The organism is Dietzia alimentaria 72, assembly GCF_000226215.1.
GTDB classification, from domain to species: Bacteria; Actinomycetota; Actinomycetes; order Mycobacteriales; family Mycobacteriaceae; genus Dietzia; species Dietzia alimentaria.
On the sequence record NZ_AGFF01000008.1, the window covers coordinates 1 to 55218 of the forward strand.

Genomic DNA, 55218 nt, shown 5'->3' on the forward strand with positions numbered 1-55218 from the left:
ATGGGCGGGTGGTCAAGGGCGGCTTCTCGGCCCGCGATCCAACGGAAGATCTGGGCCTGCCGGTCAGGTGGGAGAGAGGCCCACCAGGCGTCAGCGAGACGGGCCTGCGGGCTAGTCATCCTCTGCAGGCTGGTCGTCGTCGCTGCCTTCCTGAAACGCGTTGTACTCACGCAGTAGCGCTTCCTCGACCGCAGACAGCGGGTAGTCGTAGTCGAGCTCGAGGGTCACGAGGTGAGCGGCGGTGGTGCCGTCCCATGACTCGGGAATCGCGAGCGCTTCGTGGTCGCGGTCCGAACCGACATGGACCCACCAGGCGGCGAAGATCAGCCGATCGAGGGACCACCCGGCAGGATCCAGGGCCGGGTCGTCAGCGTCCATCGTGACGTCGGGGCCGGCGACAATCGGCGCGAGACGCGTCCGGTCTACCGCCATCGAGTAGCCGTAGCCCTCCACCGCGATCAGATCGCGGAGCTGCCGCTCACGAACGCCCGGCTCAGCGTGCATTCCCTCGCGCCACTTCTCGTGCAGCCACCGGAGACGGGTGGCCTGCGCGGTCTCCCGGTCACGACGCTCCTCCCGGGCCTTCTCGTACTGCTCCTGGCGGACCGCGTCCTGAGCGGCTCTGCGGGCCTCCTGCACGTCCTCGCCTTCATTGACATCAGCGCCATCGATAAAGGTGTCGCTATCGGGCAGATCCTCCTCGCCACGGGGCCGGATCGCGACCCACTGCACGCGCATCTGGCCCCAACCGTTCCACTCCGACACGTGCACCGACACCTGCGGGTCAGTCACGTCGTCGGGGCGTTGGGCGAGGAACACGCGGACCTCGTCCGGTCCAGCGGCAGCGGGGCCGTCGGTAATGGTGGCGCCGGCCTCCTCCAGCTCGGCGATGACCGCGGCGCGCTTGCGATCGAACTCCGCTTCCTGCAGGGCCCGCTCAAGGGTGTACCGGAAATTCGGAGTGCCGATGGACGCCTCGACGCGGGCCGCGAGCTCGTGATCGCCGTCCAGCTTCGACAAGTGCAGCGCATCAGTGATGGTGACCTGACCGTCGTCGACGGCCTGACGGGCCGTGTCGGTAAGGCTGGCGATCTGAGCGCGGTCCTTGACGTGCTTGGCGGTGCGGCCGATGGCCTTGGCGATCTTTGCGGGCTTGACGTCCAGGTCGAGCAGGGCTTGGACGGCGTCGCCTTCCTCGGTGACGGTGAGGTCGGTGCGGGCCATGTTTTCGGCGAGCATCGCCTCGAGCACCGCGGCTTCGGTGTTGAGGTCGTGGCGGATCACGCACGGCACCTCGGTCCAGCCGAGGGACTGGGCGGCGGCGTGGCGGCGGTGGCCCATGACGAGGGTGTAGCCAGCCGAATCGTCGGCCGTGTCGGCCGGGGCGACGACGAGCGGCTGGTGCAGTCCGCCGGCCTTGATGGACTCAGCGAGCTCGTCGACGCCGGTCACGGTTCGGCGCACATTACGAGGATGAGGGTGGACGTGGTCGATGTCGACGAGCGCGAACTCGGACGTGGTCGGGGTGGTGGTCATCGGGTCGCTCCAACTCGGGGGTGCATGGGTCGGTAGTGCTGGATCTCGACGGCTTCGACCGAGCCAAGGGCGACGACGGCGAGGTCCGTGCAGAAGGTGCGACGAACGGCATTGCCGTCGATCAGGTCGGCGATCTCCACGAGCCGCCGCTCGGCCTCGGTCTCGTCGAGCTCGGCGGCTAGAAGAACGGTGTGTCCGGCGGCGGTCCTGGCGATCAATCGCCAACCGGGTCCGTGGTCACGAATGTTGGTCATCGTGTGGTCTCCGTCTGGTGTGGTCGTCGAGCCGGGCAGGTCGCAAAGTGCGGCACCCACAACCGGCTCGGGCGGTCGGCGGGGTAGCGGCGGGCCCGATCGCGGGCCTCGTCCAGGTCATGACCGGACAGCTGCACCACGCTCGAGGTGCGACGCCCGATCTGGTCGATGAAGAAACGGCGGTGATAGATGCCCAGCTCCGGATCCGGAGACACGTCCAGCGGCACCGTCTTGCCCGAAGGCAACAGCGTCGTGAACGCGATCTCGTGCCCGCACAGGCGGCACGAAGCTGGGCGGCCCATCAGCCGGCCTCTACAAGCGCGGGGTGCTTAGGCCACCACGCCTGCACCGGGAAGATGATCGTGGAAGCGTCACAGAAGCCGCCCCACCCAGCCCAATGCACACCATCAGACAGGGCCGACGACGCCCGCTGAGCGAGCCTGCCGACCTGGCCGCGCGCATCACAGATCACCGTGTGCGGCGGACACTCCCGCAGCTCGGCCAAGTCCGCGACGGCGCGGATCTCCCCAGCGATCACGACGTGGCCTCTTCGTGGTCGTTGCAAACGATGCGAGTCTCGTCGTCGTTGACATGCCCGCGTTCTCCGCATACGTCGCACTTCTGGCAGTCCTCGCAAACGTCCCGGTCAAGCCCGAGCTGCACCCAGCCGGCCTGACCGGCCTGCTCGATAGCGGCTCCGGGGTCGCTGAAGGCCGAGAAGTCGTCGTAGTCGGTCTCGATGTAGCCGCAGACGTCGCACTTGGCCTGGTAATAGGTCACCGCGTGAGTGCTCATGGCGTCGCTCCCGTCGGGGTGATGCCGCCCTGGTCGTCCAGCAGCACCCACTTCCGGTACCGGAGTAGCGGCACCTGAGCAGGGTCGGCCGCCTGACGGACGAGCCAACCCCTCTCCAGAGACTCCGCACGATTGGACTCCACATCGAGATGGCACGGCACACACACCGACAGCGCGTTCGCCGCGCCAGCCGAACGAAGATCCCTAGACCCGCCCATACCGCGCGGACGCCGGTGATGCAGCTGCGTCGCCTCATCCCAGCAGTGCGGCGAACGGACCTCACAGAACCCGCCCGAACGCGCCATCACCCGGGCCTTCACCACCGCGGAGAACTTGGCCGTGGCCATCACTCCTCCCCGATCAGAGGGAGCTGCCCGGACTCGACCAGCGCATCCCGGCGAGCATCCAGCTCGTCATACAACTCGTCGAGGGTGTCGCGGACCTCGTCAGAAGAAGTGACCGGCCTCCATTCCCATCCGTCGATATGCAGCTCGACCGTTTCTCCCCGGTCCAGGGCCCGGCACGCCACGTCCGTCAGATAGCCGACGTCGCCGTTGCCAACGGTGAAGCCAGAGCCTGAGCGCCTGAGGTAAATCATCGGTCCTCCTGAGCAAATGCAGCGAGATCACGGGCGGTTTCCTCCGCCAGTTGCTCGATGTCGATCACCGTCAAGACCCGGCGCGCCTCTTCGGTGGTGGGGACATACGAGGGGGCCGCGGTGATCGGGATCGGGGCGGCAACCGGGCGGCACACAGCGCCGCGCGCCGTGGGCCGCGCTGCCGTGGCGCGGTTCCGGAGGGCGTCGGCGGCGGCAGCCCACAGAGCCGCGATCACCCGCGCTTCACGAGGGGTCGTCCCTGCCGGAGCAACGATGCGATCAGACCCACACGAACGGACGTCACCGTTGTGGTCGATGTATACGGAAGGCATCACAAACCCCCGAACGCGGCGACGCTCACCATGACCCCGATGAAGATGACGACGAACAAAGTGCAGGCCACGAGCGTGGCATCGTCCTCCCGTAGCACCGGCGCGTCCGGATCGACCGGGCGGACCACCACGGGTTTAGGCGGAATGATCTCGCCACGCGCAGCTTGTGAGGCGTAGGGGAGCGGGGCCGACAAAGGCCTATCTGGTCGAATCTGAGTGGTCATCGGGCCCTCCGGGGAAGATGACGCGACGGCTTCACGCCAGTCGCGCGTTCGATCTCGTGGTGCTTATGGCCCGCCTCGACCAGGGCCGGGATGTAGTCGGTGATGCTGTTGGGCTCGCACAGGTCCGCGGGGACGGGCAGGCCGGCGACGATCAGGTCACGGATCCGGCCGAGAATCACCCAGTCCGGGACTACCGCGTGCGGGTCCCAGTCGACGGTGTGCGAAGTAGTGAGGCTCGTGGCCGTGGTGGCTGTAGTCATGACGTCCTCCCGGGGAAGATGCGGATGTCATCCAGCGCAATGGGCGCCAGAATCGTGCGATGGTTCGACGAATCGGAGATCCACGCCATCGCCGCCGGTTCGCGGGTCGGCAGATGAGTGAACCGGTCAATGCCGCGCACGATGTGCCACCGCCCGTACGCGCGAGCAAAAGCGTGAGTGTCGGCGGCGATCTCCTCAGCCGTTCGCATGTCCGGGACCATCACTGCTCACCCGACTCAGGATTGAGAGCCGTCTCGGCCACTACCCAGTGCCACGACCCGGCGCGGACGGTGGCCACTCGGTGTTGCTCGTCGCCGCTGCCGTCGTAGAAACGGAGCTCCGTGCCGTCCGGGCGGGCGTAGGTGGTGTGGCGTTCGGCCAAGACCCGGATGTCGCTGCCATTGGTTCCGCGAACGATCCACACGGCCGGGCGTGGGTCGATCTCGCTGCGCATTGCGCCCGGTGACGGAAGCTCGGTAGCGGTGTCGTCGAGAGGCTGCGAGCAGTTGCGGTGCTCTTCGGTGAAGTCGGTGAGCATCCGGTGGTCGTCGTCGAGCTCGTCGGTATTGAGCTCGTCATCCGGCCCGGCGAAACCGGCAACACCACAGCCAGCGCCGCAGCGACCGCAGTCGGCCTGCCAAGTGCCGTTGCCCTTGGTTTCGACAATGACGTGGCCCGCCCGCTCGAGGGTTGAGGGGGTGTAGGTCGTCATCGGACCGCCGGAGAACTCCTCGGCCTCCACCAGGGCCGCGAAGTGATCAGGGGTGCTCATGACGCCACCGCGCCGTCAATAGGGAGGCTGGCGTTCGTCGACATGCCGCACTTCGTGGCGAGCTGGTCGACGTAGAACACCTTGACCATCAACGTCTGGCGGACCTGCCCGTTATGAAGCCGCGGGGCATTGTGCTGCGGCCGGAGCTCGAACCAGTCGGTCGTCGCGCGGCCAGCGCGGGCCCGGTACTCGTACTCCTCAACGACACGCTGCGCCTTGGCAGACCACCGGGAGCCGATCGTCTTGCGGAAGATGATGTTCCGACCAACGAGAGTGTCGAACGCCTCCTTCTTCGTGAGGCCGACGAGGCGGCCCCAGTCCTCGATCAGGGTCAGGTCGGAGTTTTTGGCGATGTGCCGATCGTGGTAGGCGATCGCCGGGGCCGCGGATTCGAGGGCAGCGGCGAGGACCGACTTCTCTTCTTCGGCCGCGAGGACCATGCGGGCGAGGTCTCCGCGGGTGACCGCCTCGACGTCGACCTTCGGGGCGCCGTAGCCGCCGGTACGCCGGATCTCGGGAAGCACCTCGCGGGTAACCCACCGGCGGAAGTCAGCGGCCCGCCCGGACCGGGATCGGAGGGCCGCTGTGTAGAAGCCCGATTCCGAGATGACAGTCATTTCCTGATCGCCAGAGGGGGTACTCACAATCTGAGTACCCTTTTCGTCGGCATCCAGTCCACGAGTCAGGTTGTGGGCGTCGCGGTACTCGAGCGATCGAGCGATGTCCGCAGCGACGAGCCACGGCTCGCCGTCCACGGAGATGACGCGCACCACGACGGCGCCGTAATTGAACGGAACCAGAGTTCCGGTAGAGTGGGTCACGACAGACCTACTTTCTGTTCATGGCCCCGACCAGTTGCGCCTGGTGCGGGGCCGCTTCTTATGCGACTGGGGAGTGAGCGCCGATAAAGGCGTGGACCGGGACACCAATGAGATCGGCCAGTGCGTACAGCTCAGACACTCGGAATGAGTGCCGCCCGTTCATCCGCCTAGAGAGGCTTGAGTCGGCAAGTCCGAGAGCCCGCGCGGCCGCGGTTTGCGAGATGCCAGTCCGCGCCAGCTCAGCGCGAATATTCATCGCGACGGCCTGGTCCGGGGTTGTGTTGCTCACAGTTAGATAGTGTTCCACATGGGGCAATACTCCGCAAGGGGAATGACACAGTTGGGATTACCGTCCAGGTCACAATATTGACGTTGCGCTTGCTTTATTGCGCCTAGTGGAAGATGATTCGACTATGACTACATCGCTCACGTCCATCACTGGAGGCCTCTCCGAGACGCTCTCCGAGGCCGTCGCGCGACGACTGCGTGGTGCCCTCGCGGAGCTGCAGATCAGCCACGCCGAAGCCGGCCGACGCATCGACATCAACCCGTCAGGGATGTCGCGCCGCATGAAAGGCAAGCACCCGTGGGATCTGGACGAACTCCAGCGACTCTCCGAGGCTTGCGGGGTCGACATGACCTACGTACTCACCGGGATCCGAAATGCAGAAAACCCCCACCCGGACGGACCGGATGGGGGAGTTGTGCGCCATCAGGGACTCGAACCCCGAACCCGCTGATTAAGAGTCAGCTGCTCTGCCAATTGAGCTAATGGCGCTTGCTTGGTGCGAGAGAAACAGTAACAGGACGCATGCCCTATCGCGAAATCGCCAGATCAGAGCCTGGGGTGCTGCTGGTGTTGACACCGCTCCCGTATCCGATTCGATATGGAGGACGTGCGTTTCACAAGGCATACTGGTAAGAGATCCTCCCGGTCGTGGCCGTGATCTGGGGAAGCGACTTGGAAGGGGCCGTAAGTGAACCTGCGCACAACGGATCAGCTAGCACGGCGGGGCGGCGCAGCCCGGTCGAGGACCCGTCTCGCGCTTGTCTCCGTATTCGTGGGCGCTCTCGTCCTGGCCGGGTGCACCATCGGTGACACGTCGGTAGGCGGGGGACAGGCAACAGAAGATCCGGCGGGCCCGTCCGCTGTCATAGACATGTCGGTCGAGGACGGTGCCACCGATGCCAACCCGACGGTGCCGATCGTGTTGACCGCCGACGGGGGTCGCCTCGACACAGTTGTGATGCGAAACCCCGACGGTGAGCAGGTTCGCGGGGAGTTCAACGCTGACTTCAGTGAGTGGCGCAGCACTGAGGAACTCGGTTACAGCCGCCAGTACACGCTGGAGTCCAGTGCGACGGACGAGGCGGGACTGGTCACCAAGGAAGATTTCACGTTCTCGACCCTTACACCCAACATCATGACGGCGGCCTACCTCACGGTGGGCGACGAAGCCGTGGTCGGCATCGGCCAGCCCGTCGCGGTGATGTTCGACGAGCCCATCGCGGACCGTCGGGCCGCGCAGGACAACATTCACGTCACCACCACCCCCGAGGTGGAGGGTGCCTTCTACTGGGTCTCCAACCAGGAGGTCCGTTGGCGTCCGGCCGAGTACTGGGATCCGGGTACCAAGATCGACGTGCATGTGGATATCTACGGTGAGGACCTGGGCGGCGGCATGTACGGCCAGGAGGACGCCCAGAGCAATTTCGAGATCGGCGACGCGGTGATCTCGCGGGTTGATGATTCGAACAAGCAGATTCAGATCGAGCGCAACGGCGAGATTGTCAAGACGATGCCCACCTCGATGGGCAAGTCGGGTACGCCTACCCCGAACGGCACCTACGTGATCGGCGAGAAGCTCGCCTCCATGGTGATGGACTCCTCGACGTACGGAGTTCCCGTGAGTTCTCCGGAGGGCTATCGCACCGAGGTGCAGTACGCGACCCGGATGTCCTACAGCGGTATTTTCGTCCACGCCGCGCCGTGGTCGGTGTGGGCGCAGGGCAGCCAGAACACGAGCCACGGTTGCCTCAACGTGAGCACCACCGACGCGAAGTGGTTCTACGACAATGCCAAGCGTGGCGACATCTTCGAGGTCACGGGAACCAGTGGCGACACGCTGCCCGGCTGGGACGGTCTGGGCGACTGGAACGTCCCGTGGGAGACGTGGAAGGCCGGTAACGCGGACCAGGGCGCTGCGTGACCCGGGCGTACGACTAACTGTGCGTGACATCAGTACAAATGTGGCGTTTCTTTCCATGATCAGCGTTGTGGCCCGGCGTGTCGGGTTGGAGTTCTGACGGTTCGTACATCGACCAACGCGGCCCCTACTGCAGTGCCGAGGTCAGTCGCATTACCGATTCCATGTAGCGCCTCAGTGGCGACCGCTTCTTCCACGAAACTTCATCGAGCACGCTGCTGCTAGCCGCGTACTTCGCGATGACCTCACCGATCTGGTCGACCAGGTCGCCCCCGTATGCCAGCAGGCTAATCTCGTAGTTGAGGCCGAAAGACCGCAGGTCCATGTTCGAGGAGCCCATCACGGCGCACGTGTCGTCGATGAGGAAACACTTGGTGTGGAGCACCTCGGGAGCCGGGTAGCGGTAGATCGTCACGCCGGCGTCGAGAAGTGCCTGGTAGTAGGAGGACTGGGCGCGGTCGACCATGTACTGATCGGCGACTTCACTCACGTACAACTCGACCCGTACGCCCCGGTAGGCGGCCGTGAGGATCGCGGTGAGAATCGACTCGTCGGGAACGAAATAGGGGCTCACGATGGAGAGTCGGCGCTTGGCTGTGTAGATCAACGAGGTGAATGCTTTCAGGTTCGGCTCTGTGCGGAAACCGGGCCCTGACGGGATCAACTGAAGCGCGTTAATTCGCCCACCGACAGTGGGAACAGGGGCGTGCACGGTCGAAAGCACTCCGTGCTCGTGCGGATCGCCGTCTACATCACGGTACGCGTGGATGTCGATAAGTTCGCCACATTCGGAGTACCAGTCGACCGCGAACACCGCTTCGATGGAACTGACGATCTCGCCCGTCAGTTCGACGGTGATATCGTTCCAACGCCGCCCGATCTGCTCGTTCTTCTGTGAGCCGTAGGTAGCGGCAATGAGGTTCTGAGACCCCATGATCGCCGTTCCGCCGTCGACCACCAGAAGCTTGCGGTGGTTCCGGAGATCGATCCTCCGCGCCTTTCCTCGGAATGGTTGGAACGGCATCATCAGGTGCCACTCAATTCCTGCTGCCGTCATTCCTTTGAGGAACCGGCGGAATCCCGCGTATTTACGTGAGCCCAGGTGATCTAGCAGGACCCGGACTTTGACGCCGCGACGGACCGCCGCTTCGAGTGCGAGGAAGAAATCCTCGGTCACGGAGTCGCGCGCCATGATGTAGATCTCGACGTGGATCGAGGTAGTCGCCTGCTCCGCGAGGCGTGTCATGCGCTTAATGCTGGTCTCGTAGTCCATCTGCACGCCATGGTTGTTGCCGGTGACCATGGGCAGCGAGGTCAGGGCCCGCGACAGTTCGACGATGCCCGCGAGGTCGGCGGGGAGGGTTACCGACTCCGGAACCAACGGCACGTTAGCGGTGCCCTTGGTGAGCAAGAGATTGGCCTCGGCCTGGATGCGAGCGCGTCGACGGTGCACGTAAGGGCTGCCCAGGATCAAGAACAGCACCACGCCGACGACCGGTAGGAACAGGATGAGTAGCAACCAGCCGAGTGAGGAAGAGGGCTTGCGGTTCTCCGGAACCACCCCCAATGCAACTATCTTCACGAGATATTCGATGACGATGAACGCGATAGCTAGTGAGGCCATTCTGTGTGCCCTACCCTGTCCGCTGGTGCCGCTGGACATTACAAATGGAAGTTACGTGTCATATGTCCGAGAAGCCGTTCGGGGGTAATTCCGGCTGTTAAGCCAGACTTTTCGGGGCGAGCTCCGCGGCGAACGTCGCCGGGCCTTCCCGGTCGATCTCAAGACGATACCGGGCTTCACAGTCGACGAACTCGGCTCGCATATGGCGCCGCTCTACACGGTGCTCGGTCTCTAGGTGAGCTGTTGCTCGCGGTGCTCATCCGTACCGAGATTGACAGGGATGCACTTCCGCCGCTCTCCAGCCCGCTCAAGCCGGGGCAGAAGTACTTCGGGCACTACGGCGATCTTCGGAGTTCTCGCTCTTCTGCAGAGCACGATGCTGTTCGCCGGACTCATCGGCTTCGTCGGATTCCGCCCCGCCCACCCGTGCCTGTTGATCCTCGTCGGGTGGGTGATGTGGCTGGTCTTCCCGCTCATCACCTATACGCTCGCGTTTGCGTTCGGCGAGGCGAGGATATACTAGCGCGACCGAACTGAAGCAGGGCCCGGACCAGAAGGTCCGGGCCCTGCTAGTCGGGGTGGCTGACGGGGCTCGAACCCGCGACATCCAGAATCACAATCTGGTGCTCTACCAGCTGAACTACAGCCACCACCGCTGCCCTCGCGGACAGCGCTCACGACTTTACCCCGTGGGTGGTCCGGTCAGGAAATCGGCTGGTGGGGCTACTGTTCCATCGGGGGCAGTGCGGCCACGGCCTGCTTGATTTCGTCGCTGGTGGGGCCGGGCTGGGCCACGAAGGCGGTACCGCGGTAGTACTGCAGCTCGCGGATCGACTCCTTGATGTCGGCCAGCGCGCGGTGGGACATGCCTTTGTCAGGTTGTCCGAAGTAGATCCGTGGGTACCAGCGCTTGCACAGTTCCTTGATGGAACTGACGTCGATCATCCGGTAATGCAGGTAACCGTTGAGTTCGGGCATGTCGCGGGCGATGAAGCCGCGGTCGGTGCCGATCGAATTACCTGCCAGCGGTGCGGATCCGGAGACGGGCACCCATTCGCGGATGTAGTCCAGTACCGCTTTCTCCGCCTCGGCGAGTGTCACGGTGGATCGGCGGATCTCCTCGGTGAGCCCGGAGGAGGCGTGCATTTCGCGGACCACGGGCAGCATCGCATCGAGCTTGGTGTCGGGGGCGTGGATGACGATGTCGACGCCCTCGCCGAGGACGTTGAGTTCCGAGTCCGTGACCAGCGCGGCGATCTCCACTAGGGCGTCCGATGAGGTCTCGAGGCCGGTCATCTCGCAGTCGATCCAGACGATCCGATCGTTCTTGGACTCCTGGTGGGGCGTCGGCGCGGGCGTCGGAACGGTGGTCGGTTCTGGCATCATTCGACTATATCGCCGCGGACACATCGCGACCGCTCAGGATGGTCCGGGCCCGCTCTGCTGGCCCTCGCCGAGCTTGGCGTAGAAGCGACCCACGATGGGCGCCATCGCGGCGCGTGGGGTGTAATTTCCGGCCACGGACATGGCCTGTCCGATCGGGCCGGGCACGATACGCATCTTATTGCGGGCCAGGGCATCCAGCGAGACGCGGGCGGTGTATTCGGTGTCCACCCAGAAGCGGTCGGGGACGATGCGGTCGACGAAGGATTTGTCCTCCTCCGCGATCTCCTCTGTGCGCACCGGCCCGGGCGCGAGCAGCGTCACATTGATGCCGGAGCCCTTGAGCTCGCCGCGAAGCGACTCGGAGAACGTGTTGAGGAACGCCTTGGACGCGGCGTAGGTGGCGTTGTTGGGGATGGGCATGTTGCCGGCCGCCGAACCCACGTTCAGGATCGCGCCGGTGTTGCGCGACACCATGCCGGGCAGCACCGCGAGCACTAGATCGTGGCACGCCACAGCGTTGACCTGAACCTGATGTTTCTCGTACTGCGGGTCGAGTGAGGCGATCGGCCCGAAGGTGGCGATGCCCGCGTTGTTGCAGAGGATCGAGATCTCGCGGCCTGCCAACTCGTCGAGCAACGTCTGCCGCGCTTCGGGGTCGGCGAGATCGCAGGCCCGCACCTCCACCTCGACAGCGAACTCGGTTTCCAGTCGCGCCTTCAGATCCGCCAGCACGTCGGCCCGGCGCGCAACGATGATCAGCGAGTGCCCGCGGCGGGCCAACTCGGTGGCCAGGGCCATGCCGATGCCGGAGGACGCACCGGTGACGACTGCGCGGTTCGACGCGGTGGGCAGGGGAAGCGACATGGTGCGTCCTCGGTTCTCAGGGATTTGCTGGCCGATGGTGAGCGTACCGCCACAGCACCCGGTGGACGGATAGCGTGGTCCGCGTGAACTCCCCGCACAGTGCCGGAACGTCGTCCTCGGCCGGGTCGTCGTCGTCCCGCTCCGGTGCATCTCCCGGTGCCTCGCGCGGCCAGGTCACGGCCTGGGCGATGTGGGACTGGGGTTCGGCGGCGTTCAACGCGGTGATCGTGACGTTCGTCTTCTCGGTCTACCTCACCGATTCGGTGGGCAAGGAGCTCGACGGGCCGCTGTCCGCCGCGACGTGGTTGTCGATAGCGATCGCGGTGGCGGGCCTGGTGATCGCGCTGACCGCGCCGGTCATGGGACAACGCGCTGACCGCGGGGGACGTAGGCGTCGCTCTCTGGCGCTGTGGACTTACCTGACCATCGCCCTGACGGCACTGATGTTCTTCGTCGTCTCGGACGCCCCTAACCCGTGGTTCTGGGTGGGACTGTTCCTGCTCGCGCTGGGGTCGATCACATTCGAATTCGCCGAGGTCTCTTACTTCGCGATGCTGCGGCAGGTGTCCACGCCGGCGACCGTCGGGCGCGTGTCCGGCTTCGGCTGGGCCATGGGTTACTTCGGCGGGATCTTCCTGTTGCTCGCGGCGTTTGTCGGCTTCATCTCCGGCGACGGTCCCAACCGCGGCATGTTGAGCATCTCCGTCGACGGCGGACTCAACGTGCGTCTGGTGTGTCTGATCGCCGCCGTCTGGTTCGCGGTATTCGCGCTGCCGGTGTTGCTGAAGGTGCCGGAGAATCGCCCGAAAAAAGACAGAGACCACGACGACGACAAGGCCAGCTTCGTCGAGTCGTACCGCATCCTCTGGGCTGACCTGAAGGGCCTGTGGCGAAGCGATTCTCGAACGGTGAAGTTCTTGGTCGCCAGCGCGATCTTCCGAGACGGGCTCGCAGGGGTGTTCACCTTCGGGGCGATCCTGGCGGTGACGGTGTACGGGCTCGCGCCGGGTGACGTGCTGATCTTCGGCGTAGCCGCGAACGTCGTGGCGGCGCTCCGCTCTTGTGGCCGGATTCGCCGACGATCGCGTGGGCCCCAAGGCGGTGATCGTCGGCTCTCTGGGCGCGATGCTGGTGACCATGACCGTGCTGCTGTTCGTCGACGGGGTGTCCATGTTCTGGATCTTCGGACTTCTCATGTGCCTCTTCGTGGGGCCCGCGCAGTCGGCGTCACGCTCCTTCCTAGCGCGACTGGTCCCACCAGAGGGCGACGGTCAGATGTTTGGCCTCTACGCCACTACCGGTCGAGCGGTCTCGTTCCTCGCACCCGCGATGTTCGGGCTCTTCACGTGGCTGTTCGCCGCCGACCGCGCAGGCATCGCCGGGATCGCGCTGGTGCTGCTGGCGGGTCTGCTCTTGTTGCTGCCGGTCCGCACTCCGACCAGCGACGAGACCCACCGCCACTGGGCGGGCGATCCCTCGGCCCCTAAGGTCTGACCGCCGTTGAACCGAGCGACGGACGCGTCAGGGGAGGCGGTCAAGAAGTTCCAGTACACCCGCCGCGTCGTCAACGATGTCGGTGAATCCCGCGGCCCGGAGTTCGTCGTCTCCGATCCCGCCGGTGCGCACAGCCACCGAGCGGACCCCCAGTTTGGTTGCCGCGATCGCGTCCCACGTCGCATCGCCCACCATCACCGCATCTGCGGCGTCGACGCCCGCCCGGTCGAGAGCGATGCCAACGATCGACGGATCCGGCTTGGCCCGGTCGACGTCGTCGCCGGTGGTCACAGCGTCCACGTACTCGTCCACGTCGAGCAGGGCGCGGGCCTGGTCGAACTCCGAGGGCGCAGCCGACGTGGTCAGAACCGTGGTCCATCCCTGCTCGGATGCCCGACGCACGAGATCGCGGGCCCCGGGCAACACCCGCAAAGAGCTGGCCTGCTCGGCGTAGTACTCGCCGTGCAGATCCTTGGCCCGGCCCGCGATGCTCCCGCGCTCGTCGTCGTCGACCCCGGCGATCTCCAATAGTTCAGCGACGAGCGTGGACCCGTCCATGCCTATCCTGCGGTGCACTTCCACGAACGGCACCGGCGCACCCGCCTCAGCCAGGGCGCGATGCCACGTCCACACGTGCGCGTAGGTGGAATCGACCAGGGTGCCGTCCACGTCGAGGAGAAGTGCGCGGCGGTGGTCAGCCTGGGGCCCTGCGTGCGGTGACCCCGCGTCCTGTGTGGCGGTCATGCCCCGACCATGCCGGGTGAGCCCCTTGGCGGCAACCGTTGCCCGCAGCTACCGGTGGAATTGCCGGCCGGCTGGGCGCACGGTGGAGCTATGACACGTTTCGGCTACACCCTCATGACCGAACAGTCCGGTCCCAAGGAACTCGTGCGCTACGCGGCGGCTGCCGAACACGCGGGGTTCGACTTCGAGGTGGCTTCCGACCACTACTTTCCTTGGCTTTCCGCGCAGGGGCACGCGCCGTACGTGTGGAGCGTGCTGGGAGCGGTCGCCCACGTGACTGAGCGGGTGGACCTATGCACGTACGTGACCTGTCCGATCCTGCGCTACCACCCGGCGGTGGTGGCGCAGAAGGCCGCGACTGTTCAGATCATGTCCGACGGCCGGTTCATGCTGGGCATCGGTGCGGGGGAGAACCTCAACGAGCACGTAGTGGGGCAGCGTTGGCCCTCGGTGGATGAACGCCACGAGATGACCGTCGAGGCGCTGGAGATCATCCGTGAGCTGTTCGACGGCGGGCTCGTCACCTATTCTGGCGAGCACTTCCGGGTGGACTCGGCCCGACTATGGGATCTGCCCGAGACGCGCGTGCCGATCGGGGTGGCCGCGGGTGGGGCGAAGGCGGTCGCCCAGTTCGGACCGTTGGCCGACCACCTGATCGCCACCGAGCCCGAGCCCGCCCACATCGAGGGGTGGAACGCATTGGAAGGGCAACGACGAATCGGTGACGGAGCACGGGCGATAGCGCAGATCCCCATCAGCTGGGACCCCGAGTCCGAGAAGGCCGCGATGGAGCGAGCACACGACCAGTTCCGGTGGTTTGCCGGAGGCTGGGCGACGAACGCCGACCTGCCCACGACCGCCGGGTTCGCCGCGGCGACGAAGTTTGTCCGGCCCGAGGACGTGGCCGAGCAGTTGGCCTGCGGGCCGGACCTCGACGCGATCGTGGAGAAGGTGCGGCCCTACTGGGAGGCCGGCTACACCGACATCGCGCTTATCCAGATCGGGGATTCCACGCTCGACCAGTTCCTGGCCGAGGCTGCGGAACCGCTGCTGGCACGCCTACGAGAGGCCTCCCCGCGCTGAGGGACCGTCGTTTTAGCTACCGGACTCGGGAAGGTAGTCGTTGGCCATTGCGGTGCTGCCGTCAACCTCGGTTTCCAGCAACCCGTTGTCATACATCCACGCCGCATACGTCGCCCAGTCAGCGGCTGACTGCTCCGGCAAACCGCCCTCGGGGAGCAACCGGAGGGTGGCGTCGATCATCTTCTCCAGGATGTCCGGATCGTAAGAGCCCTGCGTCTGCGGGGTAAGTGACTCGATGGCGGCTCCGCGATCGTCCAGGGCTGTCTGCTGACCGGCCGCGGTGCCCGCGAGGAAGCCGCGGACGCGCTCGGCGTAGTCGGCATCGCTGGTCAGGCGACCGGGATTGGCGATAATCACGAGCTCCGCGTAGTCAGGAACTCCGAGTTCGGTAACCGGCATGATCTCGACGGCGCCCTGGGCGGCGAGTTCGACGCCTTCGATATTGCGAAACGCCCCGAATATCGCATCCACCTGGTCGGTCAGAAGTGCCTGGTTCAGACTCTGTTGCACGTTGGGAGTCGAGATCGAGTCCGGATCGATGCCCACCTCGCGAGCGATGTAGTCGAGAGTTGGTTTTTGGGAGGCCAGGCCTGAAAGCCCCACGGTCTTGCCCTCCAGATCGGCGGCGGTGGCGATACCGGCATCTCCCTTGGCGACCAGTGAGGTCAGTGAGGTGGGGATCAGAGCGGCGACCGAGACCACGTCGAGCCCCTGCCCCACGGCGATGAGGGTGTCGGGCTCGTAGGAGATTGCGAGGTCGACTCGCCCCAGGGAGACTTCTCGGGCGGCGTCGGCCGTATTGGATGGCGTCGTGAACGTCACGTCAACCCCGGCGTCGCTGTAGGCGCCGGTGTGCTGCGCGGTGTACAGCGCCACGTGGTCAGGGTTCGGGCTCCAGTCGAGGAGGACGCTGACCGGTGCGGCGTTGGCGTCTCCGCCGGGCCCTGCGACGTCCGACGATGACTGACATCCGGTCAGCGCCGCCGCGGCAGCTGCGGCGATCGCGAGCGTGCGGACGCCGGGTAGTGCGGGGCGTCGAGCGCGCAGGCTCGTGCGTCCTGATTTCGTCATGATGGGTTCCTTCCCCCCGTGGGCCTGTCCCAGGGGCAGATCAGTCGTTCGAGAATGGTCACGCTCGCCAGCAGGAGGCTGGACATGAGTGTCAGCAGGACTACCTGGGCAAAGACGAAATCCGTTTGAAGTCGGGGGATCGCCTGGAGCATGAGGTAGCCCAGACCGTTGGTCGAGCCGGTGTACTCGGCAAAGACCGCGGCCACCGGTGCGAAGGTGACCGCTACGCGCAGTCCGGCGAAGCCGCGTGGCGCGGCGAAGGGTAGCCGCACCCGCCAGAAGAGTGACCCTCTGGTGGCATGAAGGCTCCGTAGCGTATCGATCAGTCGCGCGTCGACAGCGCGGACGCCGGCGAGGAGATTGAGAGCCACCGGGAAGAAGCACAGCAGAGCAACCACGATGACCTTGGGTGCGATGCCGTAGCCGAGGGAGATCGTCAGGAGAGGTCCGATCACGAGGACCGGGATGGCCTGGGAGGCGACCAGCAACGGGGTCATGGCCTGACCCACGGTGGGCACGTACCCGCTCACCACCACCACGGCCACCGCCACGAGTACTCCGAGAATCACCCCGACGACGGTTTCGGTGGCGGTCAGCAACGTGGCCGAGCCGAGCCTGTCGGGCCAGGTGGTCACAAGTGAATTGAGCACGGCGCGAGGAGCGGGGATGACGTAGCCGGGGACGAGTTCGAGCGCGGTCACCCCTGTCCAGATGGCGAGGAGCAGCAGAAGGGTGACGCAAGCGGGAGCGGCGGAGCGGAGAAAACGCACGATTATCGGGCAACTCCTTTCTCGGCTGGCTGGGTGTTGTGGCAGGCCAGAGCCTGGAGCACTTCCCGACGGGCGACAGCGAATTTCTCGTCGCCGAGGAGGACTTCGCGGGGCCGGTCGTCGCTGAACCAGCCCGGCCAGGTCGATACCACGCGCGCCGGGGCGTCGGACTTGCTTCGTGCCAGCAGTACGACGCGTTCGGCTAGCAGCAACGCTTCATCAACGTCGTGCGTGACCATGACGAGGGTGGCAGAGGTGCCGGTGATCGTCTCGCGTAGCCACTGCTGGACGTCAGCGCGGGTGATCGCGTCGAGCGCACCGAGCGGCTCGTCAGCCAGCAGTATGGGTTTACGCGCCAGTAGGGCGCGCGCGAGCGCCGCACGCTGACGCATGCCCGCGCTGAGAGCTGAAGGTCGGGCGTCGGACCACGCTCCCAGGCCCAGGTGTTCCAGCATTCGCTCGGCCTCGGCGCGGGCAGCTCGCCGGCCCACCCGTTGGTTGCGCAGGCTGACAGCGACGTTGTCGAGCAAGCTCAACCAGGGCAACAGGCTGTCACCCTGAGGCATCAGAGCGCACGAATCCAGGCGTTGTGCAGCCTGGCGTTTGCCCAGAACGACGGCGGAACCCGTCGTCGGTTCGGACAGGCCTGCGATGAGTGACAGCAGCGTCGATTTGCCGCAGCCACTGCGTCCGACGACCGCTATGTGCTCGCTCGTCTGAACGGACAGGCTCAGGTCATCGAGAACGGGGCGCTGCGCGCCCGCGTACGTGTGGCCAAGGCCATCGAGAGCCACTGCCGGTGTTCCGGCTCCGCTCTCCACCGCGTTTCGGCTCACCACAGCGCGCGCCAGGTCATATGACATCCCTCCGCTCGTGTGAACGAGTTCAGGTTCAACGGGTGTGATCTCAGCCCCGTTCGGTAGGGGCACCCCGTGCCAACGGTGCTGATCGAAAAAACCAGCCCCATGCGCCCCCGAGAGGATTCGAACCCCTGACCAGCCGGGTAGAAACCGGATGCTCTATCCACTGAGCTACGGAGGCTTGCGACGCCCCATGCGAGGCGTCGCCGGGAGAATGGTAGCCGATCGCGGGGGAGCGTTCAGAAGGCGCGAATCGTCCCGCGGGCTTCCGGCTTCCTACGATGGAGGTCATGACGTCGTCTAAGTCCGCCGTTGCCACCGCCGGACGGTTCGGAACCCGCAGCATCGTTCCACTGGTCCTGCTCCTCGCGGCGGTGGCGGCTGCAGTGGTGGTTCCACTGTCGGCCATGTCCACGGACGTGGCGCTTGAGCTGATCGGTGTGCCGGACCCGGGCGTGCTCACCACGGCTGGACTACCCGCACTCCGGTCCATCGGCGAACTGCTGGCCTCGGTCGCCGTGGGTACCGCTCTGTTCGCGGCGTTCTTCACTCCGCCGCAGAAGGACAAAACGCTGGATGTGGACGGCTACCGGATGCAGCAGATCTCCTCGTGGGCCAACATTGCCTGGGCGGTGGCTGCGGCACTGCTCATCCCGCTCACGCTCTCGGACGTCTCGGGTCGCACGTTCTGGCAATCGATGCCGCCGGACCAGTGGATCGTGGCGATCAACCAGATCGATGTGGCGTCCTCGTGGCGATGGGCGGCCCTCATCGCGTTGATCGCCGGCATAGGACAGCGACTCACGCTGAGCTGGCGCTGGTCTGTCATCTGGATGGCGGTGACGGTGCTCTCGCTTCTGCCGGTGGCGGCCACGGGCCACGCGTCCGGCAGTACTGCCCATGACCTGGCCACGAACTCGCTGATCATCCACTTGCTCGCCGCTGCGTTTTATATCGGCGGGCTCGTGGCGGTAATCGCCCACACGATGCGTGGCGGCACCCGCGTGGCGCTGGCGCTTCGCCGCTACTCGGTGGTGGCCACGGTCGCCATCGGAGCACTGGCGTTCTCGGGTCTGATCAACGGGATCGTCCGCCTGCACCCCGCAGACCTGTTCACCTCGACCTACGGGCTGCTGGTGGTCTCCAAAGCGCTGCTGTTGTGCCTGCTGGCCCTGTTCGGACTGGCGGTGCGTCGCCGGGTGATCGCCAAGATCGACGGCACCAACGCCAACGCGCCCGTCGACCGACGGATGCTTCTGCGGATCGTCGTGGTCGAAGCGATGGTCATGGCAGGCACGCTGGGGTTGTCGGTCTCGCTGGGGCGCACCCCGCCGCCGGCACCGCTGTACGTGCCCACCCGGCAGGAGGCCCTGCTCGGCTTCGAACTGCCGGGACCTTTCTCGTTCAGCACGGTGTTCGGGCTCTGGCGCTTCGACCTGGTGCTGGGGCTCGCCGCGGTGATCCTGCTGAGTCTGTATCTCTGGGGGCTGCTGCGACTACACCGACGCGGTGTCTCGTGGCCGCCTGGCCGCACGGCCTTCTGGGTCGCGGGCTGCGTGTTCCTGTTCTTCACCACCAGCTCCGGCCTGGGCATGTACATGATGGCCGACTTCGCCAGCCACATGGTGGGCCACATGCTGATCTCGATGCTGGTGCCGGTCTTCCTCGCCCTGGGCGGCCCGCTCACCCTCGCCCTTCGTGCTCTACCCCCGAGTGGCCGCGGTAATCCGCCGGGGCCCCGCGAATGGCTGGTGGAGTTCATCAACAACCCACTGTCCAGATTCCTTACCCACCCGATCGTGGCGTCTGTGCAGTTTGTCGCCGGTTTCTATCTGGTGTACTTCGGCGGCTTCTACGAGGCGTTGGCTTCCGAGCATTTGGGCCACATGTTCATGAACGTCCACTTCCTCATCAGTGGCTACCTCTTCTACTGGGTGATCATCGGTGTGGACGCCGCCCCGCGTCACTTCTCGCCCATGTACAAGCTGATGGCGCTGCTGGGCTCGCTGCCGTTCCACGCGTTCTTCGGCATCCTGCTCATGAACTTCCCCACGGTTCTGGCAGAGGGGTGGTACTCGGGTATCGGCCTGCCCTGGATCCCGGATCTGCTGCAGAGTCAGCGGGTCGGCGGCGGCATTGCGTGGGCTGCGGGTGAGATCCCACTGTTCATCGTCATGGTGGCCCTGGCGTGGCAGTGGTACCAGAGCGATATGCGGGAGGCGAGACGCTCGGAGCGGCAGGCCGACCGTGACGACGACGCCGAGCTCAAGGCCTATAACGAGATGCTCGCGGAGATGGCCAGGTCGGACCGCCATCACTGAGACAGCGCTCGTCGTCGTCGTTCTCCCGGGTTGTATCCACACGTCCGTCGTTCTCCACAGGGAGGGTGCCGGGGACGTCCGGGAGGGGAGCTGACGACGACGAGGTGGGGCACGCTTCGGAACCGAGGCCGACGCACGGTCGGTCCGAGGTGACAGGAGTGAGCCCATGAACGAGACCACAACGACCGTCCGCGGAACCGTGATCACTGATCCCCGTACGCGGCGGGTGGGTGACGACCAGGTGTTCTCTTTTCGGGTAGCCAGCAACACGCGCTACCTGGATCGGCAGTCGGGGGAGTGGAAGACCGGCGGCACGCTGTACTTTTCGGCTAACTGCTGGGGACGACTAGCGCAGCGTGCGGCAACCGTCTTCTGCAAGGGCGACGGGGTGATCGTCCACGGCCGCCTGCTCACCAACGAGTACGAGAAGGACGGCCATCTCATGCGCGACCTCGAGATGCGCGTGACCGCCCTGGGCCCCGACCTGTCCCGGATGGACGTCACGGTCAAGCGCGCGGAGCCGGACTCCGTCGAGGGCGGCCTCCAAGGGATGGAGGCGACCGGCGAGCACGCCATGGAGATCGGTTCGCACGACCTCGACGAGGCCGGCGCGGACCAGGCGGAGACGGAAGAGTTCGCGGGGGCCGGCGCGGGCTGACCGAGTGGGGGTGGAGCAGGTGTCCGACGGGGACACCGGGGCCGCGGGCGGACACGTAACATGGAGGTCGTGCCCGCGGCCCGACCGCGGTGAAGTGAACTATTTGCGCAGGTGAGAGGGTAGAATGGCCGAGTTTATTTACACCATGAAGAAGGTTCGTAAGGCGCACGGGGACAAGGTGATCCTCGACGACGTGACGATGGCCTTCTATCCCGGTGCGAAGATCGGCGTCGTGGGCCCTAACGGGGCCGGTAAGTCCTCGATCCTCAAGATCATGGCCGGACTCGACCAGCCCTCCAACGGTGAGGCGTTCCTCGATCCCCAGGCCACCGTCGGCATCCTCATGCAGGAGCCGGTGCTGGACGAGTCCAAGACCGTCAAGGAGAACGTCGAGGATGGCCTCGGCGAGACGATGGTCAAGCTGCGTCGCTACAACGAGGTCGCGGAGGAGATGGCGACCAACTACACCGACGAGCTCATGGAGGAGATGGGGACGCTCCAGGAGCACCTCGACGCCGTCGACGCTTGGGAGATCGATTCACAGGTCGAGCAGGCGATGGACGCTCTGCGCTGCCCGCCTGGCGACTCGCCGGTCACCAATCTCTCCGGCGGCGAGATGCGCCGTGTAGCGCTGTGCAAGCTGCTGCTGAGCAAGCCCGACCTGCTGCTGCTCGATGAGCCCACGAACCACCTGGACGCCGAGTCCGTTCTCTGGCTGGAGCAGCATCTGGCCGCGTACCCGGGCGCCGTCATGGCCGTCACACACGATCGGTACTTCCTCGATCACGTCGCACAGTGGATCTGTGAGGTCGACCGCGGCAAGCTGCACCCGTACGAAGGCAACTACTCCACTTACCTGGAGAAAAAGGCCGAGCGTCTGGAGGTCCAGGGTAAGAAGGACCAGAAGCTGCAGAAGCGACTCAAAGCCGAGCTCGAGTGGGTGCGGTCCGGCGCCAAGGCTCGTCAGACCAAGTCCAAGGCCCGTCTGGCCAAGTACGAGGAGATGGCGGCCGAAGCCGAGAAGCACAGGAAGCTGGACTTCGAGGAGATCCAGATCCCCACGCCGCCGCGTCTGGGCAGTGTCGTGGTGGAGGTCAATGACCTGCAGAAGGGTTTTGACGACCGCATCCTCATCAAGGACCTGAGCTTCACGCTCCCGCGTAACGGCATCGTCGGCGTGATCGGCCCCAACGGTGTCGGTAAGACCACGCTGTTCAAGACCATCGTTGGACTCGAGGAGCCGGACGCAGGGACGGTGCGCATCGGTGACACGGTCAAGCTCAGCTACGTGGACCAGAACCGCTCGAACATCGACCCCGAGAAGTCGGTGTGGGAGGTGGTTTCCGAGGGCAACGATTTCATCGAGGTCGGCCAGAACGAGATGCCGTCGCGGGCCTACGTCAGCGCCTTCGGCTTCAAGGGCCCGGACCAGCAGAAGAAAGCCGGTGTCCTGTCGGGTGGTGAGCGCAACCGCCTCAACCTGGCCCTGACCCTCAAGGTCGGTGGCAACCTGATCCTGCTGGATGAGCCGACAAACGACCTCGACACGGAGACGCTGGGCAGCCTCGAGGGTGCTCTCGAGGAGTTCCCGGGCTGCGCCGTCGTGATCTCGCACGACCGCTGGTTCCTCGATCGGACCTGTACCCACATCCTGGCCTGGGAGGGCAACGTCGCCGAGGGGCAGTGGTACTGGTTCGAGGGCAACTTCGACGGTTACGAGAAGAACAAGATCGAGCGTCTCGGTGCAGATGCCGCCCGCCCCAGCCGGGTCACGCACCGCAAGCTCACACGGGACTGAGCATCATGAACACAAGCAGTGCCCAGGACTCGCAGGCGGGGGCCGTGCACCGGGTTCATATCCCGCTGCGGGTCTCCGACTTCGTGGGGATCCACGTCAACAACGTGCGGTTCCAGGAGTTCTCCCAGGACGCGCGGCTTCTCTGGTTCCGTGAGAAGTTCGACGTGCCTGGTTCGCGGGTGCCGATCGCGCTCGCCCGGTGGATGGAGATCGATTTCCGTCGCGTCATCGGGATGGGAGTGTCCGAGGTCTGGGTCGACGTGCAGACGCTGCGCGTCGGCCGGACCTCGTTCACCATGCGCACGTCGATCGGTACGGAAGCCTCGGGCGACGAGCCATGTGCTGTTATCGACACGGTGCTCGTGGTGACTGCGGACGACGAGGTCACGACACTGGAGATCACCCCCGAGGAGCGCGCGGCTCTACTCGAGGGTGGGGGGGAGTAGTCATGAGTCAGCCCACTCACGATTCGGACGTCGAGCCGTTCCGCTGCACGCTGCAGGTGCGGTGGGCCGACTTCGACCAGTTCGGTCACGTGAACAACGTCAAGTACATCGAATACGCGCAAGAAGCTCGGATTCTCTTCATCCGCAGTCGCTTCAGCCCATTCGGGTTGGGCAATCTTCCGCAGGTGGTGCGGCGGACCGAGATCGACCATCTCCGTCCCATCCTGCGCGATTCGACCTCCGTGGATGTGGAGATCCAGGTCGAGCACGTGGGCACTACTTCGTACCAGATCCGACAGACGATCTTCGACGCCGCCGGTGAGGTCTGTTGCACGCTACGTGTGGTGATGGTCGCCTACGATTCCTCCACCTCTACAGCCGTGGAGATCCCGGCAGGCGTGCGTAACGTCCTGCAGGCCGCCAAGCAGCGGACAGCGATCACCGAGCAGGGGGCGTAAAAGTGACAGAGCAGCTCGTCTACGAGACCGGGGGCCCACTCGGGGTCTCCGGTGAGGCGGGGCAGCGGGTCTACACGGCCGCTATGCCGGTGCGGTGGTCCGACCAGGACCTGTATCACCACGTCAACCACGCGCGGATGATCACGTTGATCGAGGAGGCTCGCATCCCGTGGTTGTTCGAGGAGGGCATCCCCACCGCCACACTCGCTGCCGGCGCGGTGATGACGGACCTCGAGGTGAAGTACCGCGGTCAGGTCAAGCATGCTGAAGGACCGGTTCGTATCCGTATGTGGTGCGAAAAAGTTGGCGGTGCATTATTCGTGGCGCGCCACCAGGTCCGCGGGCGTACCACCCCGGATTCGGCACCACCGGCCGTGGAGTGCACCGCAAGGATCGCGGCCTTCGACCTGAGCACGCAGCGTCCGCGCCGGCTCAGCAGGGCAGAGCGCGACTACCTGTCGAAGTTCGTCCACGAGGCGTCCGCATGACGGGCTCATCCCTCGATCCGTCCGGGGCGGATTCTGGGAAGATACGGATTCCCGATCCCGTGGATCGCGACGATGTGCGCACCCTGCTGCGCCGACTCCTGCGCCTCGACGAGGCCACGGTCGTCAGACTGACCCGCGGCGAAGAGGGTCGGTTGCGCATGTGGGCTCGTACGCCGTTCGGCACACTGGTCGTTCGCGGACTGGGGGGCGAGTGCCCCGGCGGCGACGTGGTCTGTGGTGCCGACCACTTACTCCATGAACTCGATGTCCTGCCTCGCGGCGACCGCGAGGGACTCATCGACCCGGGCATGCCGCTGGCCTCGGCGTGGCAGGGCCTGCTGCCACCGGCGGATGGATTCCAGCAGGTAGAGAACCTGCCTGCCCAGGTCCTGCTTGATCTCACAGATTCCGGACGCCGCGCGGCGCAGGAGAACGCCGGCCCCGCAGGGTTGCCGCCGTCGCTGCTCGACCAAGAGGCGCTGACTGTCCGCGCGGACTCAGACCACCCGGTGGGTGTGGACATGCGCACCGTGTTCTCCGTGGTCATGTGTGGCTTCGTTCCCGAACGCGAGGGGCGAGCGCCCGAGGGGGAGCCTGTCCGGGTGAGCGAACGTGGGGCCTGGCTGCGCCTCGACGCGCGCTACGGTACGGCGTTCCGCCGTACCGACGCCCTCACACTCGAACCTCTGCGGTGATCACACCGGGGTTCACGGTCGACTGGCCGGGGCGGGGCGAACCCGAATCCCCCGGCTCTCAGGGGCCGGCCCCCCGCGTGGAGGCGGTGATTCCCGACGACACCGGCGGGGAACACCGCCCTGTCGGCGCCGTGCTGGTGGGGGACGGGGCGCGGATCGCCGAAGCACAGGAAGAACTGTCCGAGTATGGTCTCGCGACCACGGGCCGCGCACAGCTGGTCTATCTTGACCCGCCTTACAACCGTGGCGGCCGCTTTGACGGATACCACGACAACATGCCCAGGCATGAGTGGCTCGGTTACATCGAGACCCGACTCACGGTGGCGCGTGACCTCCTCGCCGACACGGGAACCGTCTGGGTGCACCTCGACGACGCGGAGGCACATCGCGTCCGCTGCCTGCTGGACGAGGTGTTCGGGACCGAGGCCTTCATCGCGGACCTGACGGTCGAGAGCAATCCCAAGGGCAGGCAGCTCGACCGGTTCTTCGCAGGCTCCCACGACAGGCTCATGGTCTACGCCCGCGACCCGGACCGTGTCGACATGGCCGCCGGTGTCACCTCCACCGTGGACCCGGCGGACTTCCCGCACGTCGGAAAGGACGGCGTGAGTTTTCGTCTCCTGCCCCTGCGCAACACCAACAAGCGCTTCAACCCGCGCACCACTCCGACCATGACCTACCCGCTCTATGGCGATCCTGAGACCGGGGATGTCTCCGTGGACCCGGTCCCCGGGCTTGTGGAGATCCTTCCGGTGTTCGGAGATCTCACTCCGGCGGTGTGGCGCTGGTCGCGGACGCGTGCGGAGGAACGGGCCCATGAACTGGTGTGCAGGACCGTCCGTGGCCGCTCGGGACCGCGCGTGGACATCTACCAGCGAGACAGGCACGAGACGGGGCGCATCAAGAAGCTCAAGACGATTTGGTTGTCGCAAGAGGTCGGGTCCACCGACACCGCGCGGGCCGAACTGCGGGCCGCCGGTGTCGATTCGTTCCGCACCCCTAAGCCGGAGACGCTGCTGAGACGAATCGTCGATCTGGCCACCGGGCCGGGCGACCTGGTGGTGGACCTGTTCGCCGGCTCGGGAACCACAGCCGTGGCGGCACGCGACCTCGGCCGCCGCTGGGTTGTGGTGGAGCGCAACACAGCGACGGTTCGGGACGTTCTGCTGCCGCGGCTGCGGATCAGCGGAGCATGACGCTGCCGCCGTCGACCATGAGGGTCTGACCGGTCATATAGGAGGCGTCGTCGGACGCCAGGAAGACCGCGACGCGACCGATATCAGCCTCGGGATCGCCGAACCTGCGCATCGGATTCCCGGCGAGCAGCTTCTTCTCGATGCCCGGATTGGCCTCGATGTAGTTCTCCACACCCTCGGTGAGTGCAAGCGGCGAGATCACGTTGACGTTGATGCCGTCGCGCGCCCACTCATTGGCCGCGACGCGGCTGATACCGCGGATCGCTTCCTTGGCCGCCGCGTACGACCCCTGCGTGGGATGACCGTTGATTCCGGCGCCGGAGGCGAAGTTGATGACCGAGCCATCGCGATCCGCGAGCTGTGCGTGCGCGGCCTTCATCAACCAGAAGGTCGGGTAGAAGCCCGTGCCGAACGACAGGTCCAACATTTCCTGTGTGGTCTCCAGCAGAGGCGCCTGCTGGGAGGCGTGGGCGTTGTTGACCAACACATCGACGCCGCTGAACGCCTCGACAGCCGCCGCGACGATCTTCGCGGAGTTGGCCTCCACGGAAATGTCGGCGTTCAGGAAGCGGACGGAGTCGCCGAGCTCTGACACGAGCGCCTCGCCGGCCTGGTCGTTGATGTCTACGGCGAGGACCGAGGCACCTTCCTTGACGAATGCGCGCGTGATGCCGCGGCCGATCCCACCGGCACCTCCGGTGATGATGGCTGTTTTACCCGCTAGTCGCATCTTCGTAAACCCTTCATGATGAGTGCTGGATGTACTGATCATGCACAGGAGCGGGCCGTCTCCGTGCGGGAACGACAGACACCCGTCAAGTTTCTTCCTTCACACGACGTCGGGAGCGTTGACCATCATCGCGGCGGCACGGGTCAGGTAGTCGACCATAGCCGCGCGATGCTCGTCGTCCATGGTTTCGCGGTCGATGGTCTCGAGCGCGGCCAGCATGTGGGTGAGCCAGGCGTCGTGGGCGGCGCGGTCGATGACGTAAGGGTTGTGTCGCATCCGCAGCCGCGGGTGCCCGCGCTGCTCGGAGTAGGTGGTGGGCCCGCCCCAGTACTGCTCAAGGAACATGCGGAGGCGATCCTCAGCCGGACCCAGGTCCTCCTCCGGGTACATCGCCCGCAGTTCGGGGTCGTTCGCCACGCCGCGGTAGAACTCGTGGACCAGTTTCCGGAACGTCTCCGCTCCGCCGACTTCGTCATAGAACGTGCTGCTGCTCATGCATTCCATCATGCCCGCCTCGTCAGATTCGGGGCCCCTGAGCAGGTGATGAGTTGTCGTACCCGGTAAACGCTCCCCGTTAATCGCACGCGGGGCCTGTCGAAGGTGCATCATCGTTGCAGGCGAAGTTCACTACGAGCCCAGTTGCCGATCGTGTCACTGGGCTCGGAGCAGACGAGCGGAGAGCGAGCATGGGCACAGCGGTGCGCGCGGATACGGACTACCGACAACGGGGTCCCCGAGCCCAGTCCCCGCGCGACCCTGCGGCCGCGCCGCAGGCCGCACTCGCGGCGGCACCCCGCGTGCTCCTGCTCAATGCCAGCTACGAAGCCCTTACGGCGCTGCCCGCGCGCCGCGCCGTGGTGATGCTGCTCTGTGGCAAGGCCGACGTGGTGCACGAGCATCCGGCTGCAGTCATGATTCGCTCGGTCGACACCGCGATCCGAGTGCCGTCGGTGATCCGTCTGCGCGAATATGTGCGCATCCCGTACCGGGCGCAGGTGCCCATGACTCGTGCCGCGCTCATGTACCGCGATGCGCACCGGTGTGGCTACTGCAACGCCAAGGCCACGACAATCGACCATGTAATCCCGCGTAGTCGTGGGGGAGTGCACGGCTGGCAGAATTGCGTCGCGTCCTGCGCTCCATGCAACCGTCGCAAGGCGGACCGTCTGCTGTCGGAGCTGGGTTGGGAATTGCGCGTTTCTCTTGAAGCTCCGCAGGGACGGACGTGGCGGCTGGTGTCCCAGCTACGTGAGATCGGCCCACACTGGGAGGACTACCTCTATCTCGACGCGGCCTGAAGCCCCTGTCGTCTCAGCCGCCCGCGGCGCTGTCGACAGCTCGCGCGGCCAGCGCACGGGTCATATCGGCGATCTGCTCGGCGACGATTCGGCGAAGGGATGCGGGGTGCGACTGGTCGGCGATCACGGCCTTGAACCGCTCGACGGTCGCCCTGTCCACGTCCCAGGACGGGAAGATCCCCTCGGCCACGGTCTGCGCCAGGTCGCCGGGACGCTCGGTCCAGAGTGCGGTCACATTGTCCAGGTAGCGCTTAGATAGTCCGGCGAGCAGGTGCTCGTGGCCGGGAAGGTCGATCCCGAGCAAAGTGGCGCGTACGATCGCGTTGGTCGGCGCGTCCGATCCGGTACGCAGGAGCAGTTCCTCTGCCGCATGCTTGGCCTCGACCGTGGGCGCAGCGGCTCGGGCGGTGGCAGCCCGGCGAGCACCTCCGGCGGTGTCGTCCTCGGCTAGGAGTGCGTCAACCCGTTCGATGCCCGCGGCTCCGGCGGCCACGAGAGCGGTGAGCACAGTCCATCGGAGATCCGTATCCATCACGAGTCCGGTCAATCCCGCATCGTCGGCACCGGCCTCCAGGAGCGTGGTGAGTAGTCGCGTCTGGTCGGGCCCGAGCGGGCACGCGGTGAGGGCCGTCACAAATGCCAATTGGTGATCCGAGCCAGCGTCCGACTCACGGGCGGCGTCGAGCATCGAGGTGGTGAATTGCGGCCATCCAATGGCAGCAGCCCAGTCTGGATCGGCGTAGCGGGCCAGGGCTGTGTGGGCCTGGGTGAGCACCCGCTGCACAACGCCGATGTGGGACTCACGTGGGGCAGCCCGGGATACGACCTCCACGAACCGGCGAGCGGGCAGTCTCGCCTCACGGGTCATCTCCCACAGGGCCGACCAACACAGCGTGCGGGCCAGGGGATCGGAGACGTCCTCCAGTGAGTCAAGGACGGTGGCCAGGGATCGCTCGTCGAGCCGCACTGAGCAGTACGTGAGGTCTTCGTCGTTCGGCAGAATCAGGTCCGGCACAGACTGCCCGGCCAGGTCGTTCACGATCGTCCGCTCATCAGAGATGTCGAGCTCGGCGCGAGCCGTGCGCACAAGGGCGCCTGAGCCGTCGCGGTTGTATAAGCCCACACCGATCCGGTGAGTGCGAAGCTCACCCGCGCCCGGCGCGGCGGGTCCCTGGACCACGGCCAGTTCCTCAATCGTTCGGGAATCCGCGGCGGTGGAGACGTCGACGGCAATCGGGTTGATCCCGGTTGTGCGCAGCCACTGATCGGCCCACCCCGCCAGGTCGCGCCCCGATGACTTCTCGAGCGCTGAGAGAAGGTCGTGGAACTCGGCATTTCCGAACGCGTGCTCGGCGAAGTAGGCGCGCAGGCCAGCGAGGAACGGCTCGCGTCCCACGTAGGCCACGAGCTGCTTGAGCACGGAGGCGCCCTTGGCGTAGGTGATCCCGTCGAAGTTCGCCTCCACCGTCTCGAGGTCGGTCATGTCCGCTGCGACCGGGTGGGTGGAGGGCAGCTGGTCCTGGCGGTACGCCCATGACTTCTCGACGTTGGCGAAGGTGGTCCATGCGTCGGTGTACCGGGTGGCGTCGACCTGGGCCAGCACGGAGGCGAAGGTCGCGAACGACTCGTTGAGCCAGAGGTCGTCCCACCATCGCATGGTCACCAGGTCGCCGAACCACATGTGCGCCATCTCGTGCAGAATCGTCTCGTTGCGCCGCTCGTAGCGATAGCCGGTGACGCGGGAACGGAAGACGTAATCCTCTAGGAACGTCACGGCGCCGGCGTTCTCCATGGCGCCCGCGTTGAATTCGGGAACGAAGATCTGGTCGTATTTCCCGAACGCGTACGGCAGCCCGAACTCACGGTGGTAGAAGCCAAACCCCTCCTTGGTCTCGGCGAACAACCGGTCCGCGTCGAGGAATTCGGCCAGCGACTTACGGCACAACAACCGTAGAGGAATGGTTCCGTGCTCGTCCGAGTAGGCGTCCTCAACCACGTGGTACGGCCCCGCGATGAGGGCGACCAGGTACGTCGACATCATTTTGGTCGGTGCGAAGTGGTGCACCACGCCCCCGTTGGTGGCGGGGGACTGCTCTGCAAACGTGTTGGCCACCACGACCCATGGCTCCGGTGCGGTGACGGTGAGGGTGTAGCGCGCTTTGAGGTCAGGCTGGTCGAAGCAGGCAAAAACCCGCTTGGCGTCCGCGGTCTCAAACTGCGAGTAGAGGTAGACCTCGTCGTCAGCCGGGTCGACCATCCGGTGCAGGCCCTCGCCGGTCGTCGTGTACGCCAGATCCGCGTCCACGATCAGCTCGTTGGTCTGCTGCAGGTCTGTCAGCGTGATGCCGTCCTCGTCGTCGTACCGCTCTTTCTGCTCGGCCGGGAACAGTTCCCGGCCGTTCAGGGTCGCGGACCTGATCGCCGCGGCGCGGAGATCGATAAAGGACTCCGCTCCCGGTTGCGAACAGGAGAACCGCACCACGGTGCGCGAGCGGAAGGTGCCGGACCCGGGCCCGCCGCGTCCGTCGGTCAGATCGATCTCCACGTCGTACGACTCGACGGCGAGTAGCTCCGATCGGGCGGCGGCGTCGGCGCGGGTGAGGTTGAGCGAGCGCATCTGTGATCTTCCGTTCCTGGGGTTCGGCTATCGCATCAGTCCTACCACCCGGAAGGCCCTGTGGCTGTCGCAGTGGCGAAGGACGCCGCGGACCGCGACAATGGGGTCATGACCTCAACCTCCCAATCCGCCACCCGCTCGGTCGACTTCTGGTTTGACCCCCTCTGCCCCTTCGCCTGGGTGACCAGCCGCTGGATCCTCGAGGTGCAGAAGGTCCGAGACATCGAGTTGACCTGGAACGTCATGAGCCTGTCCGTGCTGAACCAGGGCCGGGACCTGCCCGAGGACTACATGGAGAAGATGACGCTCGGGTGGGGGCCGGTGCGTGTGGCGATCGCGGCAGCCAAGCGCCACGGCCAGGAGGTGCTCGGTTCGCTCTACACCGAGATGGGCACCCGCATTCACGACCAGGGCCGCGGCATCGATGACCCCACCGTCATCACCGAGGCGCTCGAGGCGGCCGGCCTGGACGCCGGCCTCGCCGCCGCAGCGGGAACCGACGAGTTCGACGACGAGCTCCGCGCTTCGCACCACCGGGGCATGGACCCGGTGGGCGACGAGGTCGGAACCCCGGTGGTCCATGTCGACGGGGCCGCCTTTTTCGGTCCCGTCCTGACGCGCATCCCGCGCGGCGAGGATGCCGGCAAGGTGTTCGACGGCGCTGCACTGCTGGCCGAGTACCCCTACTTTTTCGAGCTCAAGCGCAGCCGCACCGAAGCGCCGCAGTTCGACTGAAGCGCGCCGGTGCGGTTCGGTGGACCGTCATGGTCGGCCTGCGGTGGCGACTCGACCGCTCGACGAGATCGCGGCCACGCGTGGCAGAATCGCGGGCATGCGCATCTACCTGGGGGCGGACCACGCCGGCTTCGAGACCAAGAACGTCATAGCTGAGCACCTCAAGGCCTCCGGCCACGAGGTGGTCGACTGTGGAGCTCACGCCTACGACGCCGAGGACGACTACCCTGCCTTCTGCATCGACGCGGCCAGCAGGGTCGTCGCCGACCCCGGCAGCCTGGGCATCGTCTTGGGTGGCTCGGGGAACGGCGAGCAGATCGCCGCCAACAAGGTCCCCGGTGCCCGCTGCGCCCTGGCGTGGAGCGTCGAGACCGCCCGCCTCGCCCGCGAGCACAACAATGCACAGCTGATCGGCATCGGCGGGCGGATGCACTCGCAGGAAGAGGCGCTGGCGATCGTCGATGCGTTCCTCGACCAGCAGTGGTCCGGGGCCGAGCGGCACCAACGGCGTATCGACATCCTCGCCGAATACGAGCGGACCCACGAGGCCCCGCCGGTCCCTGGAGCCTGAGTCATAACGCCCGAGCAAGTCCATGCCTGAGGGGCACACTCTCCACCGGCTGGCCCGCCTGCACACCGAGTATTTCGCAGGCGGGCCGGTCCGTGTGTCCAGCCCCCAGGGGCGGTTCGTCGATCACGTCCTCGTCGACGGACGGTATTTCGATCGTGCCACCGCGACCGGCAAGCACCTCTTCCATCATTACGAGGGTGGCCTGACGGTTCACATCCATCTGGGGTTGTACGGGTTCTTCGACACTCACCTGGTCCCGGAGGGGCAGGACCCGCCCGCCCCCGTCGGGCAGGTACGGATGCGGGTGGGAGCGGTCGCGTGCAACGGGCCCGCCCACTACGCCGACCTGCGTGGACCCACCCGGTGCGAGGTGATCGACGACTCCGCGGTAGACAAGGTCCGCGCGCGGCTGGGCCCGGATCCGCTAGACCCGGACGCCGACCCGGCGCAGGCCTGGGAGCGGATCAATCGCAGCGCGAGGCCTATCGGTGCGCTGCTCATGGACCAGAAGGTGCTGGCCGGCGTCGGCAACGTTTACCGCGCCGAGGTGCTATTCAGGGCAGGGCTCGACCCCTTCCGGACTGGGCGCCTGGTGCTGGAGGGGGAGTTCCGCCTGATCTGGGACGACCTCGTGGCGCTCATGGCTGTCGGTGTCGATACGGGGGCGATCCACACGATCCGGCCCCCACACGACTACGGAGACCTCCCGCGACGCGGGGCAGACAGGCCGCGCAACTACGTCTATCAACGAGACGGATGGGCGTGCCGCGTATGCGGGGACGAAGTACGAATGCAGATGATTGAGGCGCGCAGACTCTTCTGGTGCCCCACCTGCCAAGCTCCCCGGTAGTGAGCGCCCGCATTGGGCTGTGGAGCGGGTGACGGGAATCGAACCCGCGTATTCTGCTTGGAAGGCAGAGGCTTTACCATTAAGCTACACCCGCATCGGAGCACTGACCTGGGAGTTTATCCCCGATCTCGCTCGTGCTTCAGTAAGACTACCGGACCGTGGCGGAGCCCCCAACTCCCACCCCGCCAACGCGGAATCGTCGCAGGGAATGCCCTGTCGTACACTGGGCGAGTTGGTTTGGCGGCCTGACCGTGACTCCGTGCTCGGAGCGGAGTGGTCGGACGCATGACTCACCGGGATGTGGCGCAGCTTGGTAGCGCATCCGCTTTGGGAGCGGAGGGTCGCAGGTTCGAATCCTGTCATCCCGACCAGCGGAGCCTGAAGACACGAATCGCAACAAGACTTTCCTAGGAGATCATCACCGTGAAGAGCACTGTCGAGCAGCTGAACCCGACCCGGGTCAAGGTCACCGTAGAGGTGCCGTTCGCGGAGCTCGAGCCGGACTTCGCCAAGGCCTACAAGTCGCTTGCCGGCCAGGTCAATATTCCGGGCTTCCGTCCGGGTAAGGCCCCGGCCAAGCTCCTCGAGTCGAGGATCGGTCGTCCGGCCGTTCTCGAGCAGGTCATCAACGACATGATCCCGGCGCGCTACTCCGAGGCCGTCGAGGAGCACGACCTCAAGGTCATGGCGCAGCCCGAGATCGAGGTCACCAAGCTCGAGGACAACGATGTCGTGGAGTTCACGGCCGAGGTAGACGTGCGTCCCGAGATCACCCTGCCGAAGTTCGGCGACCTCAAGGTCACCGTCGAGGCGCCCGAGTCCGACGACGCGGCTGTCGAGACCGAGCTCGACAACCTGCGTGCCCGCTTCGGCACCCTGAAGGGCGTCGATCGCGGTGCCACCACCGGGGACTTCCTCTCCGTGGACCTGGCAGCCACCGTCGACGGCGAAGCCGTCGAGGAGGCCTCCACGGAGGGCCTGTCGTACGAGCTCGGTTCCGGCACCCTCGTCGACGGACTCGACGACGCGGTCGAGGGGCTCAAGGCCGGCGAGTCGAAGGAGTTCCCCTCCTCGCTCGTCGCCGGGGACCACGCCGGCAAGGAGGCAGTCATCACCGTGACCGTCCAGTCCGTGAAGGAGCGCGAGCTCCCCGAGGCGGACGACGAGTTCGCCCAGCTCGCAAGCGAGTTCGACACCCTCGACGAGCTGAAGGCCGACCTCGCTGAGAAGGTCGCCCAGCAGGCCAAGGCCGGCCTGGCGGGCGAAATCCGCGACAAGGTTCTCGACGCGCTCATGGAGGCCACCGAGGTTCCGACCCCGGAGGCCGTGGTCGACGCCGAGGCCCACGCTCAGATGCACCAGCTCATCGACCAGTTCGGTGGCGACGCGTCGATCCTGGACCAGGCGCTCGCCGCCGAGGGCACCGACCGCGAGACCTTCGAGGCCGAAACCCGCGAGGGTGCGGCGCGCGCCATCCGCAGCCAGCTGCTGTTGGACGCTATCGCCGAGGAGAACTCGACCGAGGTCTCGCAGGAGGAACTCACTCAGCACATCATGTTCCAGGCCCAGCGCTACGGCATGGACCCGAACCAGTTCGTGCAGCAGATCCAGGGCGCCGGCCAGCTCGGCTCGCTGTTCGCCGACGTCCGACGTTCCAAGGCCCTGGCCGACGTGATCGAGCAGGTCTCGGTCAAGGACACCGACGGCAACGCGGTCGACACCAGTGAGTTCTTCGGCACCGGTGAGGACGAGTCCACCGAGTCCGCCGACGAGGCGAGCGTCGAGGGCGACGACTCCGACGCCTGATCATCGCCGTTTGAAGTTGCGAAGTACCGCCCGGGGGCCGCGGATCACCACACGTGATCCCCGGCCCCCGGTCAGTATTCCGGGTCGAGTACCAACGCTGAGAGCGAACATCCGCCCCGCCGGGACGGTTCCGTCGGAGCAGTTGGTTACTGTTTGACGTAACGGATTCCCGGCCGCCGGTCGGCTGGGCGCCGCGTGAGCGGTGAAGACGATGAGCGAAGGTAGGTTCCCCGTGGCCCACAACGGTTCAGCGGCACAGCCCGGTTCGACGCAGCCCGCCCTCAGTTCGCCCGGATCTCACGGGCTGACCCTCGGAGACTCGGTCTACGAGCGACTCCTGCAGGAACGGATCATCTTCCTGGGCTCCCAGGTTGACGACGACATCTCCAACCGCCTCTGCGCGCAGATCCTGCTGCTCGCGGCGGAGGACCCCACCCGCGACATCGCGTTGTACATCAACTCGCCCGGCGGGTCAGTGACCGCAGGCATGGCGATCTACGACACGATGCAGTTCGTCGAGTGTGACGTGGCCACTTACGGCATGGGACTTGCCGCCTCGATGGGACAGTTCCTGCTGACCGCGGGCACCAAGGGCAAGCGACACGCATTGCCGCACGCCAAGATCATGATGCATCAGCCCTCGGCGGGCGTCGGTGGTTCGGCCGCCGATATCGCCATCCAGGCCGAGCAGTACGCCGCCACCAAACGCGAGATGGCAGAGCTGATCGCCTTCCATACGGGCCAGTCCTTCGAGCAGATCACTGAGGACTCGGACCGCGACCGGTGGTTCACTGCGGAAGAGGCCAAGGAGTACGGGTTCGTGGACCACGTGATCGCGCGCGCCTCGCAGACCGGCGGGACCTCTCCGTCGTGATCGAGCCCGCCGCCCACGGGAGCGCTCCCGCAGCCCACCCAGCCCCGCATACGACCACGGAGTCACCGATGACCTCACTGCCGACCTCCCGGTACATTCTGCCTTCCTTTGTCGAGCACTCCAGCTACGGCGTCAAGGAGTCCAACCCCTACAACAAGCTGTTCGAGGAACGCATTATCTTCCTCGGCACCCAGGTGGACGACGCCTCGGCGAACGACATCATGGCCCAACTCCTCGTCCTCGAGGGGCAGGACCCGGACCGTGACATCACCATGTACATCAACTCCCCGGGTGGCTCGTTCACCTCGCTCATGGCGATCTACGACACCATGCAGTACGTGCGTCCCGACGTGGTGACCGTGTGCCTGGGGCAGGCCGCGTCGGCCGCTGCGATCCTGCTCGCGGCGGGTACGCCGGGGAAGCGGGCCGCCCTACCCAATGCCCGCATCCTCATCCACCAGCCCTCCACCGGCGGTTTCCAGGGCCAGGTCTCCGACCTGGAGATCCAGGCCGCAGAGATCGAGCGCATGCGCCGACTCATGGAGTCCACACTGGCGCAGCACTCAGGGCGCACCGCTGAGCAGGTCCGCGACGACACGGATCGGGACAAGATCCTCACGGCGGCGGAGGCCAAGGAATACGGGATCATCGACACCGTGTTCGACTATCGCAAACTGTCGACGGGCAACTGACGCCCTGGCGGCGCGCCGCAGTAGGTAGCGGCGCGCTGTCGGGTCCAATGAACCGATGGCGCTGGGTCGGATTTCCTGTCCTCCCCGCGTACCGTCGACTATGGGGTCTGGTCTCGGACCCTGGAATGCGAGGACGTAGAACTCATGGCACGTGTTGGTGAGAGCGGCGACCTGCTGAAGTGCTCCTTCTGTGGGAAGAGCCAGAAGCAGGTCAAGAAGCTGATCGCCGGTCCCGGGGTCTACATCTGCGACGAGTGCATCGAGTTGTGCAACGAGATCATCGAGTCCGAGGTGGACGAGACCCAGACTTCGGCGCTCGAGGAGTTGCCCAAGCCGTCGGAGATCCATGCGTTCCTCGACGAGTACGTGGTCGGGCAGGACTCCGCCAAGCGGAACCTGGCCGTGGCCGTCTACAACCATTACAAGCGGATCCGGGTGGGCGCGTCGCTCGGCCGCGGCGACGGCGTGGAGCTGTCCAAGTCCAACATCCTGATGCTCGGTCCTACCGGCTGCGGTAAGACCTATCTCGCTCAGACGCTCGCCAAGATGCTCAACGTGCCGTTCGCGATCGCCGATGCCACCGCGCTCACTGAGGCCGGCTACGTGGGTGAGGACGTGGAGAACATCCTCCTCAAGCTGATCCAGGCCGCGGACTTCGACACCAAGCGTGCCGAGATGGGCATCATCTACATCGATGAGGTCGACAAGATCGCCCGCAAGGCGGAGAACCCATCCATCACTCGCGACGTCTCCGGTGAGGGTGTGCAGCAGGCGCTGCTGAAGATTCTCGAGGGGACCCAGGCGTCGGTGCCGCCACAGGGCGGCCGCAAGCATCCGCACCAGGAGTTCATCCAGATCGACACCTCGAACGTGCTGTTCATCGTGGCGGGTGCGTTCCAGGGGCTTGAGAAGATCGTCGGCGACCGGGTCGGCCGCAAGGGACTCGGTTTCGGTGCCGAGGTGGCCAGCAAGTCCGAGCTGGATACCACCGCCAACTTCTCGGAGGTCATGCCTGAAGACCTGGTCAAGTTCGGCCTCATCCCAGAGTTCATCGGTCGCCTGCCTGTGGTGGCAACCGTGACCAGCCTGGACCGTGAGGCGCTGGTCAATATCCTCTCTGAACCCAAGAACGCACTGGTCAAGCAGTACGCTCGGCTTTTCGAGATGGACGGTGTAGAGCTCGAGTTCACGGACGATGCCCTGGAGGCTGTGGCCGACCAGGCCATCCTGCGGGGCACCGGCGCCCGCGGGCTGCGGGCGATCATGGAAGAGGTCCTCCTGCCGGTGATGTACGACATCCCGGGTCGCGACGACGTGGCCCGCGTGGTGGTCACCGGTGAGACGGTACGTCACAATGTCCTGCCGACGATCGTTCCGTTCTCCGACGAGGAGCTCCGCGAGCGCTCGGCCTGAGCATCCCGACAACACCTACACGAGTCGGCCCCCGCCCAGGGCGGGGGCCGATTCGTGTGTCCGGTCTCAAGGTGCGCAGTCGTCGGACTTGAGGTGTGCACACACCACGGCCTGCAAGATCGGTTCGCGAGCTCGTTAGCTTGCGATAGCTATAGTCTGAGGCGACTGGTCATACTGATGGCCGGTAGTTCATTGAAGGTTGTGCGATGTTCGACTTGTCAGCAGGATCGGTAGGGCAGATGTCCGCGGAGTTCCACGAGTGGATCCAGACTGGGAACCTGCCGCCGTTTACCATCCTCGGGGCTTTCATGTCGGCCAGCCTCGCTCTGGTAGCCGGGGTAGGCCACGCGCTAACCACCGGCAGTTGAGTCGGCGGTGCTCCGAAAGCCGCCGGTCCGCTTCTCGGGTCGGCGGCTATCAAGCCTGTCTATCGGCCCATCGTCCCGGGTCGGTGTCGAGCGCGTCGCGATCCCACTTGCCGAGTTCTGCTGCAGCCTCGTAGGTGGTGTGCAAGAACTCACGTACCGTCTTTTCAGGATCTGTCGCGGTGCGTACCGCCTCGTACGGCAGTAGGAACTGTCCGAATTCCTCGCTGTAGAACGCCCCCTCCGGTCCGACCGGGTACTCGGAGAAGCCATCCGGCGTCGGGTAGGCGTAGGAGTAGAAGGCGCCCTCATCCCCGCCACCGGGCCAGAAGCCACAGCTGCTGAGCTCGTGGGAATATCCCTCCACCATCACCCAGTCGCCGCAGTTCGGAGCCCCACCGGGATGGGTGGGGGCGGTCCGGCCGGAGAACCTGGTGCAGGCCAGGTCGAATGAGCCCCAGAAGAAGTGCACAGGGCTGACTTTGCCCAGGAAGTGCGTACGGAACTCCTGCATCACCCCGTCCGCGGCGATGAGCTGACGCCAGAACAGGTTCGCGGCCTCGGGATTGTACGAGTTGTGCACGCGGTCCTCGGCAAAAGGGATGGCCGGGTCGACTTCGTTCGGAGTCGCACTGATCTCTATGCCGACCCCCAGCTCCGACAGGGCAGCAAACACCTCGGAGTGGAAGTCCGCAACGGTTTTGGGCTCAAGTGCGACATGCCGAGTGCCGCCGCTGCTAGTCCGGATGTGCAACCGGTGGTCGATGAAGTCGAACTCGATCTCGAAGACTCCCAGTTCGTACGGGATCGCCGAGGTGGTGAGTCCCCGGGGACTGACGTAAAGCGTGACATTCCACCAGTGACTGACCAGCGTGGTTTTTACCAGTCGGATCTTGCCGATGATCTGGGTCCACATGTGTAGCGTGTCGCGAGTGTCAGTCCACTCGTCTACCCGCAGGGCGGGCCAGCGCTGGCCCTGACCCGCTGATTTCTGTGCATTTGTGCTCATAAGGTGCCTCCGGTGCGCTTCGAGGTGCTTTCGACCACGATCAGGCGGTCGAGTTCTTGACCGCACGATGGGCGGCCGGGGTTACCGGGTCGGCGATGTCAGCGAAGTCATCGTGCTTCTCCAGATAGCGCGCCACGAAGGGGCAGATCGGCACGATTCGCTGACCCGCGCCGCGGGTCTCGGCCAGTGCGAAGGCAATTAACGTGCTGGCCAGGCCCCGTCCGGCGTACTGCTCGCCGATTTCTGTGTGGTAGAAGATGCGCTGCTCGTCGTGGTCGACATATTGAGTGAACCCGGCCACGTCACCACCGACGACGACTTCGAAACGCTTCTTCTCGGGAGCGTCACGGACCACCGGTTCGGTGGACTCGGAATTGCTCTGCGTCACTGTCGTACTCCTTTGTCTGGCGATCAGGGGAGTGGGAACAGACTGCGCTTCAACTAGACGTGTCGCTTCCGGTCAGGAGCGTCACGACTTACGGCTGCTCCTCCTGGGAGATCCTATATGTGCGGTCAATCCGCCGATCGGGGATGAACCACAGCAGCGCCACGACGACGAACGCCGCGAGGGCGACGATTACGCCGATGTGCATGGTGCTGCGGTCAACGACAGCTGAGATGACCCCGGCGCTGTAGAGCCCGCCCGAGACTTTTCCCTTCCAATCCCGTCCGAGTGCCTGCCGCAACCGCGAATGCTCTCCTTGTGCTCGGATGATCCGCCACTGAACGGAGAAGAACGCGAGTGCTGTGAAGAGCAGGTTCACCCCGTAGAGGATGACGGGAACCCGGGAGAACTGGGTCTGCGCCATCCACCCAGTACTGAACGGCAGTAGCGAGAGGAAGAACAACCAGGCCAGATTGGCCCACAGGACCGAGCCATCGATGCGATCGGTCAGTTGCAGGGTGTGGTGGTGGTTGTTCCAATAGATCGCGACGTAGATGAAAGACAACAGGTAGGCCAGCAGCCCCGGCCCGGTCTCGTGCAGTAGAGCCGAGAGGGTGTTGCCCTGCGGGCGGCTGAGTTCCAGGACCATCACGGTGATGATGATCGCCAGGACCCCGTCGCTGAACGCCTCCAGTCTCGATGTCGTCATCGCCCCTGCCTCGGTGTCGCGCTGCCTGCTTCAGTGGGGTGGATCCTCTCACGGGATGTGCTCGGAGATCGGCGGCGGCTCTGACACGGCGATCGGGTTTCCGGGGTTTGCCACTACTGTGGGAACCCATCCCGTCGTCGTCCCCGGAAGGTCTGTACTGCATGAGCACTTCCACCCCGGCCACAGTCACCGTCACCGGAGCTGCCGGCAAGATCGCCTACTCTCTGCTGTTCCGAATCGCGTCCGGGCTGGTCTTCGGGCCCGAAACCCCCGTGCGCCTACGTCTCCTGGACATCCCGTCGGCCGTGGTGGCCGCGGAGGGCGTCGCGATGGAGATCGAGGACTGCGCTTCTCCGTTGGTCGAATCGATAGAGATCACGGACGACATGGGTTCTGCGTTCGAGGGAACCAACGCTGCGTTCCTGGTGGGCGCCAAGCCCCGCGGTAAGGGGATGGAGCGCGCAGACCTGCTCACCGCGAACGGGGCGATCTTCCGCGAGCAGGGGAGGGCCATCAACAGCCGTGCTGCCGACGACGTGCGGGTCGTGGTGGTGGGAAATCCTGCCAATACCAACGCCTACATCGCCCACAGGCACGCGCCTGACGTGCCTGCCGGTCGATTCACCGCGTTGATGCGGCTCGATCACAACCGTGCATTGAGTCAGCTCGCCACCCGAGTGGGGGCGCCGGTCGGCGACCTTGACGGGGTGGTCGTCTGGGGGAACCACTCGGCGACCCAGTTTCCCGACGTGTCGTATCTGACGCTGCGGGGTGAGCCGGTCACCGACGGGCTAGATCAGGCGTGGCTGACCGAAACGTTCATCCCGCGGGTCGCTAACCGCGGGGCGGAGATCATCTCAGTCCGCGGGTCCTCGTCGGCCGCATCCGCTGCCGGCGCGGCGGCCGATCAGATGCGGGACTGGGTGCACGGAACCCCGGGCGAGAGCTGGACCACGATCGCAGTGCCGTCCCAGGGGCAGTACGGCACCGTTCCCGGGGTCGTGACGGGATTGCCGTGTCGCAGTCGCGGCGCGGAATGGGAAGTCGTCGAAGGGCTGGAGCTCGGAGATTTCCAGCGATCCCGCATTGACGCATCGGTGTCGGAGCTGGTCTCGGAACGCGACGCCGTACACGGGCTGGGCCTGGCAGACTGATCGGCCGGCCAGGGCCGACGGCGCGTTCTCGACCCGGGAGTACACGGCCTAGGATGGTGGGGTGACGACTCCAGCTTCTGCCCCCTCGAACGCCGACCGCGCGGACTCCCTGCCCGCCTCCTGGAATCCAGGCGAGGTGGAGGCCGAGCTCTATCAACGCTGGGTAGATGCCGGCTACTTCCAGGCTGACTCGTCCAGCGACAAACCCGGCTACTCGGTGGTGTTGCCGCCGCCGAACGTGACGGGCAGTCTGCACATGGGACACGCGCTTGACCACACCCTCATGGATATCCTGACGCGGCGAAAGCGTATGCAGGGATTCGAAGTCCTGTGGCTGCCAGGAATGGATCATGCGGGGATCGCCACGCAGACTCTGGTCGATCGCAATCTCCGCGAGAAGGGCGTCGACCGTCATGAGATCGGTCGAGAGGCGTTCATCGAGAAAGTCTGGGAGTGGAAGCGCGAGTCCGGAGGCACCATAGGGAAGCAGATGCGTCGCCTCGGCGACGGCGTCGACTGGTCCCGTGAGCGGTTCACTCTCGATGACGGCCTCTCGCGGGCTGTCCAGACCATCTTCAAAGAACTCTACGACCACGGTTTGATCTATCGCGCGGAGCGACTGGTCAACTGGTCGCCGTCGCTCCAGACCGCCATCTCCGACATCGAGGTCAGGTACTCCGACGTCGAGGGCGAGCTAATCAGTTTTCGCTACGGTTCGATGAACGACTCCGAGCCGCACCTGGTGGTGGCCACGACCCGGCTCGAGACGATGCTCGGTGACACCGCGATCGCGGTCCATCCCGAGGATGAGCGCTACAAGCACCTGGTGGGCACCGAGATCGCGCATCCGTTCCGCGACGGGTGGACGATGCGAGTGGTAGCGGACGACTACGTTGATCCCGAATTCGGTACCGGCGCGGTCAAGGTCACGCCCGCACACGACCCCAACGACTTCGCGATCGGCCAGCGCCATGGGCTCGAGATGCCCACGATCATGGATTCCACCGGCCACATCACCGGCACAGCGACCCGCTACGACGGAATGGACCGGTTCGAGGCCCGCAAGGCCGTCCGCGAGGATCTCGCCGAGCAGGGACGGATCGTCAAGGAAGTGCGCCCCTACATTCATTCAGTGGGCCACTCGGAGCGCTCCGGCGAGCCGATCGAACCGCGGCTGTCACTCCAATGGTGGGTCCGGGTCGAGAACCTGGCGGCGATGGCGGGGGATGCCGTGCGCGACGGCGACACTGTCATCCACCCGAAGAGTCAGGAGCCGCGCTGGTTCGACTGGGTTGATGACATGCACGACTGGTGCATCTCGCGCCAGCTGTGGTGGGGCCACCGGATTCCGATCTGGTACGGCCCGGAGGGCGAGGTCGTGTGCGTGGGCCCCGACGAGGACGTGCCCGCCGGGTATACCCAGGATGAGGACGTTCTCGACACGTGGTTCTCATCTGGTCTCTGGCCGTTCTCCACCATGGGCTGGCCAGACAAGACCGCGGACATCGAGCGGTTCTATCCGACGTCGGTGCTGGTCACCGGCTACGACATCTTGTTCTTCTGGGTGGCGCGGATGATGATGTTCGGCACGTTCGTGGGTCGCACGCTGACCGGGGATACCGCGGCGCCCGGTCCGGTGCCGTTCACCGACGTATTCCTCCACGGGCTCGTCCGGGACGAGCACGGTCAGAAGATGTCCAAGTCGAAGGGTAACGGCATCGACCCGCTGGACTGGGTTGACCGCTTCGGCGCAGACGCCCTGCGCTTCACCCTCGCCCGTGGTGCCAATCCGGGCGGTGACCTCTCGGTCGGCGACGACGCCGCGCAGGCGTCGAGAAACTTCGCCACCAAATTATTCAACGCCACCCGCTTCGCGCTGATGAACGGAGCGCAGGTTGGCGAAGTGCCGGGGGTGGAGGCGCTGACCGACGCGGACCGCTGGATACTGCATCGCTTGGGCGAGGTGCGGGTGTCCGTCGACGGCGACCTGGATCGATACGAGTTCTCCAAGGCCTGCGAGACGCTCTATCACTTCGCGTGGGATGAGGTCTGCGACTGGTACCTCGAGCTCGCGAAGGTCCAGTTCGGCAACGACGATGAGACGCGAGCCTCTGAGCGGGCCGAGAACACCCGTCTCGTCCTGGGCCATGTCCTTGACGTAGTGCTGCGGATGCTGCACCCGGTGATCCCGTTCGTCACCGAGACCCTGTGGACGGCGCTGACCGGGGGCGAGTCCGTGGTGATCGCGGACTGGCCCACCGACGTGGTGCCCTCCGACGATGCGCAACAGCCCGTCCGCCGCGTCGACGACGCGCAGGCACTCATCACCGAGATCCGCCGTTTCCGCTCGGACCAGGGGCTCAAGCCCGGCCAACGAGTTCCGGCGCGCATCTCCGGCGTCGACCAGGCGGACCTGCCGACGGACCTGCTCGATCAGGTGTCCGCATTGGCTCGTCTCACCCCGGCGGCGGACGACTTCACCGCCACGGCCTCGTTGGAGGTCCGCCTCGCGCTCTCGACGGTGGGCGTCGAGATCGACACGTCCGGGACCATCGACCTGGCGGCTGAGCGTCGTCGACTGGAGAAGGATCTGGCGGCCGCCCACAAGGAACTCGAGTCGACGGGTGCGAAGCTGGGGAACGAGGCGTTCCTGGGCAAGGCCCCGGATCACGTAGTGGAGAAGATTCGTAAGCGACGTGATCGCGCGGAGAGCGAGGTCGACCGAATCACCGTGCGTCTCCAGTCGATGCCTTCCGACAGTGGGTCCAAGTGAGCGGGCGGCAGTGGCTCCCGCCGCACGATCCGGAGGAGGGGTGGGACGCCCCGACCGAGGAGGACGTGGCCGAGATGCTCGGCGAGGACGGTCTCGTCGCGGGCGTCTCGCTCGGGGGACCGATCCCCGGAGACGAAGAGTATGAGGGCGACGACCATCTTCCGCCGCGCCCGATACCGGAGGTCGGAAGCCCGGAGTGGCAAGCCGACACCGCGGAACTCGTGGCGGTGGAGGAGGAGTTGGCCACCCGGTGGCCGGAGTCCAAACTCGAGCCGAGCCTGGACCGTATCGCGGAGCTCACAGGGGTGCTCGGGGACCCGCAGCATGCCTACCCCGTGGTCCACGTGGCCGGCACCAACGGGAAGACCTCCGTCACCCGGATGGTCGATGCGCTTCTGCGCGCGCTGCACCAGCGCACCGGACGTAACTCGAGTCCTCACCTGCAGTCCGTCATCGAACGCATCGCCCTGGACGGCGAGCCGATCACGGCCCGGACCTTCGTGGACACCTACCGCGAGCTGCAGCCCTATCTGGAGCTGGTCGACCAACGGTCCGAGGCCGCTGGCGGGCCGCGCATGAGCTACTTCGAGGTGATCACGGCGATGGCGTTCGCGGCGTTCGCCGATGCCCCGGTGGACGTGGCCGTGGTGGAGACCGGAATGGGAGGGACCTGGGACGCCACCAACGTCGTCCACCCGGCGGTCGCTGTGGTGACCCCCATCGGTCTGGACCACACCGAGTACCTGGGCGAGGACCTGGAGACGATCGCCGGTGAAAAGGCGGGGATCATCCAGCCCGGCCCTCAGGACGAGCTGTTGCCGCGTGACCCGATCGCGGTGATCGGGCGCCAAGAACCTGAGGCGATGGAGGTTCTCATCCGTCGAGCGACGGAGGTCGGCGCGATCGTGGCCCGCCTGGGCTCGGAGTTCGACGTGACCGAGCGTCGGCTTGCCGTTGGAGGACAGCAGCTGACGCTGCGTGGCCTCGGTGGCGAGTACACAGACGTGTTCCTGCCCCTGTTCGGAGTGCACCAGGCAGAGAATGCGGCCACCGCCCTCGCGGCCGTCGAGGCATTCTTCGGCGCCGGTCCCGACAGGATGTTGGACCCGGAACTGATCCGTGCCGGATTCGCCGCGGTCGATAACCCGGGACGTCTGGAGCGGCTGAGCTCCAGTCCGACCGTCCTGGTCGACGCGGCACACAACGGTCACGGTGGCCGCGCGCTCGCCAAGGCCGTCACCTCCGAGTTCGACTTCAAGCGACTGGTCGCCGTTGTGGCGATGCTCGATGGCAAGGACGCCGACGCGTTCCTCACGGCCCTGGAACCAGTGGTGGAGGAAGTCGTGGTGACCCGCGCGGCGTCCGCGCGCGCGATGCCGCTGGACGAACTCGCACTCGTCGCCGAGGAGCGGTTCACGGCCCAGCGGGTCCACGTGGTGGACTCGCTGCCTGACGCGGTCAGTGCCGCCCTCGACCTGGTCGGGGTCCCGGACCCGACCGCAGACGACGACGTCTCGGGAGTCGGTGTGCTCGTCACCGGCTCCGTGGTGACTGCTGGAGCCGCACGGAGTCTGTTCGGAAAGGACGCGCAGTGACCAACTCGACCCCCGGGCCCCGGGGCACAGCTCACGAACCCTCGGTGGACCCCTGGAAGGGACTGAGAGGCATCATGGCCGGCACCCTCGTGCTCGAGGCGATCGTGATCGGCCTGGTGCTCACGGTGATCGCCCGGCTTGACGACGGCGACCATTTTCAATCCTGGAAGGTGTGGTTCGTCAGTCTGCTCGCGATCGCGATGCTCGTGACGAGTGGCTTGCAGCGCAAGCCGTGGGCGATCCCGTTGAACCTCACACTCGCCGGACTGGCCGTGGCGGGCTGGGCCGTGCACTGGTCGATGGGCGTGTGCGGCTTGATGTTCGCGGCCGTGTGGGCGTACATCCTGTACCTGCGGCGGGACCTGTCGCGACGGATGGCAGGCGGCTATCTACCCAGCCAGCACGATTGACGATCCGGGACAACTTGTAGGCTTGCCACCGTGACCGAGAGAACATTCTTCCTGATCAAGCCCGACGGGGTCGAGCGCGGCCTGACTGGCTCCATCCTCGCCCGCATCGAGGCCAAGGGCCTCACGATCGCGGCCATGGACATGCGCACGGTGTCGCAGGAGACGGCTGCCGCGCACTACGCCGAGCACGCGGAGCGCCCCTTCTACTCCAGCCTGCTGGAGTTCATCACCTCCGGCCGGGTTGTTGCCGGTGTCCTCGAGGGGCCGCGCGCGATCGCCGCGTGGCGCCAACTCGCAGGTGGCACGGACCCGGTGGAGAAGGCGGCTCCGGGTTCCATCCGCGGCGACTTCGGACTGGAAACTCAGTACAACCTCGTCCACGGATCCGATTCCGAGGAGTCTGCGGCGCGCGAGATCGCGTTGTGGTTCCCCGGCCTGTAGGTCCTCAGTTTCCTGGCGGTGATCCGCCGCCCCGCGCCCGTCGGTCCCAGGACCAACGGGCGCCTTCTCATTTCGGTCAGCCCCGCGCGGCGACGTTTTAACACCGCGTGTGGGAGAATAGCTGTAGCTCATCCTGGCGAGTGGACCACCAGTCCGCCCCGGAACGGGCGCCCGCCACCCGCGGACCGGTTCGCCCCGGTACCACGGGCTTATAAGACATCGCCCCGCCCGAGGTGGGGCCGAGACCAGAAACGCCCGACCCCGTGCGGCGGCGTGGGTCACCGGAGATCCGGTGACGTGATCGCGCCCGGAGTCCGGCCAGAGGAGACACGTGTCGGATCCCAACCTGACAATCGACGACATTAACGCCCTTCCCGAGAGGATGCGCGCACATGCGGCCGCCAAGGCCGTGGGGATGACCAGCAAGGAATTCCTGGTAGCCATGGCCGGGATAGGCGTGGAGGTCAAGAGCGCCCAGTCCGGCGTGACCCGCGAGGTGCTGCAGACCTGGTTTGAGGGACGCGGCCAGACAGGTGGCGACACCTCACCGGCTACGACAGAGGTGGCTGCCGGTCCCGCTTCCGAGGTGCCGCCGGAGAAGCCCGTTCGCGAGCCCGCGGCCAGAAAGGCACCGGCAAAAAAGACCTCGTCCGGAAGATCACCGGCCAAGAAGGCCGTCGCGGATTCGACCGCGTCAGACACGACCTCAGCTGAGCAGACCGCTGGTCAGCGCACGTCCGTCTACAAGGCTTCGGCTGACAAGGCCTCGGCCAAGCGGCCGGCTCTGCCCGAGATCGCGATCGTCACCGGAGAGGTGGGCTCGGCCGAGTCCGGCAACCGGCGTCGTCGGTCCACCGCGACTCCGAAGTTCTCTCCGCTCTTCTTATCGCCCGATGAAGTGGCGGCTGAGAAGACTGACCGCGACGGTCGTGCGCACGAGCAGAGCCGGTCCTACGACAGTCCCGAACACCCCGCTGAGGACAACGGGGATACCGGGGGCGCCGACGGTGACACACGCCGATCCGATGACCAGTCCGAGGGTGGCGAGGGTGGGGCCCGGCGCCGTCGTCGCGGTCGCCGGGGTCGCGGCCGGGGCCGTGGTGAGGGCGGGGACGACCAGAACACGGAGAATGCCGACGATTCCGACGATTCCGATGAATCGGACGACGCGGGGCGCGGGACTGACGGCGGCCGCTTTTCTGTAGCCGATTCTCGGACGAACGACGACGCCGAAGACAACGACGATTCCGAAGACGGCAATGGAGACGATTCCGACGAGTCCGATGGCGCTCCGTCGGGATCGAGGCGGCGTCGCCGTCGTCGTCGTCGCGGTGGGGGATCCACCTCGGACGACAACCAGACCTCGAACGACGACCCGCCCAACACGGAAGTCCATGAGCGTGACTCCAGCCGTCGGCCGAATCGCGGCGGCCAGGGCCAGGGGCCGGGTCAGGGCACGTCCAGCGACGAAGTCCAGGGAATCACCGGCTCCACCCGGCTCGAGGCCAAGCGCCAGCGCCGGCGGGACGGTCGCGAGGCTGGCCGTCGTCGTCAGCCGATCCTCTCCGAGTCCGAGTTCCTCGCCCGCCGCGAAGCCGTGGACCGCGTCATGGTGGTCCGCGAGAAGGACCGTGCCGACGGCAAGGGCGTCATGACCCAGGTCGGTGTGCTCGAGGATAAGGTCCTGGTGGAGCACTTCGTCACCACCGAGTCCGCGCGTTCCATGGTCGGCAACGTCTTCCTCGGCCGCGTACAGAACGTGTTGCCCAGCATGGAGGCGGCGTTCGTCGACATCGGACGCGGACGGAACGGCGTCCTCTACGCCGGCGAGGTCAATTGGGAGGCCGCCGGGCTCGGTGGCAAGTCCCGACGCATCGAGCAGGCGCTCAGGCCCGGCGACATGGTGCTCGTGCAGGTGACCAAGGACCCGGTGGGGCAGAAGGGTGCCCGACTGTCCACGCAGATCTCGCTGGCCGGTCGATTCCTGGTCTACGTCCCCGACGGCAACTCCACCGGGATCTCCCGCAAACTCCCCGACACCGAGCGACGTCGACTCAAGGCGATCCTCAAGGAGGTCGTGCCCGAGGGGTCCGGTGTGATCATCCGCACCGCCGCCGAGGGCGTCAGCGAGGAGGAGATCGGCCGCGACGTCGAGCGTCTGGCCGCCCAGTGGACCGAGATCTCCGACGCCTCCGCCAAGCGGACCGCCTCCGGAGCCGGCACACCCGTCGCGCTATACGAAGAGCCGGACTTGTTGGTGAAGGTCGTGCGTGACCTGTTCAACGAAGACTTCTCGTCGCTGGTGATCCAGGGGGAGACCTCGTGGAACACCGTTCACGACTACGTGTCGCGGGTCGCGCCCGAGATGGTCGAGCGGCTACAGCGGTACGACAATCCCGACGTGGACGTGTTTGCCACCCACCGTGTCGACGAACAGCTGGCCAAGGCCCTCGACCGTAAGGTCTGGCTACCGTCCGGTGGCTCGCTCGTCATCGACCGCACCGAGGCCATGACCGTGGTGGACGTCAACACCGGTAAGTACACCGGTTCCGGGGGCAACCTCGAAGAGACCGTCACCAAGAACAATCTCGAGGCCGCCGAGGAGATTGTCCGGCAACTCCGGCTACGTGACGTGGGCGGCATGGTGATCATCGACTTTATCGACATGGTGCTCGAGGCCAACCGGGACCTGGTCCTGCGCCGGCTCACCGAGGCGCTCGGACGCGACCGCACCCGCCACCAGGTCTCCGAGGTGACCTCGCTGGGTCTGGTCCAGATGACCCGCAAGAAGCTGGGCACCGGTCTGGTCGAGGCTTTCTCGACGCCGTGCGAGCACTGCCAGGGACGCGGCCTGCTCGTGCACGCCGATCCGCTTCACACCGAGTCCCACAACGCGGACGAGCCCGGCTCACGTCGTGGTCGTCGTCGTGGGGGCAAGAACGGGGAATCCGAGACCCCGCCCGCCAAGGCCGCTGCACCGCGTAAGGACGGCCCGGCACCGGCCGCGCACCCGGCGGCTCTGGCAATTAGTCGGCATGCCGACGACGATCACGACGACGCCCACGGCGGAGCCGCCGCCGGCGACACCGGGGCAGAGGAGAGCACCGCTGCTGCCGGCGCCACCACGGCTGAGGTCGACGTGGCTCAGCAAGCTGATAGGTCTTCGGGCAGCAAGGCTGCGCAGGCCCCCGATACGGCTGAGCCGACGGAGGAGCCGGACTCGTCGGATGGCGCGGGGACGTCCCGTCCGCCGCGTCGCCGCCGTGCCGCTCGTCGCGCTACGTCGGCCGCGCCCGCGCCGTCGACGGCGGCCGAGGACTCGGCCGCCGCTGAGGTTGCCGAGACGCCGAAGGATGAAGCTGCGGCGACAGCTGAGGCCTCGGAGGCCGTACAGGCGGTCGCGGCGCCACAGTCCTCGACGGACACGTCCGGTCGGCGCCCGCGTCGGCGGTCGACCCGTCGTGAGGCGGGTGCGGCGACCGATACAGCGGCGCCGGACACCACCACAGCTCCCGAGGCGCGGGTCGAGGCGACGGCGTTAGCCGAGGCCCCGACCGCGGTGGTGGCGGAGCCGCGCAAGCGCCCCGCCAGACGGCGTGCGACACGATCCACGACCGCCCCCGAGGACAACTGACGTCCGAGGTCGCGGACCCGGCGGCACGGCCGGTTTGACCTGCTGTGCTGCCGGACCGTAACCTTGACAAGTCGCTCGTCGCGGCGCTATGCCGCTGCGCGAGGAGTCGAGGTCCGGGCCCACGGGTCCAGTGATCGGCGAGCCTCGGTCGACGTAAGTCGGCGAGCAAGAGAGAACACCGCACATTAGGTGTGATCGCCCCGAGGCGGTCGCACACCCGAGAAGCAAGGGGAAGCCCTCCATGTACGCGATCGTCAAGACCGGCGGCAAGCAGTACAAGGTCGCCGAAGGGGACCACGTCAAGGTCGAGAAGATCGAGGGCGAGGCCGGCACCTCTGTGTCGCTGTCCCCGATCCTCGTGGTCGACGGCGCTGCTGTCACCTCCGACTCCGATGCCCTGGCCAAGGTCACCGTCTCCGGCGAGATTGTCGAGCAGACCAAGGGACCCAAGATCCGGATTCACAAGTTCAAGAACAAGACCCGGTACCACAAGCGTCAGGGCCACCGTCAGAAGCTGACGGTCGTCAAGATCACGGGTATCAAGTAATTCACTTCCGGCCGTTAGGCCACCAGCTCAGCGCCCTCGGGCGTGATCCCTGAAGGAGGGACTCGGACATGGCAAGTAAGAAGGGCGCATCCAGCACCCGTAACGGTCGTGATTCCAACGCGCAGCGCCTCGGCGTGAAGCGCTTCGGCGGCCAGGACGTCAACGCCGGCGAAATCCTGGTGCGCCAGCGGGGCACCAAGTTCCACCCGGGCGTCAACGTCGGCCGCGGCGGGGACGACACCCTCTTCGCTCTCGCCGCCGGTGCGGTGGAGTTCGGCACCAAGCGCGGCCGCAAGACCGTGAACATCGTGGCAGCCGGCGCCGAGGCCTGACCAGGCAGCCGTACACAGTCACGATTCGCCCTCGGGGGCCGGGCGGGGTTTGACGACTCCACACCCGGCCCCCGAGAGCATTTGCACCAGTCCGTCCGTCATCCGTCCCCACCAGGAGGAACCCACACCATGTCGAGATTCGTCGACCGCGTAGTCCTCCACCTAGCGGCGGGGGACGGCGGCCGCGGCTGCACCTCTGTGCACCGCGAGAAGTTCAAGCCCCTCGGTGGGCCCGACGGCGGCAACGGCGGGTCCGGCGGAGACGTCGTCCTCGTCGTGGACCCCCAGGTCCACACGCTGCTTGACTTCCATTTCCGCCCCCATGCCCGTGCCGGCCGGGGCGAGCCCGGGATGGGCGCCAATCGTAACGGTTCGCACGGCGGCGACCTCGTGCTCTCCGTCCCGCCGGGCACCGTGGTGCTGGACGATCGCGGTGAGGTGTTGGCCGACCTCGTCGGTGCCGGCACCCGCTTCGTGGCGGCCGAGGGCGGCAAGGGCGGTCTCGGTAACGCGGCTCTCGCCTCCCGCGCCCGCAAGGCTCCGGGGTTCGCACTCCTCGGCGAGCCCGGGGAGGTTCGTGACCTCACCCTCGAGCTCAAGTCGATGGCGGACGTCGGATTGGTGGGCTTCCCGTCGGCCGGTAAGTCCTCGCTCATCTCGGTGATGTCTGCGGCCAAACCGAAGATCGCCGACTACCCGTTCACCACCCTCGCGCCGAATCTCGGTGTGGTCTCGGTGGGGGACGACACCTTCACGATGGCCGACGTCCCCGGGCTGATCCCCGGGGCCAGCGAGGGCCGCGGTCTCGGACTGGACTTCCTGCGTCACATCGAGCGCACGGCGGTGCTGGTCCACGTGGTGGACTGCGCCAACCTCGAATCCGACCGCGACCCCATCTCCGACGTCGAGGCCCTCGAAGCGGAGTTGGCTGCATATCGCTCCGAGCTCACCGACGCCGGGATGGGCGACCTGGCGGACCGGCCGAGAGTGGTGGTGCTCAACAAGATCGACGTGCCCGACGCCGCCGATATGGCGGAGATGGTCACCCCCCACTTCGAGGACAAGGGTTGGCCGGTCTTCGCCATCTCGGCCGTCGCCCACAAGGGCCTCGACGAGTTGCGCTACGGCCTCTACGAACTGATCAAGGCGCACCGTAAGGCCAACCCGCCGTCCGCGGCCGAGCGGATCGTAATTCGCCCGAAGCCAATCGACGCCGAGGAGTTCCGTGTCCGCACAGACCCGGCAGAGCCGGGTGCCTTCATCGTGAGCGGCAACAAGCCCGAGCGGTGGATCCGGCAGACAGAGTTCGACAACGACGAGGCCGTGGGCTTCCTCGCCGACCGCCTCTCCCGTCTCGGCGTGGAGGCTGCGCTCATCAAGGCCGGCGCCCAGGAGGGCTGCACCGTCACCATCGGCGACGTCTCCTTCGAGTGGCAGCCGCAGACCCCGGCGGGCGTGGACCTCATGCGCACCGGCCGCGGCACCGACATCAGACTCGAATCGGACGAGCGTGTGGGGGCCGCCGAGCGTAAGTACCGCAAGCGCGTGCGTCGTGGGCTGATCGACCCGGACGAGGAGATCCTGGAGTGACCCCCGAGCGGGAGCTGCGCCGTCGCATCGGCACGGCGCGCCGCGTGGTGGTGAAGATCGGGTCGTCCGCGATCACCAGCTTCCATGGTGGGATCCGTCGCCCACAACTCGACGCCCTCGCCGATGTGTGCCAGTCGCGGATGGCCGCCGGCTCGGACGTGTTCGTGGTCTCCTCAGGCGCGATCGGGGCCGGCATGGCCCCGCTGGGGATGACCACCCGCCCCTCCACGCTGTCGGCCAAGCAGGCGGCCGCGAGCGTCGGTCAGCTCGAACTGGCGCGTGCATGGGGTGACTCGTTCGCCCGCTACGACCGCGTGGTGGGGCAGGTCCTGCTGACCGCGGCCGACATCGGCCGCCGCGAGAGTGCGGCCAATGCGCAACGCACCCTCGACCGACTACGGACCCTGCGGGCGGTCCCGGTGATCAATGAGAATGACACCGTGGCAACGAACGAGATCCGGTTCGGCGACAATGACCGGTTGGCTGCGCTGGTCGCGCACCTCATCGGGGCGGACGCGCTGATCCTGTTGTCTGACGTGGACGCCCTGTACGACTCCGACCCGCGCAAGGGCGATGCCACCGCCGTGACGATGGTGGGTGGCTCCGGAGACCTCGATGGCGTGGTGGCCGGGGCCGGTGGAGCCCTGGGCACGGGCGGAATGGCCTCGAAGCTCGCCGCGGCCCGCCTCGCCGCGGACGCCGGCATCCCGGTGCTGCTCACCTCCGCCGAGCGCGCACCGGAAGCGCTCGCGGGCGAGCCGGCGGTCGGTACGGTCTTCGCCTCCCGGCCCGAGCGGATGACCGCCCGCCGCTTCTGGGTCCGTCACGCCGCCGACGCCCATGGCGCCGTGGTGCTCGATGACGGCGCGGTCCGCGCGGTAACCAGTTCGCGACGCTCCCTGCTGTTGGCGGGAGTGACCGGCGTCAACGGGATGTTCCATTTCGGTGACGTGATCGAACTGCAGGATTCAGCCGACCGCACCGTAGCGCGGGGGATAGCGCAGTACGACTCGATGGAGGTCAGGTCTCGGCTCGCCGAGCGCGGGGTTCCGGCCAACCCCGCCGGGCCGGGCTCGCGGGCGGGCGCGGCGCAGGGCTCCGGTCAGGGCCGCCCGCTGGTGCATGCCGACGACCTCGTGGCCGTCTGAGACTTACGCCCTAGAGCGGGACGTCGCCCTCGATATGGACCGGCGTGACCGTGCCTTCCTCCAGGTTGTAGAGCGCGCCCACGATGGCCGTGCGCCCGTCGCTGATCGCCCGGTCCACGGCCGCGGACTTCTCGCGGATCGCGGTGACGGTCTGACGGACGTTCTCGATCACGATGTCCTGGTACGCCGCCTCCGGGTCGCGACGCGCCTCGAACACGGCCGGGGCGATCCGCTCCACCACGTCGCGCAGGTAGCCCGAAGGAGTGGAGTGGGTGTCGACCGCGTTGATCGTCGCGCCGACCGCGCCGCAGGAGGTGTGGCCCAGCACCAGTGTCAGCGGGATATCGAGCACGTCGACGCCGAACTCGATCGACCCGAGTACCGACGGGTCGACGATGTGGCCGGCGTTGCGGATCACGAACAGGTCGCCGAGCCCCTGATCGAAGATGACCTCCGCGGGCACCCGCGAGTCCGAGCAGCCGAAGACCTGCGCGAAGGGATTCTGGTGCCCGGCCAGTTCGGCGCGCCGTGAGGGGGCCTGGTGCTCGTTGAGGTTTTCTCCGGCTACGTAGCGGGCGTTGCCGCGGAGGAGTCTGGCCATTGCGGTATCGGGTGTCGTCGCGATCTGCATACACCCATTGTGCTCCTGCGGATCCCGTTGTGGTGCTGCAGGGTCCTTCAAAGGTCCAGCCGGAGAATCCTCCCAGTGGCGCTCATAGCGCGGCGTCAGCGAATCCCAGGACCTCGACGCAATCACCGTCAATTGTCAGTTCGGCGTGGTCGTGCGCGCGCGTCCGACCCCGGTTGATCACCACTACTGGGGTGCCGGTGGTCACCGCTCTGTGCACGAACCGGTATCCGGATCTGACCGTGAGTGAGGATCCGACGACGACGACGAGGTCGGCCTCGTCGACCATGTTGTTGGCCCGGGACACACGGTCCGCCGGGACGTTCTCCCCGAAGTAGACGATGTCGGGTTTGAGCACGCCCCCGCAGAGCCGGCAGTCCACCATGCGAAATCCGGAGGTGTCGTCTAGTACGGCGTCGGCGTCGGGGGCCACCTCGATCGCACCGCCTGTCGCCACCCGTTCGGCGAAACCCGGATTGAGGGTCTCCAGCTGCTCGTGGAGGGCCCACCTGCTCAGCCGGGCTCCGCAGCCCAGACACGTCACCACGCCGTAGGTGCCGTGCAGATCCACTATCTGGCGACTTCCAGCCTTGAGGTGGAGCAGGTCCACGTTCTGCGTGATCACGCCGGCGACCAGACCACGGCGCTCCCAGTCAGCGAGTATCAGGTGCGCGGCGTTGGGGCGGGTGGCCTCCATGTGCCGCCACCCCAGGTGGTTCCTCGCCCAGTAGTGCCGACGGAATGCGAGATCCCCGACGAACTGCTGGTAGGTCATCGGGGTGCGCGCAGGGGAGTCCGGCCCCCGGTAATCGGGGATGCCCGAGGGCGTGGAGATCCCGGCACCGGTGAGCACCACGGCCCGCCGGTCCCGCAGCAGTTCCGCGAGTGCGACCGCACGCTCGACGATGTCAGCGTCAGGTTCGGTGCGTTCGGCGGGAGTCCAGGCGGTCTCGCGGATCCGGACCATCACAGCCCCCCGGATCCCGAGCAATCGTGCGCGCACACCACGTCCAGCGTCTCGCCCCTGCGGTCGGCCAATGCGGCAAGTCGCGCATGCGTCAGCGCGACCGCCCCCGGCTCCAGCGCCAGGACGCGCTCCAGGGGCCTGGTCTGTGCGGGGACCGGTACTGCCGACCGGATCTGCCCACGATGGTAGA

60 protein-coding genes, 5 tRNA genes, 1 pseudogene and 1 riboswitch (1 of these 67 only partly in view) are annotated in these 55218 nt (G+C 66.2%); of the genes and pseudogenes, 32 read left to right on the top strand and 34 right to left on the bottom strand.

Going from position 1 to position 55218, the window contains the following annotated elements; all coding sequences use genetic code 11:
* Positions 1-111 precede the first annotated feature (111 nt).
* From ON04_RS04515 to ON04_RS17305, 14 genes are all read right to left on the bottom strand, one after another.
* On the bottom strand, positions 112-1536 hold the full coding sequence (locus ON04_RS04515) for a ParB/RepB/Spo0J family partition protein (protein WP_010540400.1): 1425 nt from the start codon (positions 1534-1536) through the stop codon (positions 112-114).
* A complete protein-coding gene (locus ON04_RS04520; RefSeq protein ID WP_010540401.1) occupies positions 1533-1790 on the bottom strand; it encodes a hypothetical protein in 258 nt (85 codons plus the stop codon). The genes ON04_RS04515 and ON04_RS04520 overlap by 4 nt, the downstream gene beginning before the upstream one ends.
* Complete coding sequence (locus ON04_RS04525; RefSeq protein ID WP_010540402.1) at positions 1787-2092, bottom strand: hypothetical protein; 306 nt, start codon at positions 2090-2092, stop codon at positions 1787-1789. The genes ON04_RS04520 and ON04_RS04525 overlap by 4 nt, the downstream gene beginning before the upstream one ends.
* Positions 2092-2328: a hypothetical protein gene (locus ON04_RS04530; RefSeq protein ID WP_010540403.1), complete on the bottom strand. Its 237-nt coding sequence runs from the start codon at positions 2326-2328 to the stop codon at positions 2092-2094. The genes ON04_RS04525 and ON04_RS04530 overlap by 1 nt, the downstream gene beginning before the upstream one ends.
* Positions 2325-2585 (bottom strand): hypothetical protein, encoded by a 261-nt coding sequence (locus tag ON04_RS04535; RefSeq protein WP_010540404.1) that lies wholly within the window; start codon positions 2583-2585, stop codon positions 2325-2327. The genes ON04_RS04530 and ON04_RS04535 overlap by 4 nt, the downstream gene beginning before the upstream one ends.
* A complete protein-coding gene (locus ON04_RS04540) occupies positions 2582-2932 on the bottom strand; it encodes a hypothetical protein (protein ID WP_010540405.1) in 351 nt (116 codons plus the stop codon). The genes ON04_RS04535 and ON04_RS04540 overlap by 4 nt, the downstream gene beginning before the upstream one ends.
* Positions 2932-3183: a hypothetical protein gene (locus ON04_RS04545; protein WP_010540406.1), complete on the bottom strand. Its 252-nt coding sequence runs from the start codon at positions 3181-3183 to the stop codon at positions 2932-2934. The genes ON04_RS04540 and ON04_RS04545 overlap by 1 nt, the downstream gene beginning before the upstream one ends.
* Positions 3180-3419 carry a hypothetical protein gene (locus tag ON04_RS04550; RefSeq protein WP_010540407.1) on the bottom strand — a complete coding sequence of 80 codons (240 nt, stop codon included), beginning with the start codon at positions 3417-3419 and terminating at the stop codon, positions 3180-3182. Before ON04_RS04550 ends, ON04_RS04545 begins: the two co-directional genes overlap by 4 nt.
* A 95-nt stretch (positions 3420-3514) precedes the next feature.
* Positions 3515-3739, bottom strand: a complete 225-nt coding sequence (locus ON04_RS04555; RefSeq protein WP_029457724.1) for a hypothetical protein — start codon at positions 3737-3739, stop codon at positions 3515-3517.
* Positions 3736-3999, bottom strand: coding sequence for a hypothetical protein (locus tag ON04_RS04560; RefSeq protein WP_010540408.1), 264 nt, complete (start codon positions 3997-3999; stop codon positions 3736-3738). The genes ON04_RS04555 and ON04_RS04560 overlap by 4 nt, the downstream gene beginning before the upstream one ends.
* On the bottom strand, positions 3996-4208 hold the full coding sequence (locus tag ON04_RS04565) for a hypothetical protein (protein ID WP_141564639.1): 213 nt from the start codon (positions 4206-4208) through the stop codon (positions 3996-3998). Before ON04_RS04565 ends, ON04_RS04560 begins: the two co-directional genes overlap by 4 nt.
* Before the next feature lie 11 nt (positions 4209-4219).
* On the bottom strand, positions 4220-4771 hold the full coding sequence (locus ON04_RS04570) for a hypothetical protein (protein ID WP_010540410.1): 552 nt from the start codon (positions 4769-4771) through the stop codon (positions 4220-4222).
* Positions 4768-5592, bottom strand: a complete 825-nt coding sequence (locus ON04_RS15900; protein WP_010540411.1) for a BRO family protein — start codon at positions 5590-5592, stop codon at positions 4768-4770. The genes ON04_RS04570 and ON04_RS15900 overlap by 4 nt, the downstream gene beginning before the upstream one ends.
* A 58-nt stretch (positions 5593-5650) precedes the next feature.
* Positions 5651-5899 carry a helix-turn-helix domain-containing protein gene (locus ON04_RS17305; protein ID WP_010540412.1) on the bottom strand — a complete coding sequence of 83 codons (249 nt, stop codon included), beginning with the start codon at positions 5897-5899 and terminating at the stop codon, positions 5651-5653.
* 106 nt (positions 5900-6005) lie between these two features.
* On the opposite strand from ON04_RS17305, the gene ON04_RS16130 reads away from it, so the two are divergent.
* Positions 6006-6332, top strand: a complete 327-nt coding sequence (locus ON04_RS16130) for a helix-turn-helix domain-containing protein (protein WP_010540413.1) — start codon at positions 6006-6008, stop codon at positions 6330-6332.
* On the opposite strand, the gene ON04_RS04590 is transcribed toward ON04_RS16130, so the two are convergent.
* A tRNA-Lys gene (locus tag ON04_RS04590) sits at positions 6298-6370 on the bottom strand. The genes ON04_RS16130 and ON04_RS04590 overlap by 35 nt on opposite strands.
* 199 nt (positions 6371-6569) lie before the next feature.
* Between ON04_RS04590 and ON04_RS04595 the strand changes: the two genes are divergently transcribed.
* On the top strand, positions 6570-7802 hold the full coding sequence (locus ON04_RS04595) for a L,D-transpeptidase (RefSeq protein WP_050815260.1): 1233 nt from the start codon (positions 6570-6572) through the stop codon (positions 7800-7802).
* 124 nt (positions 7803-7926) lie between these two features.
* On the opposite strand, the gene ON04_RS04600 is transcribed toward ON04_RS04595, so the two are convergent.
* The gene (locus ON04_RS04600) at positions 7927-9423 is read right to left on the bottom strand and encodes a phospholipase D-like domain-containing protein (protein WP_010540415.1); all 1497 of its coding nucleotides are present in this window, start codon (positions 9421-9423) and stop codon (positions 7927-7929) included.
* 376 nt (positions 9424-9799) lie between these two features.
* Here ON04_RS04600 and ON04_RS16670 point away from each other — a divergent pair, with 376 nt between their 5' ends.
* A complete protein-coding gene (locus tag ON04_RS16670; protein ID WP_010540416.1) occupies positions 9800-9946 on the top strand; it encodes a hypothetical protein in 147 nt (48 codons plus the stop codon).
* Positions 9947-10000: 54 nt separating this feature from the next.
* On the opposite strand, the gene ON04_RS04610 is transcribed toward ON04_RS16670, so the two are convergent.
* The 3 genes from ON04_RS04610 to cmrA form a co-directional block, all read right to left on the bottom strand.
* Positions 10001-10073: transfer RNA gene (locus tag ON04_RS04610), tRNA-His, on the bottom strand.
* 73 nt (positions 10074-10146) lie between these two features.
* Positions 10147-10806 carry an oligoribonuclease gene (gene orn, locus ON04_RS04615; RefSeq protein ID WP_050815267.1) on the bottom strand — a complete coding sequence of 220 codons (660 nt, stop codon included), beginning with the start codon at positions 10804-10806 and terminating at the stop codon, positions 10147-10149.
* A gap of 36 nt (positions 10807-10842) precedes the next feature.
* Positions 10843-11673 (bottom strand): mycolate reductase, encoded by an 831-nt coding sequence (cmrA, locus tag ON04_RS04620; protein ID WP_010540418.1) that lies wholly within the window; start codon positions 11671-11673, stop codon positions 10843-10845.
* Between the two features lie 188 nt (positions 11674-11861).
* Here cmrA and ON04_RS15715 point away from each other — a divergent pair.
* Positions 11862-13167 (top strand): annotated as a pseudogene (locus ON04_RS15715) (MFS transporter).
* Positions 13168-13194: 27 nt separating this feature from the next.
* Here ON04_RS15715 and ON04_RS04630 read toward each other — a convergent pair.
* Positions 13195-13911 carry an HAD family hydrolase gene (locus tag ON04_RS04630; RefSeq protein WP_010540419.1) on the bottom strand — a complete coding sequence of 239 codons (717 nt, stop codon included), beginning with the start codon at positions 13909-13911 and terminating at the stop codon, positions 13195-13197.
* Positions 13912-14001: 90 nt separating this feature from the next.
* Between ON04_RS04630 and ON04_RS04635 the strand changes: the two genes are divergently transcribed.
* Positions 14002-14994, top strand: a complete 993-nt coding sequence (locus ON04_RS04635) for a TIGR03557 family F420-dependent LLM class oxidoreductase (RefSeq protein WP_010540420.1) — start codon at positions 14002-14004, stop codon at positions 14992-14994.
* A gap of 12 nt (positions 14995-15006) precedes the next feature.
* Here the strand turns inward: ON04_RS04635 and ON04_RS04640 are convergent, their stop codons facing one another.
* From ON04_RS04640 to ON04_RS04655, 4 genes are all read right to left on the bottom strand, one after another.
* Positions 15007-16065 carry an ABC transporter substrate-binding protein gene (locus ON04_RS04640; RefSeq protein ID WP_010540421.1) on the bottom strand — a complete coding sequence of 353 codons (1059 nt, stop codon included), beginning with the start codon at positions 16063-16065 and terminating at the stop codon, positions 15007-15009.
* Positions 16062-16835: an ABC transporter permease gene (locus ON04_RS04645; RefSeq protein ID WP_010540422.1), complete on the bottom strand. Its 774-nt coding sequence runs from the start codon at positions 16833-16835 to the stop codon at positions 16062-16064. The genes ON04_RS04640 and ON04_RS04645 overlap by 4 nt, the downstream gene beginning before the upstream one ends.
* A 2-nt stretch (positions 16836-16837) precedes the next feature.
* On the bottom strand, positions 16838-17698 hold the full coding sequence (locus ON04_RS04650; RefSeq protein ID WP_010540423.1) for an ABC transporter ATP-binding protein: 861 nt from the start codon (positions 17696-17698) through the stop codon (positions 16838-16840).
* A riboswitch (TPP riboswitch) is annotated at positions 17681-17778 on the bottom strand. (Overlaps the previous gene by 18 nt.)
* A gap of 25 nt (positions 17779-17803) precedes the next feature.
* Positions 17804-17876: transfer RNA gene (locus ON04_RS04655), tRNA-Arg, on the bottom strand.
* Positions 17877-17985: 109 nt separating this feature from the next.
* Here ON04_RS04655 and ON04_RS04660 point away from each other — a divergent pair.
* The 8 genes from ON04_RS04660 to ON04_RS04695 all read left to right on the top strand — a co-directional run bounded on the left by ON04_RS04660 (position 17986) and on the right by ON04_RS04695 (position 25755).
* Positions 17986-20016: a bifunctional copper resistance protein CopD/cytochrome c oxidase assembly protein gene (locus tag ON04_RS04660; protein ID WP_010540424.1), complete on the top strand. Its 2031-nt coding sequence runs from the start codon at positions 17986-17988 to the stop codon at positions 20014-20016.
* 166 nt (positions 20017-20182) lie between these two features.
* A complete protein-coding gene (locus ON04_RS04665; RefSeq protein ID WP_010540425.1) occupies positions 20183-20674 on the top strand; it encodes a single-stranded DNA-binding protein in 492 nt (163 codons plus the stop codon).
* A gap of 124 nt (positions 20675-20798) precedes the next feature.
* Positions 20799-22472, top strand: coding sequence for an energy-dependent translational throttle protein EttA (gene ettA / locus ON04_RS04670; RefSeq protein ID WP_010540426.1), 1674 nt, complete (start codon positions 20799-20801; stop codon positions 22470-22472).
* A gap of 5 nt (positions 22473-22477) precedes the next feature.
* Positions 22478-22918 carry an acyl-CoA thioesterase gene (locus tag ON04_RS04675; RefSeq protein WP_010540427.1) on the top strand — a complete coding sequence of 147 codons (441 nt, stop codon included), beginning with the start codon at positions 22478-22480 and terminating at the stop codon, positions 22916-22918.
* A gap of 2 nt (positions 22919-22920) precedes the next feature.
* Positions 22921-23376, top strand: a complete 456-nt coding sequence (locus ON04_RS04680) for an acyl-CoA thioesterase (RefSeq protein ID WP_010540428.1) — start codon at positions 22921-22923, stop codon at positions 23374-23376.
* Between the two features lie 2 nt (positions 23377-23378).
* Positions 23379-23864 (top strand): acyl-CoA thioesterase, encoded by a 486-nt coding sequence (locus ON04_RS04685; RefSeq protein WP_010540429.1) that lies wholly within the window; start codon positions 23379-23381, stop codon positions 23862-23864.
* Positions 23861-24559, top strand: coding sequence for a DUF8185 domain-containing protein (locus ON04_RS04690; RefSeq protein ID WP_050815261.1), 699 nt, complete (start codon positions 23861-23863; stop codon positions 24557-24559). Before ON04_RS04685 ends, ON04_RS04690 begins: the two co-directional genes overlap by 4 nt.
* Positions 24556-25755, top strand: coding sequence for a site-specific DNA-methyltransferase (locus tag ON04_RS04695; RefSeq protein ID WP_010540431.1), 1200 nt, complete (start codon positions 24556-24558; stop codon positions 25753-25755). Before ON04_RS04690 ends, ON04_RS04695 begins: the two co-directional genes overlap by 4 nt.
* On the opposite strand, the gene ON04_RS04700 is transcribed toward ON04_RS04695, so the two are convergent.
* Together ON04_RS04700 and ON04_RS04705 are read right to left on the bottom strand one after the other, a co-directional pair.
* A complete protein-coding gene (locus ON04_RS04700) occupies positions 25742-26485 on the bottom strand; it encodes an SDR family NAD(P)-dependent oxidoreductase (protein ID WP_010540432.1) in 744 nt (247 codons plus the stop codon). The genes ON04_RS04695 and ON04_RS04700 overlap by 14 nt on opposite strands.
* A gap of 99 nt (positions 26486-26584) precedes the next feature.
* On the bottom strand, positions 26585-26980 hold the full coding sequence (locus tag ON04_RS04705) for a globin (RefSeq protein ID WP_010540433.1): 396 nt from the start codon (positions 26978-26980) through the stop codon (positions 26585-26587).
* A 191-nt stretch (positions 26981-27171) separates the two neighbouring features.
* Here ON04_RS04705 and ON04_RS04710 point away from each other — a divergent pair, with 191 nt between their 5' ends.
* Positions 27172-27783 (top strand): HNH endonuclease, encoded by a 612-nt coding sequence (locus ON04_RS04710; RefSeq protein WP_010540434.1) that lies wholly within the window; start codon positions 27172-27174, stop codon positions 27781-27783.
* A 13-nt stretch (positions 27784-27796) separates the two neighbouring features.
* Here ON04_RS04710 and pepN read toward each other — a convergent pair whose 3' ends face one another.
* Positions 27797-30400 (bottom strand): aminopeptidase N, encoded by a 2604-nt coding sequence (pepN, locus tag ON04_RS04715; protein WP_010540435.1) that lies wholly within the window; start codon positions 30398-30400, stop codon positions 27797-27799.
* A gap of 108 nt (positions 30401-30508) precedes the next feature.
* Between pepN and ON04_RS04720 the strand changes: the two genes are divergently transcribed.
* The 3 genes from ON04_RS04720 (at position 30509) to ON04_RS04730 (ending at position 32556) form a co-directional block, all read left to right on the top strand.
* Positions 30509-31135 carry a mycothiol-dependent nitroreductase Rv2466c family protein gene (locus tag ON04_RS04720; protein ID WP_029457742.1) on the top strand — a complete coding sequence of 209 codons (627 nt, stop codon included), beginning with the start codon at positions 30509-30511 and terminating at the stop codon, positions 31133-31135.
* Between the two features lie 97 nt (positions 31136-31232).
* On the top strand, positions 31233-31706 hold the full coding sequence (locus tag ON04_RS04725) for a ribose-5-phosphate isomerase (protein WP_010540437.1): 474 nt from the start codon (positions 31233-31235) through the stop codon (positions 31704-31706).
* Between the two features lie 22 nt (positions 31707-31728).
* Positions 31729-32556, top strand: a complete 828-nt coding sequence (locus tag ON04_RS04730; RefSeq protein ID WP_010540438.1) for an Fpg/Nei family DNA glycosylase — start codon at positions 31729-31731, stop codon at positions 32554-32556.
* Between the two features lie 20 nt (positions 32557-32576).
* Here the strand turns inward: ON04_RS04730 and ON04_RS04735 are convergent.
* Positions 32577-32650, bottom strand: a tRNA-Gly gene (locus ON04_RS04735).
* Between the two features lie 200 nt (positions 32651-32850).
* Here ON04_RS04735 and ON04_RS04740 point away from each other — a divergent pair.
* From ON04_RS04740 to clpX, 5 genes are all read left to right on the top strand, one after another.
* Positions 32851-32927, top strand: a tRNA-Pro gene (locus tag ON04_RS04740).
* Between the two features lie 52 nt (positions 32928-32979).
* Complete coding sequence (gene tig, locus ON04_RS04745; protein WP_010540439.1) at positions 32980-34362, top strand: trigger factor; 1383 nt, start codon at positions 32980-32982, stop codon at positions 34360-34362.
* Positions 34363-34594: 232 nt separating this feature from the next.
* On the top strand, positions 34595-35236 hold the full coding sequence (locus tag ON04_RS04750) for an ATP-dependent Clp protease proteolytic subunit (RefSeq protein ID WP_010540440.1): 642 nt from the start codon (positions 34595-34597) through the stop codon (positions 35234-35236).
* 68 nt (positions 35237-35304) lie between these two features.
* Positions 35305-35928 (top strand): ATP-dependent Clp protease proteolytic subunit, encoded by a 624-nt coding sequence (locus tag ON04_RS04755; RefSeq protein WP_010540441.1) that lies wholly within the window; start codon positions 35305-35307, stop codon positions 35926-35928.
* A 144-nt stretch (positions 35929-36072) separates the two neighbouring features.
* Entirely contained in the window at positions 36073-37341 is a 1269-nt protein-coding gene (gene clpX / locus ON04_RS04760; protein WP_010540442.1) for an ATP-dependent Clp protease ATP-binding subunit ClpX, read from the top strand.
* Positions 37342-37758: 417 nt separating this feature from the next.
* Here clpX and ON04_RS04765 read toward each other — a convergent pair whose 3' ends face one another.
* The 3 genes from ON04_RS04765 to ON04_RS04775 all read right to left on the bottom strand — a co-directional run bounded on the left by ON04_RS04765 (position 37759) and on the right by ON04_RS04775 (position 39809).
* Positions 37759-38715, bottom strand: a complete 957-nt coding sequence (locus ON04_RS04765; protein ID WP_010540443.1) for a DUF5996 family protein — start codon at positions 38713-38715, stop codon at positions 37759-37761.
* 40 nt (positions 38716-38755) lie between these two features.
* Positions 38756-39103 (bottom strand): GNAT family N-acetyltransferase, encoded by a 348-nt coding sequence (locus ON04_RS04770; RefSeq protein ID WP_010540444.1) that lies wholly within the window; start codon positions 39101-39103, stop codon positions 38756-38758.
* 88 nt (positions 39104-39191) lie between these two features.
* The gene (locus ON04_RS04775) at positions 39192-39809 is read right to left on the bottom strand and encodes a TMEM175 family protein (RefSeq protein WP_010540445.1); all 618 of its coding nucleotides are present in this window, start codon (positions 39807-39809) and stop codon (positions 39192-39194) included.
* A gap of 161 nt (positions 39810-39970) precedes the next feature.
* On the opposite strand from ON04_RS04775, the gene ON04_RS04780 reads away from it, so the two are divergent.
* The 10 genes from ON04_RS04780 to proB all read left to right on the top strand — a co-directional run bounded on the left by ON04_RS04780 (position 39971) and on the right by proB (position 53433).
* A complete protein-coding gene (locus ON04_RS04780) occupies positions 39971-40963 on the top strand; it encodes a malate dehydrogenase (protein ID WP_010540446.1) in 993 nt (330 codons plus the stop codon).
* 61 nt (positions 40964-41024) lie between these two features.
* On the top strand, positions 41025-43736 hold the full coding sequence (locus ON04_RS04785) for a valine--tRNA ligase (RefSeq protein WP_010540447.1): 2712 nt from the start codon (positions 41025-41027) through the stop codon (positions 43734-43736).
* On the top strand, positions 43733-45331 hold the full coding sequence (locus ON04_RS04790) for a bifunctional folylpolyglutamate synthase/dihydrofolate synthase (protein ID WP_010540448.1): 1599 nt from the start codon (positions 43733-43735) through the stop codon (positions 45329-45331). The genes ON04_RS04785 and ON04_RS04790 overlap by 4 nt, the downstream gene beginning before the upstream one ends.
* Entirely contained in the window at positions 45328-45741 is a 414-nt protein-coding gene (locus ON04_RS04795; RefSeq protein ID WP_010540449.1) for a DUF4233 domain-containing protein, read from the top strand. Before ON04_RS04790 ends, ON04_RS04795 begins: the two co-directional genes overlap by 4 nt.
* Before the next feature lie 30 nt (positions 45742-45771).
* Entirely contained in the window at positions 45772-46182 is a 411-nt protein-coding gene (ndk, locus tag ON04_RS04800) for a nucleoside-diphosphate kinase (protein ID WP_010540450.1), read from the top strand.
* A gap of 331 nt (positions 46183-46513) precedes the next feature.
* Positions 46514-49816 (top strand): Rne/Rng family ribonuclease, encoded by a 3303-nt coding sequence (locus ON04_RS04805; RefSeq protein ID WP_010540451.1) that lies wholly within the window; start codon positions 46514-46516, stop codon positions 49814-49816.
* A 241-nt stretch (positions 49817-50057) separates the two neighbouring features.
* A complete protein-coding gene (gene rplU, locus ON04_RS04810; protein ID WP_010540452.1) occupies positions 50058-50363 on the top strand; it encodes a 50S ribosomal protein L21 in 306 nt (101 codons plus the stop codon).
* Between the two features lie 68 nt (positions 50364-50431).
* Positions 50432-50695, top strand: coding sequence for a 50S ribosomal protein L27 (rpmA, locus tag ON04_RS04815; RefSeq protein ID WP_010540453.1), 264 nt, complete (start codon positions 50432-50434; stop codon positions 50693-50695).
* 129 nt (positions 50696-50824) lie between these two features.
* The gene (gene obgE / locus ON04_RS04820) at positions 50825-52285 is read left to right on the top strand and encodes a GTPase ObgE (RefSeq protein WP_010540454.1); all 1461 of its coding nucleotides are present in this window, start codon (positions 50825-50827) and stop codon (positions 52283-52285) included.
* On the top strand, positions 52282-53433 hold the full coding sequence (gene proB, locus ON04_RS04825) for a glutamate 5-kinase (RefSeq protein ID WP_010540455.1): 1152 nt from the start codon (positions 52282-52284) through the stop codon (positions 53431-53433). The genes obgE and proB overlap by 4 nt, the downstream gene beginning before the upstream one ends.
* 10 nt (positions 53434-53443) lie before the next feature.
* On the opposite strand, the gene ON04_RS04830 is transcribed toward proB, so the two are convergent.
* From ON04_RS04830 to ON04_RS04840, 3 genes are all read right to left on the bottom strand, one after another.
* The gene (locus tag ON04_RS04830; RefSeq protein ID WP_010540456.1) at positions 53444-54064 is read right to left on the bottom strand and encodes a carbonic anhydrase; all 621 of its coding nucleotides are present in this window, start codon (positions 54062-54064) and stop codon (positions 53444-53446) included.
* 82 nt (positions 54065-54146) lie between these two features.
* A complete protein-coding gene (locus ON04_RS04835; protein ID WP_029457753.1) occupies positions 54147-55028 on the bottom strand; it encodes a Sir2 family NAD-dependent protein deacetylase in 882 nt (293 codons plus the stop codon).
* Positions 55028-55218 carry the 3' portion of an MBL fold metallo-hydrolase gene (locus ON04_RS04840; RefSeq protein ID WP_010540458.1) on the bottom strand. Its footprint extends 574 nt past the window's final position, so the window shows 191 of its 765 coding nt (coding positions 575-765); the start codon falls outside the window, past its right edge; it ends in the stop codon at positions 55028-55030. Before ON04_RS04840 ends, ON04_RS04835 begins: the two co-directional genes overlap by 1 nt.

Coding starts and splice junctions, on each gene's coding strand:
- ON04_RS04540 (WP_010540405.1), bottom strand. CDS start 2,932: ATGGCCACGGCCAAGTTCTCCGCGGTGGTGAAGGCCCGGGTGATGGCG.
- ON04_RS04730 (WP_010540438.1), top strand. CDS start 31,729: ATGCCTGAGGGGCACACTCTCCACCGGCTGGCCCGCCTGCACACCGAG.
- rplU (WP_010540452.1), top strand. CDS start 50,058: ATGTACGCGATCGTCAAGACCGGCGGCAAGCAGTACAAGGTCGCCGAA.
- ON04_RS04765 (WP_010540443.1), bottom strand. CDS start 38,715: ATGAGCACAAATGCACAGAAATCAGCGGGTCAGGGCCAGCGCTGGCCC.
- ON04_RS04835 (WP_029457753.1), bottom strand. CDS start 55,028: ATGGTCCGGATCCGCGAGACCGCCTGGACTCCCGCCGAACGCACCGAA.
- ON04_RS04570 (WP_010540410.1), bottom strand. CDS start 4,771: ATGAGCACCCCTGATCACTTCGCGGCCCTGGTGGAGGCCGAGGAGTTC.
- ON04_RS04520 (WP_010540401.1), bottom strand. CDS start 1,790: ATGACCAACATTCGTGACCACGGACCCGGTTGGCGATTGATCGCCAGG.
- ON04_RS04560 (WP_010540408.1), bottom strand. CDS start 3,999: ATGACTACAGCCACCACGGCCACGAGCCTCACTACTTCGCACACCGTC.
- ON04_RS04545 (WP_010540406.1), bottom strand. CDS start 3,183: ATGATTTACCTCAGGCGCTCAGGCTCTGGCTTCACCGTTGGCAACGGC.
- ON04_RS04700 (WP_010540432.1), bottom strand. CDS start 26,485: ATGCGACTAGCGGGTAAAACAGCCATCATCACCGGAGGTGCCGGTGGG.
- ON04_RS04830 (WP_010540456.1), bottom strand. CDS start 54,064: ATGCAGATCGCGACGACACCCGATACCGCAATGGCCAGACTCCTCCGC.
- ON04_RS04680 (WP_010540428.1), top strand. CDS start 22,921: ATGAGTCAGCCCACTCACGATTCGGACGTCGAGCCGTTCCGCTGCACG.
- rpmA (WP_010540453.1), top strand. CDS start 50,432: ATGGCAAGTAAGAAGGGCGCATCCAGCACCCGTAACGGTCGTGATTCC.
- ON04_RS04635 (WP_010540420.1), top strand. CDS start 14,002: ATGACACGTTTCGGCTACACCCTCATGACCGAACAGTCCGGTCCCAAG.
- ON04_RS04675 (WP_010540427.1), top strand. CDS start 22,478: ATGAACACAAGCAGTGCCCAGGACTCGCAGGCGGGGGCCGTGCACCGG.
- ON04_RS04710 (WP_010540434.1), top strand. CDS start 27,172: ATGGGCACAGCGGTGCGCGCGGATACGGACTACCGACAACGGGGTCCC.
- clpX (WP_010540442.1), top strand. CDS start 36,073: ATGGCACGTGTTGGTGAGAGCGGCGACCTGCTGAAGTGCTCCTTCTGT.
- ON04_RS04650 (WP_010540423.1), bottom strand. CDS start 17,698: ATGTCATATGACCTGGCGCGCGCTGTGGTGAGCCGAAACGCGGTGGAG.
- ON04_RS04535 (WP_010540404.1), bottom strand. CDS start 2,585: ATGAGCACTCACGCGGTGACCTATTACCAGGCCAAGTGCGACGTCTGC.
- ettA (WP_010540426.1), top strand. CDS start 20,799: ATGGCCGAGTTTATTTACACCATGAAGAAGGTTCGTAAGGCGCACGGG.
- ON04_RS04555 (WP_029457724.1), bottom strand. CDS start 3,739: ATGACCACTCAGATTCGACCAGATAGGCCTTTGTCGGCCCCGCTCCCC.
- ON04_RS04705 (WP_010540433.1), bottom strand. CDS start 26,980: ATGAGCAGCAGCACGTTCTATGACGAAGTCGGCGGAGCGGAGACGTTC.
- ON04_RS04720 (WP_029457742.1), top strand. CDS start 30,509: ATGACCTCAACCTCCCAATCCGCCACCCGCTCGGTCGACTTCTGGTTT.
- ON04_RS04600 (WP_010540415.1), bottom strand. CDS start 9,423: ATGGCCTCACTAGCTATCGCGTTCATCGTCATCGAATATCTCGTGAAG.
- ON04_RS04660 (WP_010540424.1), top strand. CDS start 17,986: ATGACGTCGTCTAAGTCCGCCGTTGCCACCGCCGGACGGTTCGGAACC.
- pepN (WP_010540435.1), bottom strand. CDS start 30,400: ATGCGCTCGCTCAACCTCACCCGCGCCGACGCCGCCGCCCGATCGGAG.
- ON04_RS04630 (WP_010540419.1), bottom strand. CDS start 13,911: ATGACCGCCACACAGGACGCGGGGTCACCGCACGCAGGGCCCCAGGCT.
- ON04_RS04780 (WP_010540446.1), top strand. CDS start 39,971: ATGAGCACTTCCACCCCGGCCACAGTCACCGTCACCGGAGCTGCCGGC.
- ON04_RS04525 (WP_010540402.1), bottom strand. CDS start 2,092: ATGGGCCGCCCAGCTTCGTGCCGCCTGTGCGGGCACGAGATCGCGTTC.
- obgE (WP_010540454.1), top strand. CDS start 50,825: ATGTCGAGATTCGTCGACCGCGTAGTCCTCCACCTAGCGGCGGGGGAC.
- cmrA (WP_010540418.1), bottom strand. CDS start 11,673: ATGTCGCTTCCCCTGCCCACCGCGTCGAACCGCGCAGTCGTCACCGGT.
- orn (WP_050815267.1), bottom strand. CDS start 10,806: ATGCCAGAACCGACCACCGTTCCGACGCCCGCGCCGACGCCCCACCAG.
- ON04_RS04755 (WP_010540441.1), top strand. CDS start 35,305: ATGACCTCACTGCCGACCTCCCGGTACATTCTGCCTTCCTTTGTCGAG.
- ON04_RS16130 (WP_010540413.1), top strand. CDS start 6,006: ATGACTACATCGCTCACGTCCATCACTGGAGGCCTCTCCGAGACGCTC.
- ON04_RS04690 (WP_050815261.1), top strand. CDS start 23,861: ATGACGGGCTCATCCCTCGATCCGTCCGGGGCGGATTCTGGGAAGATA.
- ON04_RS04515 (WP_010540400.1), bottom strand. CDS start 1,536: ATGACCACCACCCCGACCACGTCCGAGTTCGCGCTCGTCGACATCGAC.
- ON04_RS04665 (WP_010540425.1), top strand. CDS start 20,183: ATGAACGAGACCACAACGACCGTCCGCGGAACCGTGATCACTGATCCC.
- ON04_RS04640 (WP_010540421.1), bottom strand. CDS start 16,065: ATGACGAAATCAGGACGCACGAGCCTGCGCGCTCGACGCCCCGCACTA.
- ON04_RS04565 (WP_141564639.1), bottom strand. CDS start 4,208: ATGCGAACGGCTGAGGAGATCGCCGCCGACACTCACGCTTTTGCTCGC.
- ON04_RS04775 (WP_010540445.1), bottom strand. CDS start 39,809: ATGACGACATCGAGACTGGAGGCGTTCAGCGACGGGGTCCTGGCGATC.
- ON04_RS16670 (WP_010540416.1), top strand. CDS start 9,800: ATGCTGTTCGCCGGACTCATCGGCTTCGTCGGATTCCGCCCCGCCCAC.
- ON04_RS04725 (WP_010540437.1), top strand. CDS start 31,233: ATGCGCATCTACCTGGGGGCGGACCACGCCGGCTTCGAGACCAAGAAC.